This window comes from Flavobacterium sp. (assembly GCF_035292545.1).
Classification (GTDB): domain Bacteria; phylum Bacteroidota; class Bacteroidia; order Flavobacteriales; family Flavobacteriaceae; genus Flavobacterium.
This window is the reverse complement of record NZ_DATDPV010000004.1, coordinates 1-57,671: the sequence shown is the minus strand read 5'-3', so window position 1 is coordinate 57,671 and position 57,671 is coordinate 1. Positions and strand designations below refer to the sequence as shown.

General features: G+C 35.8%; 52 protein-coding genes (1 of these 52 running past the window's edge). 29 read left to right on the top strand and 23 right to left on the bottom strand.

The genetic code is table 11. The features are described from left to right. Positions 1-279, top strand: the final stretch of a protein-coding gene (gene pheS, locus VI621_RS00790) for a phenylalanine--tRNA ligase subunit alpha (protein WP_324216487.1). 741 nt of this gene lie to the left of the window's left edge; 279 of the gene's 1,020 nt are visible here — the last part of the coding sequence; the start codon falls outside the window, past its left edge; it ends in the stop codon at positions 277-279. 123 nt (positions 280-402) lie between these two features. After that, complete coding sequence (locus VI621_RS00785) at positions 403-810, top strand: hypothetical protein (protein WP_324216486.1); 408 nt, start codon at positions 403-405, stop codon at positions 808-810. 1 nt (position 811) lies between these two features. Here VI621_RS00785 and VI621_RS00780 read toward each other — a convergent pair whose 3' ends face one another. The 4 genes from VI621_RS00780 to VI621_RS00765 all read right to left on the bottom strand — a co-directional run bounded on the left by VI621_RS00780 (position 812) and on the right by VI621_RS00765 (position 4,590). Beyond that, positions 812-1,030 (bottom strand): hypothetical protein, encoded by a 219-nt coding sequence (locus tag VI621_RS00780; protein ID WP_324216485.1) that lies wholly within the window; start codon positions 1,028-1,030, stop codon positions 812-814. A 23-nt stretch (positions 1,031-1,053) separates the two neighbouring features. Further along, positions 1,054-2,049: an NAD(P)H-dependent glycerol-3-phosphate dehydrogenase gene (locus VI621_RS00775; RefSeq protein WP_324216484.1), complete on the bottom strand. Its 996-nt coding sequence runs from the start codon at positions 2,047-2,049 to the stop codon at positions 1,054-1,056. A 599-nt stretch (positions 2,050-2,648) separates the two neighbouring features. Next, entirely contained in the window at positions 2,649-3,812 is a 1,164-nt protein-coding gene (locus VI621_RS00770) for an iron-containing alcohol dehydrogenase (protein WP_324216483.1), read from the bottom strand. A 4-nt stretch (positions 3,813-3,816) separates the two neighbouring features. Next, the gene (locus tag VI621_RS00765; RefSeq protein ID WP_324216482.1) at positions 3,817-4,590 is read right to left on the bottom strand and encodes a type 1 glutamine amidotransferase domain-containing protein; all 774 of its coding nucleotides are present in this window, start codon (positions 4,588-4,590) and stop codon (positions 3,817-3,819) included. An 86-nt stretch (positions 4,591-4,676) separates the two neighbouring features. Here VI621_RS00765 and VI621_RS00760 point away from each other — a divergent pair, with 86 nt between their 5' ends. Beyond that, positions 4,677-5,573, top strand: a complete 897-nt coding sequence (locus VI621_RS00760; RefSeq protein WP_324216481.1) for a LysR family transcriptional regulator — start codon at positions 4,677-4,679, stop codon at positions 5,571-5,573. On the opposite strand, the gene nadD is transcribed toward VI621_RS00760, so the two are convergent. From nadD to VI621_RS00735, 5 genes are all read right to left on the bottom strand, one after another. Further along, positions 5,574-6,155 (bottom strand): nicotinate (nicotinamide) nucleotide adenylyltransferase, encoded by a 582-nt coding sequence (nadD, locus tag VI621_RS00755; RefSeq protein ID WP_324216480.1) that lies wholly within the window; start codon positions 6,153-6,155, stop codon positions 5,574-5,576. A gap of 3 nt (positions 6,156-6,158) precedes the next feature. After that, positions 6,159-6,734, bottom strand: a complete 576-nt coding sequence (gene gmk / locus VI621_RS00750; protein ID WP_324216479.1) for a guanylate kinase — start codon at positions 6,732-6,734, stop codon at positions 6,159-6,161. A gap of 20 nt (positions 6,735-6,754) precedes the next feature. Then, on the bottom strand, positions 6,755-7,615 hold the full coding sequence (locus VI621_RS00745) for a YicC/YloC family endoribonuclease (RefSeq protein WP_324216478.1): 861 nt from the start codon (positions 7,613-7,615) through the stop codon (positions 6,755-6,757). Positions 7,616-7,697: 82 nt separating this feature from the next. Then, positions 7,698-8,585, bottom strand: coding sequence for a DMT family transporter (locus VI621_RS00740; RefSeq protein WP_324216477.1), 888 nt, complete (start codon positions 8,583-8,585; stop codon positions 7,698-7,700). After that, entirely contained in the window at positions 8,578-8,934 is a 357-nt protein-coding gene (locus VI621_RS00735) for an arsenate reductase family protein (protein ID WP_324216476.1), read from the bottom strand. Before VI621_RS00735 ends, VI621_RS00740 begins: the two co-directional genes overlap by 8 nt. An 82-nt stretch (positions 8,935-9,016) precedes the next feature. Here VI621_RS00735 and VI621_RS00730 point away from each other — a divergent pair, with 82 nt between their 5' ends. Next, positions 9,017-9,472: a DinB family protein gene (locus VI621_RS00730; protein WP_324216475.1), complete on the top strand. Its 456-nt coding sequence runs from the start codon at positions 9,017-9,019 to the stop codon at positions 9,470-9,472. Here the strand turns inward: VI621_RS00730 and VI621_RS00725 are convergent. After that, complete coding sequence (locus VI621_RS00725; RefSeq protein WP_324216474.1) at positions 9,465-10,211, bottom strand: DUF3298 and DUF4163 domain-containing protein; 747 nt, start codon at positions 10,209-10,211, stop codon at positions 9,465-9,467. The genes VI621_RS00730 and VI621_RS00725 overlap by 8 nt on opposite strands. Before the next feature lie 104 nt (positions 10,212-10,315). Between VI621_RS00725 and VI621_RS00720 the strand changes: the two genes are divergently transcribed. After that, complete coding sequence (locus tag VI621_RS00720; protein WP_324216473.1) at positions 10,316-11,458, top strand: cystathionine gamma-synthase; 1,143 nt, start codon at positions 10,316-10,318, stop codon at positions 11,456-11,458. Between the two features lie 73 nt (positions 11,459-11,531). On the opposite strand, the gene VI621_RS00715 is transcribed toward VI621_RS00720, so the two are convergent. Beyond that, positions 11,532-12,314: a THC0290_0291 family protein gene (locus VI621_RS00715; RefSeq protein ID WP_324216472.1), complete on the bottom strand. Its 783-nt coding sequence runs from the start codon at positions 12,312-12,314 to the stop codon at positions 11,532-11,534. Positions 12,315-12,576: 262 nt separating this feature from the next. Between VI621_RS00715 and gdhA the strand changes: the two genes are divergently transcribed. The 5 genes from gdhA to VI621_RS00690 all read left to right on the top strand — a co-directional run bounded on the left by gdhA (position 12,577) and on the right by VI621_RS00690 (position 21,087). Beyond that, a complete protein-coding gene (gene gdhA, locus VI621_RS00710; RefSeq protein ID WP_324216471.1) occupies positions 12,577-13,920 on the top strand; it encodes an NADP-specific glutamate dehydrogenase in 1,344 nt (447 codons plus the stop codon). Between the two features lie 128 nt (positions 13,921-14,048). Continuing rightward, positions 14,049-16,334, top strand: coding sequence for a T9SS type A sorting domain-containing protein (locus VI621_RS00705; RefSeq protein ID WP_324216470.1), 2,286 nt, complete (start codon positions 14,049-14,051; stop codon positions 16,332-16,334). A 12-nt stretch (positions 16,335-16,346) separates the two neighbouring features. After that, positions 16,347-17,060, top strand: coding sequence for a DNA repair protein RecO (gene recO, locus VI621_RS00700; RefSeq protein ID WP_324216469.1), 714 nt, complete (start codon positions 16,347-16,349; stop codon positions 17,058-17,060). A 181-nt stretch (positions 17,061-17,241) separates the two neighbouring features. Next, complete coding sequence (gene ileS, locus VI621_RS00695; RefSeq protein ID WP_324216468.1) at positions 17,242-20,700, top strand: isoleucine--tRNA ligase; 3,459 nt, start codon at positions 17,242-17,244, stop codon at positions 20,698-20,700. A gap of 6 nt (positions 20,701-20,706) precedes the next feature. Continuing rightward, positions 20,707-21,087, top strand: a complete 381-nt coding sequence (locus tag VI621_RS00690; RefSeq protein ID WP_324216467.1) for a TraR/DksA family transcriptional regulator — start codon at positions 20,707-20,709, stop codon at positions 21,085-21,087. 73 nt (positions 21,088-21,160) lie between these two features. Here the strand turns inward: VI621_RS00690 and VI621_RS00685 are convergent, their stop codons facing one another. Continuing rightward, entirely contained in the window at positions 21,161-22,408 is a 1,248-nt protein-coding gene (locus VI621_RS00685) for a hypothetical protein (RefSeq protein WP_324216466.1), read from the bottom strand. Positions 22,409-22,555: 147 nt separating this feature from the next. On the opposite strand from VI621_RS00685, the gene VI621_RS00680 reads away from it, so the two are divergent. Further along, a complete protein-coding gene (locus tag VI621_RS00680) occupies positions 22,556-23,152 on the top strand; it encodes a lipoprotein signal peptidase (RefSeq protein WP_324216465.1) in 597 nt (198 codons plus the stop codon). A gap of 61 nt (positions 23,153-23,213) precedes the next feature. Here the strand turns inward: VI621_RS00680 and VI621_RS00675 are convergent, their stop codons facing one another. From VI621_RS00675 to VI621_RS00660, 4 genes are all read right to left on the bottom strand, one after another. Then, positions 23,214-23,414, bottom strand: a complete 201-nt coding sequence (locus VI621_RS00675; RefSeq protein WP_324216464.1) for a hypothetical protein — start codon at positions 23,412-23,414, stop codon at positions 23,214-23,216. A 36-nt stretch (positions 23,415-23,450) separates the two neighbouring features. After that, positions 23,451-24,020 (bottom strand): 5-formyltetrahydrofolate cyclo-ligase, encoded by a 570-nt coding sequence (locus VI621_RS00670; protein ID WP_324216463.1) that lies wholly within the window; start codon positions 24,018-24,020, stop codon positions 23,451-23,453. Beyond that, positions 23,977-25,251 carry a pyridoxal phosphate-dependent decarboxylase family protein gene (locus VI621_RS00665; protein WP_324216462.1) on the bottom strand — a complete coding sequence of 425 codons (1,275 nt, stop codon included), beginning with the start codon at positions 25,249-25,251 and terminating at the stop codon, positions 23,977-23,979. The genes VI621_RS00670 and VI621_RS00665 overlap by 44 nt, the downstream gene beginning before the upstream one ends. 63 nt (positions 25,252-25,314) lie before the next feature. Continuing rightward, the gene (locus VI621_RS00660; protein ID WP_324216461.1) at positions 25,315-26,289 is read right to left on the bottom strand and encodes a succinylglutamate desuccinylase/aspartoacylase family protein; all 975 of its coding nucleotides are present in this window, start codon (positions 26,287-26,289) and stop codon (positions 25,315-25,317) included. Positions 26,290-26,438: 149 nt separating this feature from the next. Here VI621_RS00660 and uvrC point away from each other — a divergent pair, with 149 nt between their 5' ends. The 12 genes from uvrC (at position 26,439) to VI621_RS00600 (ending at position 43,677) form a co-directional block, all read left to right on the top strand. Next, entirely contained in the window at positions 26,439-28,232 is a 1,794-nt protein-coding gene (uvrC, locus tag VI621_RS00655) for an excinuclease ABC subunit UvrC (RefSeq protein WP_324216460.1), read from the top strand. An 8-nt stretch (positions 28,233-28,240) separates the two neighbouring features. After that, positions 28,241-30,451 carry a patatin-like phospholipase family protein gene (locus VI621_RS00650; RefSeq protein ID WP_324216459.1) on the top strand — a complete coding sequence of 737 codons (2,211 nt, stop codon included), beginning with the start codon at positions 28,241-28,243 and terminating at the stop codon, positions 30,449-30,451. Between the two features lie 88 nt (positions 30,452-30,539). Then, positions 30,540-32,015, top strand: a complete 1,476-nt coding sequence (locus VI621_RS00645) for an amino acid permease (protein WP_324216458.1) — start codon at positions 30,540-30,542, stop codon at positions 32,013-32,015. Between the two features lie 240 nt (positions 32,016-32,255). Next, positions 32,256-33,413: a homogentisate 1,2-dioxygenase gene (locus tag VI621_RS00640; protein WP_324216457.1), complete on the top strand. Its 1,158-nt coding sequence runs from the start codon at positions 32,256-32,258 to the stop codon at positions 33,411-33,413. A 173-nt stretch (positions 33,414-33,586) separates the two neighbouring features. Then, the gene (hppD, locus tag VI621_RS00635) at positions 33,587-34,747 is read left to right on the top strand and encodes a 4-hydroxyphenylpyruvate dioxygenase (RefSeq protein WP_324216456.1); all 1,161 of its coding nucleotides are present in this window, start codon (positions 33,587-33,589) and stop codon (positions 34,745-34,747) included. Positions 34,748-35,038: 291 nt separating this feature from the next. Continuing rightward, positions 35,039-35,809 (top strand): DUF3108 domain-containing protein, encoded by a 771-nt coding sequence (locus tag VI621_RS00630; protein ID WP_324216455.1) that lies wholly within the window; start codon positions 35,039-35,041, stop codon positions 35,807-35,809. Positions 35,810-35,815: 6 nt separating this feature from the next. Further along, a complete protein-coding gene (locus VI621_RS00625; RefSeq protein ID WP_324216454.1) occupies positions 35,816-36,748 on the top strand; it encodes a tryptophan 2,3-dioxygenase family protein in 933 nt (310 codons plus the stop codon). A 23-nt stretch (positions 36,749-36,771) separates the two neighbouring features. Further along, positions 36,772-38,007, top strand: a complete 1,236-nt coding sequence (locus tag VI621_RS00620; RefSeq protein ID WP_324216453.1) for a peptidoglycan DD-metalloendopeptidase family protein — start codon at positions 36,772-36,774, stop codon at positions 38,005-38,007. Next, a complete protein-coding gene (pgi, locus tag VI621_RS00615) occupies positions 38,007-39,650 on the top strand; it encodes a glucose-6-phosphate isomerase (RefSeq protein ID WP_324216452.1) in 1,644 nt (547 codons plus the stop codon). Before VI621_RS00620 ends, pgi begins: the two co-directional genes overlap by 1 nt. A gap of 199 nt (positions 39,651-39,849) precedes the next feature. Beyond that, entirely contained in the window at positions 39,850-42,585 is a 2,736-nt protein-coding gene (locus VI621_RS00610) for a TonB-dependent receptor (RefSeq protein ID WP_324216451.1), read from the top strand. 91 nt (positions 42,586-42,676) lie between these two features. Then, on the top strand, positions 42,677-43,111 hold the full coding sequence (locus tag VI621_RS00605) for a hypothetical protein (RefSeq protein WP_324216450.1): 435 nt from the start codon (positions 42,677-42,679) through the stop codon (positions 43,109-43,111). Between the two features lie 86 nt (positions 43,112-43,197). Further along, a complete protein-coding gene (locus VI621_RS00600; RefSeq protein WP_324216449.1) occupies positions 43,198-43,677 on the top strand; it encodes a septal ring lytic transglycosylase RlpA family protein in 480 nt (159 codons plus the stop codon). A 9-nt stretch (positions 43,678-43,686) separates the two neighbouring features. Here the strand turns inward: VI621_RS00600 and VI621_RS00595 are convergent, their stop codons facing one another. Then, the gene (locus tag VI621_RS00595) at positions 43,687-44,160 is read right to left on the bottom strand and encodes a CYTH domain-containing protein (protein WP_324216448.1); all 474 of its coding nucleotides are present in this window, start codon (positions 44,158-44,160) and stop codon (positions 43,687-43,689) included. Between the two features lie 80 nt (positions 44,161-44,240). Between VI621_RS00595 and VI621_RS00590 the strand changes: the two genes are divergently transcribed. Continuing rightward, positions 44,241-46,328: a recombinase gene (locus VI621_RS00590; protein WP_324216447.1), complete on the top strand. Its 2,088-nt coding sequence runs from the start codon at positions 44,241-44,243 to the stop codon at positions 46,326-46,328. Between the two features lie 18 nt (positions 46,329-46,346). Next, positions 46,347-47,429, top strand: a complete 1,083-nt coding sequence (gene dinB, locus VI621_RS00585) for a DNA polymerase IV (RefSeq protein ID WP_324216446.1) — start codon at positions 46,347-46,349, stop codon at positions 47,427-47,429. Positions 47,430-47,482: 53 nt separating this feature from the next. Here the strand turns inward: dinB and pyk are convergent, their stop codons facing one another. The 5 genes from pyk to VI621_RS00560 form a co-directional block, all read right to left on the bottom strand. Next, positions 47,483-48,913, bottom strand: coding sequence for a pyruvate kinase (pyk, locus tag VI621_RS00580; protein WP_324216445.1), 1,431 nt, complete (start codon positions 48,911-48,913; stop codon positions 47,483-47,485). Between the two features lie 5 nt (positions 48,914-48,918). Next, the gene (locus VI621_RS00575) at positions 48,919-49,401 is read right to left on the bottom strand and encodes an IPExxxVDY family protein (RefSeq protein ID WP_324216444.1); all 483 of its coding nucleotides are present in this window, start codon (positions 49,399-49,401) and stop codon (positions 48,919-48,921) included. Between the two features lie 112 nt (positions 49,402-49,513). Then, complete coding sequence (gene rnc / locus VI621_RS00570; RefSeq protein ID WP_324216443.1) at positions 49,514-50,254, bottom strand: ribonuclease III; 741 nt, start codon at positions 50,252-50,254, stop codon at positions 49,514-49,516. A gap of 9 nt (positions 50,255-50,263) precedes the next feature. Further along, positions 50,264-51,517 carry a beta-ketoacyl-ACP synthase II gene (gene fabF / locus VI621_RS00565; RefSeq protein WP_324216442.1) on the bottom strand — a complete coding sequence of 418 codons (1,254 nt, stop codon included), beginning with the start codon at positions 51,515-51,517 and terminating at the stop codon, positions 50,264-50,266. A 183-nt stretch (positions 51,518-51,700) separates the two neighbouring features. Then, complete coding sequence (locus tag VI621_RS00560; protein ID WP_007137004.1) at positions 51,701-51,937, bottom strand: acyl carrier protein; 237 nt, start codon at positions 51,935-51,937, stop codon at positions 51,701-51,703. A gap of 174 nt (positions 51,938-52,111) precedes the next feature. Here VI621_RS00560 and purN point away from each other — a divergent pair, with 174 nt between their 5' ends. The 4 genes from purN (at position 52,112) to VI621_RS00540 (ending at position 56,219) form a co-directional block, all read left to right on the top strand. Then, positions 52,112-52,681 carry a phosphoribosylglycinamide formyltransferase gene (purN, locus tag VI621_RS00555; protein ID WP_324216441.1) on the top strand — a complete coding sequence of 190 codons (570 nt, stop codon included), beginning with the start codon at positions 52,112-52,114 and terminating at the stop codon, positions 52,679-52,681. Positions 52,682-52,683: 2 nt separating this feature from the next. Next, positions 52,684-53,166, top strand: coding sequence for a ribonuclease HI (gene rnhA / locus VI621_RS00550; RefSeq protein WP_324216440.1), 483 nt, complete (start codon positions 52,684-52,686; stop codon positions 53,164-53,166). A 105-nt stretch (positions 53,167-53,271) separates the two neighbouring features. Continuing rightward, positions 53,272-54,195: a PfkB family carbohydrate kinase gene (locus tag VI621_RS00545; protein WP_324216439.1), complete on the top strand. Its 924-nt coding sequence runs from the start codon at positions 53,272-53,274 to the stop codon at positions 54,193-54,195. A gap of 125 nt (positions 54,196-54,320) precedes the next feature. Beyond that, entirely contained in the window at positions 54,321-56,219 is a 1,899-nt protein-coding gene (locus VI621_RS00540; RefSeq protein ID WP_324216438.1) for an amidophosphoribosyltransferase, read from the top strand. Between the two features lie 454 nt (positions 56,220-56,673). Here the strand turns inward: VI621_RS00540 and VI621_RS00535 are convergent, their stop codons facing one another. Further along, the gene (locus VI621_RS00535) at positions 56,674-57,282 is read right to left on the bottom strand and encodes a superoxide dismutase (RefSeq protein WP_324216437.1); all 609 of its coding nucleotides are present in this window, start codon (positions 57,280-57,282) and stop codon (positions 56,674-56,676) included. Positions 57,283-57,671 lie beyond the last annotated feature (389 nt).

The window sequence follows — 57,671 nt, the reverse complement described above, 5'->3', positions numbered from 1 at the left end:
TTTACAGAGCCAAGCGCCGAGATTGATATTTACTGGGGACTAAAAACAGAAACCGATTATCGCATCACCAAAGGAACTGGCTGGTTAGAAATTGGAGGCTGTGGAATGGTCGATCCCAATGTATTGAAAAACTGCGGCATCAACCCTGACGAATTCAATGGTTTTGCTTTCGGAATGGGAGTAGAGCGCATCGCCATGCTATTGTATCAAATCGGAGACATCCGAATGTTCTACGAAAACGACGTTCGTTTCTTGGAACAATTCAAGTCTATTATATAAATTTTAAGGAGCTGTTTCCTGCTGTACGCTTGTATCTTTTCTTTTTTAAAGAAAAAAAGAAAAGGATACCGCTTCCATCAGGGCTAGGGCAATTCGTTATAATCCAACAATCGAATCATCAAAATGAAAAAAGACATCACCATACCCGAAGTAGAAAATGTTTTCCTTGCCGCTGTCCCGGAATGGAGCGACGATTTCATGGAAAAGGTTTGGTATGTGTATTTGGTAAATGACAGCGACTTCTTATTAGACGGCGTAATGGTCGTTTCCAAAGCTTTTGGAACTATCGATGGCGAGATGAAAAAAACATCGCTCTTACGTCATGCCTTTGTTGAAGTTCCGGCCGTCTCAGTAGTAAAAATTGAAATGGTAGAAAAAAGTGTTTTGGCGCTGAACAATGAGTTTATGGTCACTTTTTTCATTGGGAACACACTTTACGATAAAAAAATAATTTTCAAAGCCAATTCCATCAACGAAGATGCAATGGAAGAAGTGCCAATTTTATTTGTAGATGGCGTGATGGTGAAGTAACCTATTGCTTATTTTCATTTTTTACTTTCGCTCTCCAATTGATATATCCCAAAACAAATATGCCAAGAACTAAATAACCGGCAGCACGAATATAAAAATTAGGAGTTGAAATCTGTTCCGTAAAAGACATTTCTTTTAAACCAAATATAGTAGTGAAGGCAATCATGAAAACGCCCCAAAAACCACCGCTTTTAATTTGATATTTCCATCTTTCGCTCATACTATTTTTTCTACAAAGGGTTCTTAATCTAACTTATCCGTTAATTTTTTAAACACTTTTTTAGCATCTTTTCCTTCGTATAGAATTTCATAGACGGCATCTATTATTGGTGTTTTTGCTTTGTATTTTTGGTTAAGCATATGGGTGCTTTTTGCTGCATAATAACCTTCGGCAACCATACTCATTTCTAACATTGCATATTGTACCGTATACCCTTTTCCAATCATATTTCCGAACATTCTGTTTCTTGAAAATACCGAATAACCGGTAACCAACAAATCGCCCAGATAAGCGGAATCATTGATATTGCGTTTCATCTTATGTACTTTCTTAATGAATTTTTTCATCTCACGAATGCCGTTACTCATCAAAACTGCCTGGAAATTATCTCCGTAACCTAAACCATGTGCCATTCCTGCAGCAATCGCATAAATGTTTTTTAGCATCGCAGCATATTCTGTACCGATGATGTCATCGGTAATTTTTGTTTTGATATAGTTCCCGGATAAATGTTTGGCCACCACTTTTGCTTTATTAGCATCGCCACAGGCAATTGTCAAGTACGATAATCGTTCTAAGGCAACTTCTTCGGCGTGGCATGGGCCAGTGATTACCCCAATATTTTCGAGCGGAATATTATAAGTTACATTAAAATGCTCTCCAACAATCAAATTGGTTTCGGGAACAATTCCTTTTATGGCAGAAAAAATCACTTTGTCTTGTAGGCTCTCCGTTAATTTTTCTAACTCAGAACTTAAAAAAGCTGATGGAATTGCAAAAATAATGTAATCGGCATAAGCCACCGCTTCATTGATGTCGCTGGTTAATTTTAGCTTGTCGGTATTAAATTCAACAGAACTCAAATAATTTGGATTGTGATGAAAGTTTTTTATATGTTGAATGGCATCCGTATTCCGCATGTACCAAGAAATTTCCGGTAGGTTAACACATAACATTTTTGCAATTGCTGTAGCCCAGCTTCCACCGCCGATTACGGCAAATTTTGGATATTCTGTCATTTTTTTATTTTTTAGCCTCGAATGTTTTATTACGCTCTTATTTTCAGAGGAGTTCACTACCATATTATGTCTGATAAGAACAAACCCTTATGATGTTTAACTTCAATAGAAAAGAGTGCAATGCAATTCGAGAAATAGCTTCTAAAATTTAGAGTTTTCAAAAGTACTTAAAGATGGACGAAGTACAAAGAATTGAGATAGAAGATTTTCCTTTTTGAGCCTAAATTCTAGGATCAGTATAAATTTTATAACTTTTTGTTAAAAATATTTTTTTCTGGATAGATAAATCAATTACTTATGGTTTAAAGCAGCTTTTTTTAAAAGAGGTTAGATTTAGCTTCTGATAAAATTTTAACATAAAATTATGAATTTCCACACAATGCAACGAATAATATGCCGTTATTAATCATAACGAAATCAAATTGTTACATTCGGCTTTAGTAACAGCATAGAAATATGATGCGAAGAACAGAGCTTCGATGTTAATTTGAAGAGTTAGTTAATTTTGTTTTGGTCTTATAAGAAAGGCGTTCTTGAATTATATTCAGGAACGCCTTTTGATTTTATGCTGATGAAGTACAGCATTTATATTTATGGAATTAATAACTCATTTCCACAATTGATTTTACTTTCTCTAAAGTAATATTTTGTTTTTCGCCTAAACCTTTCCAGCCTCTTTCATCAAAACGATTGACAATAAAATCAGCGGTTTTACTGAAGTCTTTGGTGTAATCGGATAGTTTGGTTTCCATTCCCATCGTGTGAAAGAATTCCACTGTTTTGTTAATGGCTTCTTTTGCGATTTCATCGTCATTTCCGGTTAAATTGAAAACACGTTTTCCATATTGGGCCAATTTCCCTTTTTTGGTTTCAAACATGACTTTATATAAACTTGGAGCAATTACCGCCAAAGTTCTGGCATGATCAATTCCGTATAAAGCAGTCAGTTCATGCCCAATCATGTGTGTTGCCCAATCCGTTGGAACTCCTTTTTGGATTAAACCATTCAAAGCCATGGTGCAACTCCACATAAAGTTCGATGCTAAGGCATAATCAGTTGGATTCTCAACCACTTTTGGACCAATTTCCAATAAGGTTTGCAATATGCTCTCGGCAAGCCGGTCTTGTAAATAACCTTCGTGCGGATAGGTTAAATATTGTTCCATTACGTGCGTGAAGGCATCCACAACTCCGTTTTGCAATTGTCTTTTTGGTAAAGAAGCAATAACAGTCGGATCGCAAATCGAGAATTTGGGAAACAAGGCAGAACCGCCAAAAGCCAGTTTTTCGTGAGTAGCTTCAATAGTGACAACCGCTCCGGAATTCATTTCGCTACCGGTTGCAGGCAAAGTCAATACGGTTCCAAAAGGAATGACTTTAGATAAATCAGTAATCAGAATACGTTTTTGAAGAATTTCCATCGGATTTCCTTCATAATGTACTGCAGCCGAAATAAATTTCACGCCATCAATTACAGAGCCACCACCAACAGCAAGGATAAAATCGATTTTTTGTTCTTTGATAATCTCCACGGCTTTCATCAGCGTTTCGAAATGCGGGTTGGGCTCAATGCCTCCAAATTCAACGATTTCAAAACCTTTTAAAGCAGTTTTTACCTGATCGTAAATCCCGTTTTTAAAGATACTTCCGCCGCCATAAGCAAGCAGGATTTTTGCGTCTTTTGGGACAAGCGTTTGAAGTTTTTCTATTTGCCCTTTTCCGAAAACTAAATTCGTGGGATTGTATAATTCGAAGTTTAACATGTTCTTATTTTTTTGAATTCAATTGGTGTAATATTTTTTCAGCCACTAATTTTGAAGAAGCAGGATTTTGACCTGTTATTAGCAATCCGTCTTCAACTGCATGGGGCTGCCATTTGTCAGCTTTGGTATAAATGCCTCCGTTTTTTTGCAAAACATCTTCTAATAAAAAAGGAACAATTTTGGTTAAACCTGCAGCATCTTCTTCATCATTTGTAAATCCGGTTACGTTTTTTCCTTTTACTAAAAAATCACCATTTTTTGCTTTTACATTTTTAAGTACGCCGGGCGCATGACAAACAAAAGCGATTGGTTTATTGTTATTGTAAAAGGATTCAATCAAAGCAATGGAGTTTTTATCTTCGGCTAAATCCCAAAGTGGTCCGTGACCCCCAGGATAGAAAACGGCATCATAATCGGCTTGATTCACCTCGCTTAATTTCAGCGTATTTTTGAGTTTTTCCTGAAGCGCAGTATCTTTATCAAATCTTTTTGTGTCTTCTGTTGCTGATGATGGATCTGCACTTTTTGGATCAGTAGGAGGCTGTCCGCCAAGAGGCGAAGCTATATCAATTTCAACGCCCTGATCTGCTAAAACATAATATGGTGCGGCAAATTCTTCTGTCCAAAATCCTGTTTTTCTTCCTGTGTCGCCCAGTTTATCGTGACTGGTAACAACAAATAATACTTTTTTCATAGTCCTGACTTTTTCTTTATCGACGTTTGTGTTTTTACAACTCACGGTTAATGCAATAATGGCAAATAATGCGATTTTCTTCATAACGAATTTTGTTTATACAAATTTAGGGCAAATATGATATTAGTAAAAATAATTTAAATTATGTTTGTGATAAATATATTTATAACATGGTTAATCTGGAATGGTACAGAACGTTTAAATCGGTTTATAAAAACGGCAATTTTTCTTTGGCTGCAAAAGAATTATTTATCAGTCAACCGGCTGTGAGTCAGCAAATTTCAATGTTGGAAGCACATGTGGGCTATAAATTATTCAATAGAAAATCCAAAGGAGTGGAACCAACGGAATACGCTAAGTTACTGAATAATTTAATTATTGAAGCTCTTGACCGACTTGAAAATGTTGAAAATGGTTTTCGCACCAAAGCATTTAATGCCAACAGATTGATAACGATTGGAATTTCTAAACATTTGATGAATAGTTTGGGAAGTGCTTTGATTTCAAAATTTGATTTTATAGATTTTAGTTTTCATGAAAATGAAATGCTTTTTGAATTGGTGAATGCCAAAAAACTCGATTTTGCCATTGTCACCAAAAAATATGACACTTTTGATACCATTCAGAAAAAGATTGGCGAAATCAAACAAATCATAGTTGGCTCGGCCAATATTGATGCTTCCGGATTAAAATCAAGTATTAAAGCAAAAGATTTTAACGCCATCGAGCTTTGGCTAAATGAACAAAAATGGTTTAGTTTTGATGCCGGGATTCCACATATTAAATTATTTTGGCTGCATGTTTTTAATAAAAAAAGACCTTCGATGGTGCCCAATTATATTATCCCGTCAGAATATGAAATGCTGGAAATACTTTCAAAAAACACGGGAGTTGCAATAGTCTGGGATATTAATGCAAAACATTTTATTCAGGAAGAAAAAATACAATTGTTATGGAATAGCAAGCAAATGCCTGATACGGAAGTGTTTTTATTGTCCGGTAAAAAGGAAGAATTGAGTTCTTTTTTTGAAGATATCGAACAGCAGTTAAAAAAAGTATTGCAATAATTATTTTCTGTAAAAATTATTATGATCAATGTATTCCCAAACTTTTGACGGAAGTAGCGGTTTTACATTCTTGTTGTTTTTAATGCTTTCGCGAATAAAAGTCGACGAAATCTCTACAATCGGAGCCTCAATAAAATGAACTTTCGGATGATTTCTTAATTCAAGATTTTCTACATCCTTTGAAATTCGCGGATAAACATAAATACCATGGTTTTGTAGAATCACTTCGTAGTTTTTCCATTTGTGAAAAGACTTTAAATTGTCTTCGCCCATGATTAACGAGAATTCGTTTTTCGGAAATTTTTCCTGTAAATGTGCCAGCGTATTTACCGTATAATTCGGTTGTGATAACTTGAATTCAATATCCGATGGTTTTATTTTTGGAAAATCTTCGGTAGCCAAATGAACCATTTGCAATCGGTGGTAATCATCGAGCAACGTATCTTTCTTTTTAAACGGATTGTGCGGTGTCACGACCATCCAGATTTGATCCAAATCAGCATGTTCCGCAATATGATTAGCGATAATCAAATGCCCGATATGGATGGGGTTAAACGTTCCGAAATAAAGACCGATTTTCATAGTTTACGAGTTCACAAAATTCTTAACCAACTGATACGCTTCTTCTTTGGCCGTATCCAAATCGTAGTTTTTGATAATCACATCAAACTGAGGCGCGGTGGCCAATTCTACAGAAGCTTTGGCAATGCGCATGTTGATTTTATCATCGCTTTCGGTAGAACGTTTTTTCAAACGGATTTTCAACTCATCAATGCTTGGTGGTTTTACAAAAACGGCCAGTGTTTCCTTTGGGAATTTTGATTTGATACGCAATCCGCCGGCCACATCAATATCGAAAATCACATTTTTGCCTTTTGCCCAAATTCGTTCTACTTCGGATTTTAGTGTTCCGTAAAAATTATCGCGATACACTTCTTCCCATTCCAGGAAATCTTCGGCTTTGATGTGTTTTTTGAACTCTTCTGTCGATATAAAATAATAATCCGTTCCGTTGATTTCTTCACCTCGTGGCTCGCGCGAAGCTGCCGAAATGGAAAATTCCAAATTCAGATCTTCTTTTCCTAATAAATGTCTAACTATGGTAGTTTTTCCTGAACCTGACGGTGCAGAGAATACGATTAATTTGCCTCCTTTATTCATTGTTGTATATCCTTTTAGGATTAAAGAACATTCAAAACCTGTTCTTTTATTTTTTCCAATTCATCTTTCATCATCACGACCAATTTTTGCATTTGTGCATGATTGGATTTTGAACCCATTGTATTGATTTCACGACCCATTTCCTGAGTAATGAAACCTAATTTTCTACCATTGGCTTCTGTTCCGTCAATCGTTTCCAGGAAATAATCCAAATGATTGGTCAAACGTACTTTTTCTTCGGTAATGTCTAATTTCTCTAAATAATAAATCAGTTCCTGCTCGAAACGATTTTCATCCACATTCACTTTTAATTCAGAAATAGCGGTTTGCAAACGGTCTTTTATCGCCTGCACACGTTCCGGGTCTAAAGCCAAAGCATCATTCATGTGTTGACGAATATTGGCAATTCGTAATCGGAACTCTTTCTCCAAAGAAGCGCCTTCGTCTTTTCTGAAATTCAGAATATTCGCTAATCCTTCCTGAATAACAGTTTGAATTTGAGTCCAGTCGTTTTCGTCGATTTCGTCGCGTTCTGTTTTTAAAGCATCGGGCATACGCACCGCCATTTTCATCAATTCAGTTTCATCGGCATTAGCATACACTTCTCTCAACTGGTTGATATAGGCTTTTATGATAGGCACATTTACTTTCGTAGAAGTTTGTTCCGCCGTACTTTCGATGAAAATCGAGAAATCAATTTTACCGCGTTCCAGAGCCAAAGCAATCTGATTGCGCAAGCCCAGTTCCATTTCTCTATAAATGGAAGGCATTCTCACGTTTAAATCTAAACCTTTACTGTTTAAAGATTTTACTTCTATCGTTATTTTTTTGGTTGGAAGCTGCAAAGTTGCTTTTCCGAAACCGGTCATGGATTGTATCATAGGTATATTCTAAAAGACTTCAAAGATAATGAAAAGTGAAAGTGGAAACAGAATTTATGGGTATTTAATAAATGAATCAAAATTAGGATGCTTCTTTTTTCTGTGTAACCAAATAAACGCCGGAGAAAACCAAGACTGCCGCGCCAATTTTAACCCAACTCAATTCGTCTTTTCCTAAACTAATGGCAAATATGGTTGCGAATAACGGTTGTAAATAAATAAATACCGCAACGGTTGTGGGTTTTAATTCTTTCATCGAAAGTAAATTCAATAGATAAGTAAAAAATGTAGAAAAAACCACGACAAAACCTATTTTCCAGCCAATCGCCGTTGGAACAACCGACCAGTCGACTGCTTCAAATTGGCTCCAGCCAAAGGGCAGCACCATTAAAAATCCAAACAGATAAATCCATTTTACAAACGTAAAGGCATTGTATTTATCCATCAATTTTTTGACAATAATCAGATAAAGACCATAAGAAACAGCATTTACAAATACTAGAAAATTACCCAAATTGGCGTTCGTGGCACTTCCGACAGATTTTCCGTAAAGGATTAAAAAAGCGGTGCCTACGAGTCCGAGAACAATTCCAAAAACACTTCGTTTTCGCATGCGTTCTTTCATGATTATAGCCGAAAGCACGAGTACAATTATCGGTGTAGTAACCATAATTACTGAAGCAGAAATAGGCGAAGTCAAACTCAAACCTTTAAAAAAGGTCAGCATATTCAAGGCTACGCCAAACAAGGCTGCGGCTATAATTCGGGGAAAATCATTCAACGCAATTTTTTCCTTTGGCATAAAAAGCCAAACCAGCCAAAACAACAAAACAGAGCCGCCAACTCGCAAAAGAATAAAACCATACGCATCGATATATTGCGGCATGACATCTTTGGCAATCGTAAAAGTGACTCCATAAATCAGAGAAACCAGCGTTGCACCAATAAGGGCGAGCGTTCTTTTAGACATTAGCGAAAACCTTCATCACCTGAAGCATATTTTGCTGCGTATTGCCAATATAAATCTTACCGTCAATAATAAAAACGGGACGACTTAAAAAGGTATAATGTTCTAAAATGTATTTTTTATAATCATCTTCGGTCAGCGACTGATTTTTTAAACCCATCGATTTATAAAGTTGTGCTTTTTTGCTGAAAAGTGCTTCGTAGCTCCCGGAAAGTTCCCGCATAGCTTCTAATTCTTCTATGGTAATCGGGTTTTCTCTGATATCCCGGAAAACCAGTTTGTTGTCCTTCGGCAAAGATTTTATGATTTTTCTACACGTATCGCAGGAAGCGAGATAATATATTGTATCCATTAGGGGAAATTAATTTTGAAAATTCGTTGTGCAAAGAAAATTCATTTGAAACGAAATTTACTATTTTTATAAAAAAATTAAAATGCATCAGACATTCGATATTACCAAAACGAGCAGAAAAGTATTGTCACAAATTTTGGAAAATCATACTTTGGAACAACTCAACAAAATTCCGGAAGGTTTCAAAAACAACCTGATTTGGAATATAGGCCACATTATCGTGGTGCAGCAAATGTTGGTTTATAAATTATCGGGTTTGCCGATGATGATTTCGGACGAAATGGTCGAAAAATATAAAAAAGGCACCAAACCAGAACACATTGTCACACAAGAGGAAGTGGATGAAATGAAATATTTGCTTATCGAAACCATCAATCAGACCGAAGTGGATTTCAATAATAACATCTTCAAAAACTATCAGGAATTCACTACAATGTTAGGTTTTACCTTAAAGAATGCTGAGGATGCTTTGTCTTTCAACTATTATCATGAAGCCGTTCACACCGGAATCATGTTGGGAATTAGAAAATTTATTTAAGCTTCAGCAAATTTTCTATTTCTGCATAAGGGAATAAAAGTTCAATTGGACCTTCGGCGTAAGAAGCAATCTCGTATTGGTTGTAATATAAAAGCAGTCCTTTTTCAGTATAAAAAATGTTGTTTGGCAAGTGAAATTTTTCGTTTTCAAACATCATTCCAGTTGAGTTGATCGGGTCTTTTGTCGGTATTTTAAATTGGTTTCTGAATTTTTGTTCTGCCAGTTTTTCAAAAGTTTTTACATCATGAAACAAAGCGACATTGGCAATGGATTTTCCGGTATTTGGATCAATCAAAATGGAACGTAAACCGCCATAACCGTGTGCGCCGCCAGTAAAGGAATAATGCTTGATTTCGATATTGAGGATTTCGTCTGTTTGATGAATTACTTTTCCATCAATAGAGGCTTCCCAAGGAATATTGTAATCTGGAAATTCTTTGAATAATTGCTCGTACGAACCAATGAAAGACGATAATAATTCATCATAATCCTTAGAAGTATATGGTTTTTCGCCAAAATAGATGATTTCTTTCGCCACCGAAAAAACCGTGTTATTGATGCTGTCGGCAATCGTTTCCATGTTACCAGCAATGGGAACTGTTACTTTTACCGATGTGGAATTTCCTTTACCTGCCAAAGTTGATTTTTTCACAAAAGTCCGATCCGTAAAAATTAATTCTTCCGCAGCACAACTCACAAGTAAAAGTGCAAAAATAAAATAGGGTGCAAGCTTTTTCATTTCAAAAAATGTTAATTAATTACAAAGGAATTTCCCTGAAACTTGGTTAGAAAGAATTAAACGGTAAATTTGTTTAATTATTGAGAATTTTAAAAAATAAAGATATGAAATTTAATACAAAAACCATACACGGAGGTCAACACCATGACCCAAGTACCGGAGCGGTCATGCCGCCGGTGTATCAAACATCAACCTTTGTGCAAACAAGTCCTGGAAAACCATTAAGCGAATACGAATACAGCAGAGCGGCAAATCCAACGCGTTCCGCATTGGAAAATGCGTTGGCCAGTATCGAAAACGGAACCCGCGGATTGGCTTTCTCATCCGGTTTGGCAGCTACTGATTGTGTTTTGCGTTCTTTCAAAGCAGGAGATGAAATCATTGCCATGGATGATTTGTATGGCGGAACGTATAGAATGTTTACCCGCATATATAAAGACTCCGGAATAAAGTTCCATTTTGTGGATATGAATGACATCGAGAAATTCAAGTCATTAATCAACGAAAACACCAAATTGGTTTGGGTGGAAACGCCAACCAATCCGTTGATGAAATTGGCTGATATTCAGGAAATTGCTAAAGTGACGAAAGAAAAGAAAATTCTTTTTGCAGTAGATAATACTTTTGCAACACCATATCTTCAAAAACCGTTGGATTTAGGAGCTGATATTGTAATGCATTCGGCTACCAAATATTTAGGAGGACATTCCGATGTTATTGCAGGGGCTTTAATTGTAAAAGACGAAGCTCTAGGAGAGCAATTGCATTTTCAGCAATTCGCTACCGGGGCCACACTTGGACCGATGGATAGTTTTTTGGTTTTAAGAGGAATTAAAACCTTGCACCTAAGAATGCAAAGACACTGTGAAAACGGGGAAAAAGTCGCGGCATTTTTGAACAACCATCCAAAAGTAAAAACCGTTTATTATCCGGGATTGCCATCGCATCCGTTTCATGAGATTGCTAAAAAGCAAATGAGTGGTTTTGGTGGAATGGTTTCTTTTACGTTTGTTACCGGTAAAAAAGAAGATTCTATTTTATTCTTGGAGAAACTGGAAGTGTTTACTTTGGCAGAATCATTAGGCGGAGTTGAGTCATTGGCGAATCATCCGGCATTAATGACCCATGCGTCGATTCCGGAAGACAAAAGAAAAGAAATCGGAATTACCGATGATTTGGTTCGACTAAGTGTCGGAGTGGAAGATATCGAAGATTTACTTAAGGACTTAGAACAAGCATTTCTATAATTGCTATAGTAGTTTAATAAAAAATGCCCGATGTGAATCGGGCATTTTTTATTATGTTTTATATAAGTCTCATCTATTGTAAATAGTAAATGTATCCAACATTTAACCAAACATTCCAGTCGTTAGCTCTATTTTCTTCATAAACAGCTGGATCAGGATTTAAACCATCAACCCAGTTAGAAAAGTAGTATTGAAGACGCATATCTATCATTAAATCAGATAAAGGAGCTAGTTTGTAACGGGTTCCTACACTTGAAACAACAGACCAAACCGTTCCACCTGCATTGGTAGTTGCACCATAATATTTAATTGGTGTTGTAAGAGGAGTGTCTAAAGGACCTAAAGTAGAATAAGCTTCAGGGTCATAAAAACTGAATTGCCCACCTAAACTTATAAACGGACCCAAACTACCCACTCTTGCGGTAAAATCTCTAATACTCCAAGGGAAAAATTCTAATTGCATTCCAATATTGCTAACAGCAGTACTTCCTCTCATTCCTCTTAGCTGCTGGGCAGTTAAAGAAGTTTTACCGGGAGCAACCCATCTTCCAAAATGTTGTAATTCTGTTTTATTATAAGACAACTCACTTCTCAGTTTAAAGTGGTCGTTAAAATAAGTTTCAGGGGTATAACAGTTACATTCCGCTTTATAGGAAAAGTTTAAATAGTGAATGATACCGACCCCATAGCCAGTATTTCCAGAATTTGTAGAAAAATCATATCTTTCTCCATAATCGGATTGAAAAGCAACTGGGCCTGCAATTGCGCCAATTTCATGAGAAAACCCAAATTGCGCAAAAGCACCACTGGAGTAGCCAAACAGAAACAAACAGAGCGTGATAATGTACTTGTACATTGTTTATAAAGTATTTACAATTCAGGACAAATATATAAAAACATCATTCACTTATAAAATAAAATCACAAAATACTTGATAAAGAAGAAAAAAATCATAAAAACTTTAAAACGTCGGCATAAAAGTCACAGTTAGATAAAAATTCTTAATAAAAAGATAAAACCACTGAGAATACAAAAAAAAGCACGTCATTATTTTTATAAAATGTATATTTGCCGGAACAAACAAAAACGTAATTTAAACGTTAATAATTTTAATTATTATGTCAAAAAGTATTCAATCTTTTGTTGAAGCAGTTGCTAAAAGAAACCCAAATGAGCCTGAATTCATGCAGGCTGTACACGAAGTTGCTGAAACAGTAATTCCGTTTATTGAAGAAAATAAAAAATACCAAAACAAAATGCTTTTGGAAAGAATGGTAGAATCGGAGCGTATTATCATGTTCAGAGTAGTCTGGATTGATGATAAAGGGGAAACTCAAGTGAACAGAGGGTACCGTATCCAAATGAATTCTGCTATCGGACCATACAAAGGTGGAATTCGTTTTCATCCATCTGTAAATCTAAGTATTTTGAAATTCTTAGCTTTCGAACAAACATTCAAAAATAGCTTAACAACATTACCAATGGGTGGTGGAAAAGGTGGAGCTGATTTTGATCCAAAAGGAAAATCAGATAATGAGGTGATGCGTTTTTGTCAAGCGTTTATGACAGAATTGTCTAAACACATTGGTGGAAATACAGACGTTCCTGCCGGAGATATCGGTGTTGGAGGAAGAGAAGTTGGTTACATGTTCGGTCAATATAAAAGACTTAGAAACGAATTTACAGGAGTTTTAACTGGAAAAGGAATTTCTTTCGGAGGTTCATTAATCCGTCCGGAAGCTACAGGATATGGTGATGTGTATTTTGCACAAAGTATGTTGAAAACCAAAGGAGACAGTTTTACCGGAAAAACGATAGTAGTTTCTGGTTCAGGAAACGTGGCGCAATATGCAGCTGAAAAAGCAACTCAATTAGGAGGTAAAGTAGTTACTATGTCTGATTCATCAGGATATATCTACGATGCTGACGGAATTGATGCTGAAAAGTTAGCGCACGTAATGGAAATCAAAAACGAACTAAGAGGTAGAATTGGAGATTATTTAAAAAAATATCCAAAAGCAAAATTCGTAGCAGGAAAACGTCCTTGGGAAGTGAAATGTGATGTGGCTTTACCATGTGCTACCCAAAACGAATTAAACGAAGAAGAAGCAAAAGCTTTAGTAGCTAACGGATGTATCTGTGTGGCTGAAGGAGCAAATATGCCTTCTACACCGGAAGCAGTTATCGTTTTCCAAAAAGCAAAAATCTTATTTGCACCAGGAAAAGCATCAAATGCAGGTGGAGTGGCTACTTCAGGTCTGGAAATGTCTCAAAACTCTTTGAGATTAAGCTGGGCTTCTGAAGAAGTAGACGAAAGATTAAAAACGATTATGTTAGATATTCATGCTTCATGTGTGAAATATGGCTCAGACGCAACAGGTTATGTTGACTACGTAAAAGGAGCTAACATTGCCGGATTTGTAAAAGTGGCTGACGCTATGCTTGCACAAGGTGTTGTGTAATTTACAAACACAATATATAAATATGAAAATGCCTTCCTTTTATGGGAGGCATTTTTTTTACTTCCTATATGAAAATTCAAATATTTCCGTTTTGTATTATATTTGTCTTTCAATCTGATTAAATTATAATGAAAAAATATTTTATTACTTTCCTTTTCCTCCTCACAATGCAAATGGGTTATGCCCAAAACAATCAATTATGGAAAGGGTATTTTTCATATAATGAAATAAAAGATATTTCTCAGTCGCCAACAGTTTTCTTTGCGGGTTCAGAGAATGCTTTATTTTCTAAAAATTTAAGCACAGAGACATTAAAAACAACCAATACAATCGACGGGCTTTCGGGACAAACCATAACTTCAATTTACCATAGTCCGACCTTTAATAAAACTCTGATTGGTTATCAAAACGGATTGATGATTGTTATCAATGAAGCCGACGGCAGCATGCTGAATGTAGTTGATATAATCACGAATGGGGTAGCCCAAAATTTAAAAAAAATCAATCACTTCATGGAGCATGACGGAATTGTATATGTTTCCTGCGATTTTGGAATTGTACAATACAATCTGGCTACTTCAGGATTCGGAGATACCTATCGGATTGGAGATTCAGGTGCGGAAATCAGCGTAACGCAAACCGCTATTTCCAATGGCTATATTTATGCTTCAACTTCCAGCGGTATCCGAAGGGCATCAATTACAAATCCAAATCTAAATGATTACAATCAGTGGGCTCTGCTTGCCGGAAATAGTTGGTCAAGTATTGAAACTTTTGGTAGTGAGCTTATGACTATCGCAAATTGGGGCGAAATATTTAAGATTAACGGAACTTCACTTGTTTCCTTTTTTCAACTTCCAATGCCTGCTGCTGATATGAGAGCAAGCGGCGACTATTTGATTGTCACTACCCAAAATACAGTTTATGTTTACAATCAAAGTCTGAGTTTAATAGCCCAAGTAAACAGCAATCAAATTCCAGATATGACTGCCAAATTTACTTGTGCAACAATTATCAATGGTGTTATTTTTATAGGAACATTAGAGAATGGGGTGATAACAACAGCAATTAATGATCTTTCAGCATTTGAATTTATAAACCCTGACGGTCCTTTAAGAAACAATATTTTTGCCATAAACACCGCAACAAACAATCTCTGGGCAGTTTATGGGGATTATAATATCTCTTACAATCCGGATCCCTTGGATTATTATGGGATTAGTAAGTTTACATCAACCGGGTGGCAAAACACGCCTTATAATGATATTCAGCAATCTGTTGGTCAAGATGTCGCCTCAATGGTCAGAATCGCGGTTAATCCCAACAACGAAAATGAGGTTTATGTAAGTTCTTTTCATTCAGGATTGCTTAAAATAGAAAATGATATTCCGAGTGTGCTTTACAATCAAAACAATAGCGGTCTTGAGTCATTTGTTGGAGCAAATACACTCAGAATTAACGGGACGGCATTTGATAAATCCGGAAATTTATGGGTTACAAACAGCATGGTAAAAAACGGATTGAAAGTTTTAAAAACAGACGGACAATGGCAATCCTATAGTATGGAAAACTACTATCAGGAAGTTGGAAAATTCAATATGGGAAGGTTGTCCATTGATAAAAACGGGACTAAATGGATGGTTACACGAGACGATGGAGTTATAGCCTTCAATGAAAATGGGAATGTTTACCAAAAAATAAAAATGGGTTCAGAAGATGGCAACCTTCCCATAAACGACGTAAGAGTTGCTACGGTTGACAATAGAAACCAACTGTGGATTGGAACCAGAAAAGGATTACGGGTACTTTCGAGCGTAGATCGTTTTTTGAGTGAAGAGCAATTGACAACCAACGCCATAATAATTTTAGAGGACGACCTTGCCCAGGAATTATTATTCGAACAGTTTATAACCGATATTGTAGTTGATGGCGCCAATAATAAATGGATAGGAACCGCCGATTCGGGAATTTTCATGGTTTCGCCAAACGGTCAGGAAACGATTTATCATTTCACTATAAACAATTCTCCATTGCCAAGCAATACCATCAATGATATCGATATAAACGGAACAACAGGAGAAGTTTTCATCGCAACAGACAAAGGATTGATTTCTTTCAAAGGAACCTCGACAAAACCAAGCGAAGATTTGAGTAATGTAATAGTCTATCCAAATCCGGTGCGACCAGAATTTGAAGGAACCGTAAAAATCAGCGGATTGTTGAATAAATGCAATGTAAAGATCACCGATATCGAAGGAAATCTCGTTCATGAAGCCATCGCCGAAGGCGGAACCATCGAATGGGATACCAAAGTTTTCGGAAAAAACAAAGTAACTTCAGGTGTATACATGATATTTATTTCGGCCCAAGACGGCATTGAAACCAAAGTCAAAAAAGTAATGATAATCAGATAATTTCCAAAAACCATGTTGGTTAAAACAAAAGCCATTGTAATCAGTTCCCTCAAATACCAAGAGAAAAGCCTGATTGTAAAATGCTTCACCCAATCCGATGGCTTAAAATCCTACTTTGTCCGCGATGCCTTTTCATCCAGAAAAAGCAATCAGAAAATAGCGTATTTTCAACCGTTGACCATTCTCGAAATCGAAGCCGTTCACAAAAATAAAGGCACTTTAGAAAATTTCAAAGAATTAAAATTAGCGAACACTTTTCAAACTATTCATAACGATGTGGTCAAAAGTACGATTGTTATGTTCCTGTCCGAAATGCTGCACCACAGCATCCATGAGGAAGAAAAAAATGAGGCGTTATTCGTGTTTTTAGAAACTGCTTTAATGTGGCTCGATACTCATGATGAAACTGCCAATTTTCATCTGATTTTACTGTTGGAAATCACCAAATATTTAGGATTCTATCCCGATATTTCCGATATGGATATGCCTTTTTTTGAAATGACCGAAGGAATTTTCACGCCATTTCACGGTATAAATTCCTTGTCTGAACACGAAACCAATCTCTTCAAAAAACTCATCGATTTAAAATTCGATTATGACATGAAAACATTCCACGTCATCGAAAGACAATTGCTGTTAAAAATTGTAATCGATTACTACAGTTTTCATCTGCAAGGATTTAAAAAACCAAAATCTCTCGACGTTTTAAAAGAGGTTTTCTCCTAACTGATTTGGGCGTGACCCGCAAGAAAAATGCGGGTCGGGCTGTCCGTTTCAATCTTTTCCTTTTTAAAGAAAAAAAGGAAAAGGATTTTCACTACTATCCCTCACGCAAAAACTCCCCACTCATAACTCATAACTCATAACTATTTATTACTTTCGCAAATCGATTAAAGAAAACGACAAAATGAGCACAAAATTCACTGAATACAAAGGACTTGACTTGCCAACGGTAGCGTCAGAAGTTCTTGATTTCTGGAAAAAAGAAAACATCTTCGAAAAAAGCGTTACCACACGTGAAGGAAACCCACCATTCGTATTTTTTGAAGGTCCGCCTTCAGCAAACGGATTGCCTGGTATTCACCACGTTATGGCCCGTGCGATCAAAGATATTTTCTGTCGTTATAAAACTCAAAAAGGGTTCCAGGTAAAGCGAAAAGCCGGATGGGATACGCATGGTTTACCCGTAGAATTGGGAACCGAAAAAGAATTAGGAATTACCAAAGAAGATATCGGAAAAACCATTTCCATCGAAGAATACAACGAAGCGTGTAAAAATACCGTAATGCGTTATACCGACGTGTGGAATGACCTGACCGAAAAAATGGGATATTGGGTAGATATGGAAGATCCGTATGTGACCTACAAACCCAAGTATATGGAAACCGTTTGGTGGATTTTGAAACAAATCTATAACAAAGAGTTGATGTACAAAGGCTACACCATCCAGCCGTATTCACCAAAGGCAGGAACCGGATTGAGTTCTCATGAAGTCAACCAGCCGGGAAGTTACCGTGATGTTACCGATACAACGGTTGTGGCTCAGTTCAAAGTTATTGAAGAACACAAAGAACTTTTGTTCTCTAAGTTTTACGATTACATCACTTCGAAAAACTTGCAGGATTACAAATTAGAATTCTTAGATTTAGATGAAATCCATTTCTTAGCCTGGACCACAACTCCATGGACTTTACCGAGTAATACGGCTTTGACGGTTGGACCAAGAATCGAGTATGTATTGGTAAAAACGTTCAACCAATATACCTTCCGACCAATTTCAGTGGTTTTGGCTAAAAACTTAGTCGGAAAACAATTTGGGAAAGGGTTTTTCGAAAGCAATGAAATAACCGATTTTGAAAATTTCAAAGAAGGAGATAAAAATATTCCTTACCAAATCCTTGCCGAATGCAAAGGTTCCGATTTAGTTGGAATCCGTTACGAACAATTATTGCCTTTCGCTTTACCTTATCAAAATCCGGAAAATGCGTTCAGAGTAATTTCAGGAGATTTTGTAACGACAGAAGACGGAACCGGAATTGTACATACAGCCCCGACTTTTGGTGCGGATGATGCTAAAGTAGCCAAAGAAGCTACACCGGAAGTGCCACCATTATTGGTTTTGGACGAAAACGGAAACCTAGTGCCATTGGTAGATTTACAAGGAAAATTCACTTCGCACATGGGTGAATATGGAGGGAAATACGTTAAAAACGAATATTACAACGATGGCGAAGCCCCGGAACGTTCCGTAGATGTGGAACTTGCCATTCGTTTGAAAGAAGAAAATAAAGCATTTAAAGTAGAAAAATACGTGCACAGTTATCCGCATTGCTGGAGAACCGACAAGCCTATTTTATATTACCCTTTAGATTCCTGGTTTATAAAAATTTCGGAAGTTAAAGACAGAATGTTCGACTTAAACGAGACCATTAACTGGAAGCCAAAAGCAACAGGGGAAGGCCGTTTTGGGAATTGGTTGAAAAATGCCAATGACTGGAATTTATCACGTTCAAGATTCTGGGGAATTCCATTGCCAATATGGAGAACCGAGGAAGGAACAGAAGAAATTCTAATAGGTTCGGTAGAAGAATTATACAACGAAATAGAAAAATCAATACAAGCAGGTTTTCAAAAAGAAAATCCTTTTAAAGGATTCGAAATTGGAAATATGGATGAATCCAATTATGATTTAATTGATTTGCATAAAAATGTAGTCGATGAAATCACCTTGGTTTCTGCTTCGGGAAAACCGATGAAACGGGAAGCTGATTTGATTGACGTTTGGTTTGATTCCGGGTCAATGCCTTATGCACAATGGCATTATCCTTTTGAAAATAAAGATAAAATTGATCAAAATAAAGATTTTCCAGCGGATTTCATTGCCGAAGGAGTGGACCAAACGCGTGGTTGGTTCTATACATTACACGCTATCGCAACATTGGTTTTTGATAAAGTAGCTTACAAAAATGTTGTTTCTAATGGATTAGTTTTAGACAAAAATGGACAAAAAATGTCCAAACGTTTAGGGAATGCTGCCGATCCTTTTGAAACATTAAGAGAATATGGTCCTGATGCCACCCGTTGGTATATGATCTCTAACGCGAATCCTTGGGACAACCTAAAATTTGACTTAGAAGGAATCGCTGAGGTACGTCGTAAATTCTTCGGAACCTTATACAATACCTATTCATTCTTTAGTTTATATGCTAATATTGATGGATTTAAATACGAAGAAGCTGAAATTCCATTAAAAGAAAGACCGGAAATTGACCAATGGATTATTTCCGAATTGAACACTTTAATTGCAGATGTAGACGGTTTTTATGCGGATTACGAACCAACCAAAGCCGCTCGTGCAATTTCGGAATTTGTTCAGGAAAATTTGAGTAACTGGTATGTTCGTTTGTGCAGAAGACGTTTCTGGAAAGGCGAATATGCGCAGGATAAAATTGCGGCTTATCAAACATTATATACCTGTTTGCTAACCATAAGTAAGTTGGGCGCTCCAATTGCTCCGTTTTTTATGGATAAACTTTACAGAGATCTAACACAAAGAACACAATCAGAAAAATTTGATAGTGTACATTTGGCGGAGTTTCCAAAAAGCGTTGAAAACTTTGTTGATAAATCATTAGAGAGCAAAATGCAGAAAGCACAGACCATTTCCTCGCTTGTATTATCACTGAGAAAAAAGGAAATGATTAAAGTGCGTCAACCATTACGAAAGGTAATGATTCCGGTGCTTGACAATGCCTATCGTTTGGAGATTGAAGCTATTTCCGACCTGATAAAAGCGGAAGTTAACGTGAAAGAAATTGAACTTCTGGATGATGCTTCAGGAATATTGGTAAAACAAATTAAGCCTAATTTTAAAACATTAGGACCGCGTTTCGGAAAAGATATGGGGTTGATTTCCAAAGAAATACAAGGTTTCTCTCAAGAACAAATCAGTCAATTGGAAAGAGATAGTGAAATTAGTGTTATTATTGCAGGAAAAAGCATAACTTTAACATTAGAAGATGTAGAAATAGCATCACAGGATATTGAGGGTTGGCTGGTTGCAAATTCTGGAAATATTACAGTAGCTTTGGATATAACGATTACCGAAGACTTAAGAAAAGAAGGAATTGCGAGAGAGTTGGTCAACAGGATTCAGAATTTAAGAAAGGATTCCGGTTTTGAAGTGACGGATAAAATCAAAGTGTATGTGCAAAAAGATGGCGCTATTGAAGAAGCCATAAAGTCTAACGAGCAATACATAAAAGACGAAACGTTAACCGAAGAAATAGTAATTCAGGATAAAATAGAAAACGGTACAGAAATTGTATTCGACGAAGTAAAAACAATGTTATTAATTTCAAAGTAAGGGATTATGGTAGATCAAACCACTAGATACTCAGATGCTGATTTAGCAGAGTTCAAGGAAATTATTTTAAATAAAATAGAAAAAGCGCAGGCCGATTTAGATTTAATCAAAAGCGCCTATATGAACGATTTGAATAATGGAACAGACGATACGTCGCCAACATTCAAAGCATTCGAAGAAGGAAGTGAAACTATGTCAAAAGAAGCCAACTCGCAATTAGCTATCCGTCAGGAAAAGTTTATTCGTGATTTGAAAAATGCACTTTTCCGTGTTGAAAGCAAAACCTATGGGGTTTGTAAAGTAACCGGAAAACTAATCAACAAAGAAAGATTGAAAATAGTTCCTCATGCCACCATGAGTATCGAAGCAAAAAACTTGCAACGATAATAATTCCTTCTGATTACAATAAAAAAACGCTCCAATTCAATTAGAGCGTTTTTTATTTATGCTATGTTTTGATTTAAAAATTCACGACACTTAACTGTTGCAATGAAAAATTAGTACCATAACTATATTGGATGATTGTATTTGCTCCAACGGCAATTAAATGGCTTTCCAATGGAATTACATCAGTCACATTGTCGGCATAAGAATTTTGTAAGGTAAGACCGGAAGAATTTGATGCATCAAAGACTTTTAAACCCTCAGAACCACAGCATACATAAAGAATATTGTTGTTAATTCCCAATCCATAAGGCTGGTTTAATAAATAGGTCGAAATCAGGGTTGGATTTGAAATGTCTGTAATATCAATCACATTTACCTGGTCTGCAATGGCTCCACAGGTTGATCCGCCCCTAACAGTTATATAAGCAGTATTTCCAAAAACCACTACGGGATCGCAAGCTGTGGCGTGAGAGAAACCTGAAACAAAATAAGGATTAAATTCGTCAAATGCATTCACAATTTGCATCCCGTTTGTAGAACCCACAAACAGATATTCTTTTTGCTGGAACAAAGTCTCAAATTGCCCTCCGCCAAACCAATCGGTCATATATACTGCTTTGTCAAAAAAGGTATTCGCTGGAGTACTAATATTAAATACATTCAGCTGAAAACTATCTATCGCATACAAAGCGTTATTGTTAATCTGAAAACGAGCATAAGAACCGCCTGTTCCTACAGTATTTCCATTCGAACTTTCAAGACCTCCCATGGCATCACCCGCCAAAATCAAATCTTGTCCGTAAGGACGGTTTCTGGTTTCTAATTGATATCCAACAACAATTTCATTTGAATTTGGCGTTATGGTATAATCATAAAATTCCGCAGTATCAGGGAACAATGCATAAAAAGACAAAGTATTCTGAACAGTTTGTACCAAAGTAATGTTTTGGATATTGGAAATATCAAAAACCAATAAGTCCACAAAATTATCGGCATAAAGGTAATTGCCTTTAACGGCAATATCATGAACACCCTCAAGGTTGATAAAAGCTATGTTTTGTGGTGATGCGGGATTTTGATTGTCAAAAATGTGAACCCCTTCTTCTTTTGCTATGTAAAATAAGTAGTCTTCGGTAACATATATTTTACCATCAGAATTGGTTTGTCTGGCAGCAGAAACAGTAACACTGTTCCTAATGGCGGTTAAAGATTTTACAACAGGAATAGCAAAGACCGCTTTTTCATTAGAAGTATCATCAGAATTGCAAGAAGCAAAACAGATAAGCAAGCAACTGATTAATGTGAATTTTAATGATTTCATAATAATATGCTTTAAAGTTAAACAAATGTAAATAAAAGCGTAACATAAATCATTATAATTGAAACTATTAAATCTTTCAAAACATTTGAATCATTATCATTTTTTGTTTGATAATATTACTATTTTTGCACCACAAAAAATCATAAAATGTCTTTAAAGAAAGCCTATTTAATTATTTTCATACTATTGCTGGTTGATCAGATTTCTAAAATTTACATCAAAACTAATTTTGTTTTAGGAGAAGAAGTTGAAGTGTTTAGCTGGTTTAAAATCCTTTTCATAGAAAATGAAGGAATGGCTTGGGGAACTGAAATACCTGGGGCTTATGGTAAAATAATTTTAACTTTATTCAGATTAGTTGCCGTAACAGGAATTGGATATTGGTTATGGGATTCAGTAAAAAAAGAAAGTTCGAATTATTTGATTGTGGCTATCGCATTAATCCTTGCCGGCGCTTTCGGAAATATTATTGATTCTGTTTTTTACGGTGTGATTTTCGATGACAGTTATAATAATGTCGCCACTTTGTTTTCTGACCAACCCTATGGAACCTATTTTCACGGAAAAGTCGTGGATATGTTTTATTTTCCATTTTGGAGTGGAAATTTGCCTTCTTGGTTGCCTATTTGGGGAGGGAAAAACTTCACTTTCTTCAATGCCATTTTCAATATTGCTGACATGGCCATCTCAACAGGAGTAGGGGTTTTAATTGTATTCAATAAAAAAGCGTTTCATAAGGACTAAATTTAACACTTTTGTAAAATAAAAAAGACCTATTCATAATTGAGTAGGTCTTTTTCTTTTATTATTTGTTATGTCCGGGAGCAAATCGTTTAGCGCTTTTTTGCCCATGGATTTTCTTAGCATGTCCTGGCGGAAGCGATTTGGCTTTATAGGAGGTTCTACTGCTTCTGGTGCTAGTGTGAACACTACAGTTTGATAATGAAATTGCAAATACAGCAACCAAAAGGGTTAGTGCAAATCTTGAATATTGAAATGTTCTCATAGCTTTAAATGGTTTTATCCGCTGCGAAAGTACGAATTAAAAATTAAAAGAATGAATGGCATCCGGGGTCACACAAAAATTCATTTGAACATCACTTTCAAACACATCAGTAATGATTTCTTCAGATTCAAAGAATGACAATCCAATTTTGATTACATCAGGCTTGCATTCGGACAATAGTATGTCATAAAAACCTTTGCCATAACCTACGCGATGTCCTTTTTTGTCAAATGCCAAAAGCGGTACAAAAACGACATCAATTTTGTTGGATGGGACTTCAATGCCATCAACGGGTTCAGGAATATTGTATGCGTTTTTCCTGATTTTGGTATTATCGGTTAATAGAAAATGAATCATCTTTCGGGTTTCAAAATCACTTTTCGAAACGATAATTTCTTTGTCTTTCCCTGATAAAAGATGCAGGATAAACTCGGTATTCACTTCTTTTTTTTCTGTAATAGGCAGGAAAATATGGAAATACGTTTTATCCCAAATTGGAAGTTTCAATAGTTCATTGGCTATAGCCAAACTTTTAACTTCAATTTCTTCTTCGGAAAGTTGGTTACGTAATGTCAAGTATTTCGCTCGTAATTCCTTTTTTAGCATGGACTGTGGCTTTTAAATCGGTTATAAAAGTACTCAAATGATCTATTTCCACGTGATCCATGATTACAATTTTATACCATAAATTACCTTTGCCATGTTTTTGAGGAACCAAATCGTATTTTTCTTCCAATTCTTTTGTGATATATTGAGCCTGAATAGTTACAATATTCATAAAAGGTTCTCTAAAATATTTCACCCCCAAAGCATCTAATTGTTCGCACAACCATTCGGTTCTCATTTGTAAAACCCGTATTTTTTCACACCATCCAAAAGGACCATACGTAAATAAAATCATCCAGACTGCGATGGCATTTGAACCCGAGCGGCTTCCGCAAAGCGTCAAATCCATGCCTTCGACATATTCGGCTTCTTTGGTCAGTACGTTTTCAATCAATCCTTTTCTGCAGATGAATACGCCGGTTCCATAAGGTGCCTGAAGCATTTTGTGAGCGTCGATAGTAATGGAGCTTATCTTTGGATTTTCAAAATTAATGTCACAATTTTTATTGCTGAACGGATATACAAATCCGCCATAAGCACCATCAATATGCAATTTATAAGTCAATTTATACTTTTCCAGCATTTGAATATAGTCATCCGGATTATCCACAGCGCCAAACATGGTGGTTCCCATATTTGAAACTACAATGAAATATTTTTTGCCTTGTGCTTTCGCTTTTATGATAATGGTTTCGAGAGCAAAAACATCAATTACGCGGGTATAAGTTTCAACTGGGATTTTCAGCCAGTCGAGCATCAATAAATTGGCTGCTTTCGGAATAGAATAATGGGTGTCTTCCGAAGCAATAATGGCAATTTCTGTTGGTTTTGCATTCAATTCATACATGAAATAATTACGGTACATCCAAATCGCCTGGATGTTTGCTTCGGTTCCGCCAGGAGCAATATAGCCATCGAAAGAATTGGGTTCTGCTTTGAAAATATCTACGGCAAGAACGTTTAAAACTTCACGTTCTATTTCCTGGGTGCCTTTAAATGCTTTTTCGGAAGTGCCAAAAGTATGACAGCCGATATGATTGGGGTTTGCAACATAAGTTTGTAAAATGGGTGCGTCCTTTAAGAATGAGGCCTCACTATTAAATACTTTTCCGTCTAACTTGGATGCGGGATAACCTAAAGAGGTGTCATGTGTAAAATTTACATTTTCTTCTAACGCTTTTTGAATGCGTTCTTGTTTCTCTTTTTGAGATAGTTTTTTCCAGTATAACATGTACAGTAATTTTCACCAAAATTAGCACTACAAAATGATTAAAAATATGATAATTGTTAGGTTTTAGTTTTTCAATTTTTTTGATATATGATAAATGGCATCACCCTGATACACAATGGGTGCGTCGTTTACATTGAAAATATAACCCGAATCTGTTGCTTTTACTTTGTGCTCAACTTTCCCGTAAGGATCAGAAATGGTGGCTAACAGCTGCCCTTTTTCAACATAACTTCCAATTTTGGTATAACCATGAAACATTCCTGAATATTTAGCCCGAATCCAAGTTGATTTTTCTATGTAGATGGTCTTGTTTTTGGGGATTGAAATTTTCTTTGTCGAATTTAACATTCCGAGATAATCCAAGACCCGTTTAGACCCTTCAAAACCTTCCCGCGTGATTTCGTCATTGATGTCGATGGATTTACCGCCTTCAAACAACAACATTTTTACACCCAATTTGTCGCAGGAATTTCTAAAAGTGCCTGATATGTTTTTTGAATAGTATGAAAACGGAGCATGAAAAACATCGGCTAAAGCTTTCAATTCAGGATTATCAGGAACAACGCGAATTTGTGGTGCGTTGAAACGACTTGCTCCGCCCGAATGAAAATCAATCACATAATCTACATGCGGAATAATTTCTTTCAGTAAATTATAGGCAAATCTGCTTGCCAAGGAACCCGTTTTGGTGCCCGGAAACCCGCGATTCAAGTCACGGCCATCGGGAAATTCACGCTTTTGATTCAGAAATCCAAAAACATTAATCACCGGAATACAGATGATGGTTCCGATTTTAGGCTTGTTGATTTTTTGAGTTATAATTTGACGAACAATCTCAATCCCGTTAATTTCATCGCCATGCAAACCAGCTGTAAACAAAATTGTCGGGCCATGAAATTTGGAACGTTCGACAATTATTGGAATTTTCAGTTTGGTCATAGTATGGAGTTTCGCAATTTCCATGTTAATGGTTTTGCTTTCTCCAGGCAAAATAGTTTCCTTTAAAATCGTGATATTTTTAAGTTCGTGGTGATTCATAGCAGGTTAAAAAGATAAAAATATACAATTATGAGTTATGAATTATAAGTTATGGACTGTTTTTCGTATTTAACAGTTCTAATTTGTAATTTTGAGGAATGAACTTAATCAATCCCGATAGCTTTCGGGTTATTAACCGGTAGTAATAAATGATAATTCCTTCTTTAGAACTTCAAATACTAACCTTGCCTGATAGTGCGGGGGTGTATCAGTATTATGATAAAGAAGATAAAATCCTTTATGTCGGGAAAGCCAAAAACCTAAAAAAACGGGTGGCTTCCTATTTTAATAAAATCCACGATACGGCAAAAACCAATGTGCTCGTAAAGAAAATCGTTACCATAAAACACATTGTCGTTCCTACCGAAACCGATGCGTTACTGCTGGAAAACAATCTGATAAAAACCTTGCAGCCCAGATACAATGTGTTGTTACGAGATGACAAAACCTATCCTTGGATTTGCATAAAAAAGGAACCTTTCCCGAGAATATTTTCTACCAGAAGAATGGTCAAAGACGGTTCGGAATATTTTGGTCCTTATACCAGTTTCAAGACCGTTCATACCATATTGGATTTAATCAAAGAATTGTATCCGCTCCGAACTTGTAATTATGATTTGAATAAATCGAATATCGATAACGGAAAATTCAAAGTATGTTTGGAATATCATATTGGCAATTGCAAAGGACCATGTGAAGGACATCAATCCTTAGAAGATTATCAGAAACAAGTGGATGCCATCCGAGAAATTCTGAAAGGAAATTTCAAGGAAAGCATGAAAGATTTTAAGAAGCTGATGACCGATTTGGCGTCCGAAATGAAATTTGAAGAAGCGCAGAAAATAAAAGAAAAAATAGAAACCCTTGAAAACTACCAATCGCGTTCTACGATTATCAATCCAAAAATCACGAATATCGATGTGTTTTCGATTGTTTCCGATGAAAGTGCCGCTTTTGTGAATTTCCTGCAAATTTCTCATGGATCCATCATTCGTTCACACACGATGGAAATTAAAAAGAAACTAGACGAAACCGACAAAGAATTATTAGAATTGGCGATTGTCGAATTACGGGAACGTTTTCATTTATTATCAAAAGAAATTATCGTTCCGTTTGATGTAGAAGTGGGCGAAAATATAAAAGTTACGGTTCCGCAATTGGGAGATAAAAAGCAAATTCTGGATTTATCCATTCGCAATGCAAAATTCTACCGAATTGAACAATTGAAACAACTGCAAATTGTAGATCCTGAACGTCATACAAACCGGATTATGGCGCAAATGCAAAAAGATTTGCGACTTTCGGTCGAACCACGCCATATTGAATGTTTTGACAATTCGAATATTCAGGGAACCAATCCAGTTGCGGCCTGTGTTGTTTTTAAAGATGGAAAACCCAGTAAGAAAGATTACAGGCATTTCAATATCAAAACCGTCGATGGACCCAATGATTTCGCGTCAATGGAAGAGGTGGTTTACAGAAGATACAAAAGATTATTGGAGGAAAACGAACCTTTGCCGCAGCTCATCATCATTGATGGCGGAAAAGGGCAATTATCATCGGCATTGAAAAGCTTGGATGAATTAGGATTGCGAGGAAAAATTGCCATTATCGGCATAGCAAAACGTTTGGAAGAATTGTTTTATCCGGGCGATTCCGTTCCGTTATATTTAGATAAAAGGTCAGAAACGCTTAAGATTATTCAGCAATTGCGAAATGAAGCACATCGTTTTGGAATCACTTTTCACAGAGACAAACGAAGCAAAGCAGCAATTCAAACCTCGATTGAAACCATTCCCGGAATAGGCGAAAAAACGATGCTCACGTTAATAAAACATTTCAAATCCGTTAAAAGATTAAAATTAGCTACCGAAAAAGAAATTTCTGATATCGTTGGGCTTTCAAAAGCAAAAAAAATTACCGACTTTTACAAAACCAATTAGCTAATTAAATGAAAAGATTTGCATTATTAATTCTTTTATTTCTCGCTTCCCTAACCTCTTTTTCACAAGAAACAGAAAAAAAGCCTTTAAAAGTCGGGCTTGTTCTTAGTGGTGGCGGAGCAAAAGGATTTGCGCATATTGGTGTTTTGAAAGTATTGGAAGAAGCAGGTGTCAAAATAAGTTACATTGGCGGAACCAGCATGGGCGCCGTTGTCGGCGGACTATATGCTTCTGGATATAATGCAAATCAGATTGATTCTATTTTCAAAACCACTGATTTTGATAAGTTACTTAAGGATTTTATTCCAAGATCTTCCAAGAATTTTTATGAGAAAAGAAACGACGAATTGTATGCGTTTACTTTGCCTTTTCATAGATTTAAAGTAGGAATCCCTACCGCTTTGTCCAAAGGAATGTTCAATTATAATTTATTGACCCGGCTCACGCATAATGTCAGACACGTTAGAGATTTCAATAAATTGCCAATTCCATTTTTATGCATGGCAACGAATATCGAAACCGGCGAGGAAGTCTTGTTGGATAAAGGATATTTGCCACAGGCTATGTTGGCGAGTTCGGCATTTCCATCATTATTTTCTCCAGTAGAAATCGATGGAAAATTATTAGTAGATGGAGGGGTTACAAACAATTATCCGATTGAGGAAGTAAAAAAACTTGGAGCAGATTTCATCATTGGAGTTGATGTTCAGGACGATTTAAATGACAGAACACAGTTAAAAGACGCTACAAAAATATTGGTTCAGATTTCCATTCTTCAATCGATGGAGAAGATGAAACAAAAAATAGCAAAAACGGATATTTACATAAAACCAGACATTACCGGTTTCGGAGTGATCTCATTTAGTGACGGTCAGGAAATCATTGAAAAAGGAGAAGAAGCGGCATTTGCTGTCTATGAGAAAATAAAAGCAATAGCGGATCAATCTAACGGTTTTGTAAAAAACAACAATCGTATTTTGAGCGACAGCATACCGCTTAAAAATATCCGTATTAATGAATTAGAGAACTATACAGACTCTTATGTGCTTGGAAAATTAGGATTTAAATCAGGGAAAAACATAAGTTACAACGATTTCAAAATAGGAATAGATAATTTGACCGCGACGCAAAACTTTAGCGCCATTAGCTATTCATTAGACCCCAATAATTCCCGGGATGATTTGAATATTTATCTGACAGAAAATCCGGTTAAAACCTTTTTGAAATTTGGATTGCATTATGATGGATTATATAAAAGCGGCATTTTGCTTAATTTAACCCAGAAAAAAACATTTTTTAAAAATGATATCGCCTCTTTTGATATAGTACTTGGGGATAATTTTCGATATAATTTTGATTATTATTTAGATAATGGTTTTCACTGGAGTTTTGGTTTTAAATCCAGACTCAATAGATTTAATAAAAACGTGGCAACCGATTTTAGTGATGGTCAGTTATTGGCTCAGCTGGGAATAAACAGCATTAATATTGATTTTTCGGACTTTTCAAATCAAGCGTATCTCCAGACTGTTTTTATTCAAAAATTTCTGATCGGCGCAGGATTGGAGTACAAACATTTAAGGATCAAATCGAAAACATTAGAAAACTCAACGCCAACTCTTGAAAAAAGCGATTATTTAAGTGCTTTCGGTTATTTGAAATATGATTCTTTTGATAATAAATATTTTCCAAAAAGCGGATGGTATTTTTCTGGAGATTTCCAGTCGTATTTGTTCTCCTCTGATTATACAAATCAATTCAACAGGTTTTCAATTGCAAAAGGCGATATAGGAATAGCAAAAACTTTTTTTAAAAAGGTAACGCTGAAACTTCAAACCGAAGCTGGTTTTGCGATGGGTAAGAATAGTGTTCCTTTTTTCAATTTTGTGCTTGGAGGCTACGGCTATAGTCCGGTTAACAATTTCAAACATTTCTACGGCTATGACTTTTTAAGTATAAATGCCAATAGTTATATTAAATCAGCTTTTACTTTAGATTATGAAATTTTCAAAAAAAACCATTTGAATTTCTCTGCAAATTATGCCAATCTTGGGGACAATCTTTTTAAAAATACAGATTGGATTTCAACACCTAAATATAATGGATATGCAATTGGATACGGTATGGAAACTATTATTGGTCCAATAGAAATTAAACATTCATGGTCGCCAGAGTTAAGCAAAGGGTTTACTTGGTTTACTGTTGGTTTTTGGTTTTAATAAAAAAATGGGGTTAGGTTCATTTTATTGTTTGAAATTATAGAAAAAGCAATATATTTGGATTCTAAAAAAAATTAAAACTGTAGATATGTCTATTTGGAAAAGAAAACCCTTAGCACAACTATTAAATGAAGCCTCAGAATCTGAGAAAGGATTAAAAAGAACACTAACCGCCTGGTCTCTTATCGCGTTAGGAATTGGAGCAATTATTGGAGCAGGATTGTTTGTAAGAACGGCAACAGCTGCCGCTCAAAATGCGGGACCATCAGTAACCATAGGATTTATTGTTGCCGCTATAGGTTGTGCATTAGCAGGATTATGTTACGCGGAACTTTCTTCCTCTATTCCAATCGCCGGAAGTGCTTATACTTATACTTATGCCACCATGGGCGAGCTGCTTGCCTGGATTATTGGTTGGGATTTAATTCTGGAATATGCTGTTGGTGCTGCCACAGTAGGAATCGCCTGGAGTGAATATCTCAATAATTTACTGGTCAATGTGCTCCATACGAGCCCCATTCCGTATTCCCTTTCGCATTCCCCTTTCCAAGTTTCAGATTTAGGAGAACAAGGAATCATTAATTTACCAGCACTTTTTATTGTTGCTGCAATTAGTTTACTTTTAATAAGAGGAACACAAGAATCGGCTTTTGTAAATGGAATAATCGTAGTGGTTAAAGTTGCTATTGTAATTTTAATTATTGTTTTAGGCTGGAGTTTTATAAATCCGGTAAATCATACACCTTATATCCCGGAAGCATCTATTTTCACAGATGAACACGGTATTGGTCACAGTTATGGAGGAATTATGGGGATTCTTGGCGCTGCCGGAACGGTATTCTTTGCCTTTATTGGTTTTGATGCAGTAAGTACAGCAGCACAGGAAACTAAAAATCCTAAAAGAGACATGCCAATTGGTATTTTAGGCTCACTGGCAATTTGTACTGTTTTGTATATTCTTTTTGCTCACGTTTTAACGGGAATGGCAACAGTGGAAGATTTTAGAACTGGCGGAAAAGAAGCTTCAGTCGCTTTTGCAATCAGTAAATACATGATTGGATATGAATGGTTGGCCCAGTTTGTAACGGTTGCTATTCTTGCTGGATTCTCTTCTGTGATTTTAGTAATGTTGTTAGGACAATCCAGAGTATTTTATGCGATGGGTAAAGATGGCTTGTTACCAAAAGCATTCGGTGATTTGCACCCAAAATACAAAACGCCATACAAAGCAAATCTTGCTATTTTAGTAATTGTTGGATTATTTGCAGCATTTATTCCAGGAGATATTGTTGGAGACATGACCAGTATTGGAACTTTATTTGCCTTTATCTTAGTTTGTATTTCGGTTATTGTTTTAAGAAAAACGGAGCCAAATATGAAAAGAGAATTCAAAACGCCTTTCGTGCCTTTCGTACCAATTCTAGGTGTTATCGTATGTCTTGCCATGATATATGGTTTAGGATGGACAAACTGGTTGAGATTAGCGGCATGGTTAGCACTAGGACTTGTGATTTATTTTGTTTACGGAAAGAAAAACAGCAGATTGAATAATCCAGATAAATAATCCAGATTTATAAATTATAAAAAGGCATTAAAAAATTGATTCGTCAATTCTTTAATGCCTTTTGGTTTTATAAATATTTCACAAGAAACAAGGTCAAAATTTAAATTTTTACGATATTTGTTACCATGAAAACAACTTGGGTCGGGTTATTAGGTTATCTGAAATTCCTTATTAAGAGAAATCCGGAATGAGTTGGGTTTTTTTCAGCTTTATAATTTAAACTTAAATCAAAAAAAAACCATGCCAATATATCATAAATTGGGAAATTTCCCCCAAAAACGACATACACAATTCGAGAAGCCAGACGGCGGTTTGTATTACGAACAGCTTTTTGGAACCGAAGGCTTTCACGGACATTCTTCGTTGTTATATCATGTTCACAGACCAACGCAAGTCAAAGAAATTCTAAAATCCTATTCGGTTGAACCCAAAATTGCCATAGGAAAGAACATAAAATCTTTACTTTTAAAAGGATTCGAATTGAAACCCGAAGACGATTTCCTGGACAGTAGAAAACCCATGTTAGTCAATAAAGACTGTACTATCGGATTAGCAGCACCAAGAAAATCGTTAAGAGATTATTTCTATAAAAATGCCGATGCTGACGAAATGATTTTCATCCACAAGGGGAAGGGAAAATTACGGACCATGGTTGGAAATATTCCTTTTGAATACGGCGATTATCTCATAATTCCACGCGGAATGATTTACCAGATTGATTTCGAAACTACAGAAAACCGATTGCTTTACGTTGAATCTTTCGCCCCTTTTTATACGCCAAAACGTTACAAAAACGAATCCGGACAACATTTAGAGCATTCCCCATTTTGTGAACGCGATTTTATCTTGCCAACCGAATTGGAAACACACGATGAAAAAGGGGATTTCCTAATCAAAATCAAAAAAGAAGGCATGATGCATGAATTTGTTTATGCGACACATCCCTTTGATGTTGTGGGTTGGGACGGATATAATTTTCCGTACGGATTCAGCATTCACAATTTCGAACCTATAACCGGTCGTGTGCATTTGCCACCACCCATTCACCAAACTTTCGAAACGTCGACTTTTGTAATCTGTTCCTTCGTTCCAAGATTGTACGATTACCATCCAAAAGCCATTCCCGCGCCTTATAATCACAGCAATATCGATAGCGATGAGGTATTGTATTATGTAGATGGCGATTTCATGAGCCGAAACAATATAGAGCAGGGACACATTACGTTGCACCCAAAAGGAATTCCTCACGGACCCGCGCCAGGAGCAATGGAAAGAAGTATCGGTCATAAAGAAACCCAAGAACTCGCAGTAATGGTAGACACTTTCCGCCCGTTAATGGTGACAGAGGAAGCCATGGGATTAGACGATGGGCAATATTATAAATCTTGGGTAGAATAAAGTCATCCTGAGCGTAGTCGCAGGGAGGAGCTGTTTCCTGCTGTACACTATATCTTTTTCTTTTTGGCAGCAAAAAAAAGGATGCCGTTTCCATCAGGGCTAGGAATTTTGAATCAATATCAACAATTTCGGTAATCAAATACAAGATTATCCGAACAAAAAAAATAAATACAATGTCAAAAGAAGTAAAATCAGTAGAATACGGACTAGAAAAAATATTTGAAGGAGCACAAGATTTTCTTCCATTATTAGGAACCGATTATGTAGAATTCTACGTAGGAAATGCAAAACAAGCCGCACATTATTACAAAACCGCTTTCGGATACCAATCATTAGCTTATGCAGGATTGGAAACCGGCGTAAAAGACAGAGCTTCGTATGTGTTGAAACAAGATAAAATCCGTTTGGTATTAACTACGCCATTAAATGCGGATTCTCCAATCAACGAACATTTAAGAAAACACGGAGATGGAGTAAAAGTGGTAGCTCTTTGGGTAGAAGATGCAACCAGTGCATATGAGGAAACGATGAAACGTGGCGCCCGTTCCTTCATGGAACCAACTGTTGAAAAAGATGAGTTTGGTGAAGTAGTGCGTTCCGGAATTTACACTTACGGAGAAACGGTTCATGTTTTCGTGGAACGTAAAAATTATACTGGAATTTTCTTGCCAGGTTATAAAGAGTGGAAATCAGAATATAATCCGGAATCAGTAGGATTAAAATATATCGATCACATGGTTGGAAATGTGGGATGGAATGAAATGAATACTTGGGTTAAGTTCTATGAAGACGTTATGGGCTTCGTGAACTTCCTTTCGTTCGATGACAAACAAATCAATACCGAGTATTCAGCCTTGATGAGTAAAGTAATGTCAAACGGAAACGGACGCATCAAATTCCCAATCAACGAACCTGCTGAAGGAAAGAAAAGATCTCAAATCGAAGAATACCTTGATTTTTATGGAGGTCCCGGAGTACAGCACATTGCCATTGCAACGGATGATATCATCAAAACGGTTTCGGAATTAAAAGCTCGTGGTGTCGAATTCTTATCTGCGCCGCCTCATGCTTATTACGAAGCAATTCCGGAAAGATTAGGCGTTCATATGGATATGATGAAAGAAGATTTAAACACCATCGAAAAATTAGCCATCATGGTTGATGCCGATGAAGATGGTTATTTATTGCAGATTTTTACCAAGCCAGTGGAAGACAGACCAACACTTTTCTTTGAAATTATCCAAAGAATGGGCGCTAAAGGTTTTGGAGCAGGTAATTTTAAAGCCCTTTTTGAATCAATAGAAAGAGAACAACAATTAAGAGGAACATTGTAAAAAAACTAAAAATCTTAATTATATCATAATTTCAACCGCCGAAAAGACTTAATTTTTGCAAAATATATGTTAAAGTTGGTTTTTTACTAAACATAAGTCAATTCTTTGAATATCTTTGCACTCACAAAAATGAAGGAGTGGTTTCCTGATTTTTTATATAAGTTTTCATAATTTATAGTTTTTTGGTTGGTTAATAGCATAAAAACTCAGTCATTATTTGACTGGGTTTTTTTGTTTTAATACATTTGGAACGGAAATTGCATTTATGCTTATAAATCAAACCATTTAATTATGAAAAAAGTAATCGTTTTCTTGTTGTTTATCGTGACCGTAGGTTTTGGAACCCAGAAAGAAGACGCCTATGATACTGGGGAATGGTTTAAATTCCGAATCCATTATGGTGTTGTAAATGCAGGATACGCTACTATGGAAGTCCGAGATGCAGTAAAAAACAATAAAAAAGTTTATCATGTTATTGGTAAAGGTTACACTACAGGAATGTCGAGATTTTTCTTTAAAGTGGAAGATGTGTATGAAAGTTACATTGACAAGGTTACAGGTAATCCATACCAATTTGTCAGAAAAATAGACGAAGGAGGATATAAAAAGAATCAGGAAGGCTTTTTTAATCAGTCTTCAAATAAAGTTGTGGTAAAAGACTACAAGAAAAAAACAGAAAAAAACTTTTCCATTCCAGAGAATACACAAGACATATTGTCTGCGTTCTACTACTTAAGAAATCATCCCAATATTGATAAATTGAAAGTAGGAGAATCTATAGCTATCGATATGTTTTTTGATGAAGAAACCACAAAATTTAAGTTAAAATTCGTGGGACGAGAAGATATAAACACTAAATTTGGAACGATATCGACTATGGTTTTTAGGCCATTAGTAAAGTCGGGTCGTGTCTTTAAAGAAGAAGAAAGTCTTACAGTCTGGATTTCAGATGATAATAATAAACTGCCAGTCAGAATAAAAGCCAGTCTTGCTGTTGGGTCTATAAAAGCAGATATAGATGCTTACAAAGGATTAAAACATTCCTTTAAAATAAAAAGCTAAACCATAATGAACAACATAAATATTTCCGAAGGAATACTCGAAAAATTAGAACAAAAGTTCCAGGCAATTGATCAAAAAACCGAAACACATCTTGAAGGGTTGCTTTGGTCCAAACCAATGACATATTGGGATTATATCCAGACAGATGCACTTTTAAATCTTCAGATCCAAAGAACAGTATTGCCCGATGAAATGGTTTTCATCATGTACCATCAGGTCAATGAATTGCTTTTCAAAATGATATTATGGGAAATGAAGCAAATTTCTTATACTGAAAAACTGGAAACAGTGTTTTTTACCGAACGATTAATGCGAATTAGTCGTTATTTCGATATGCTTACTACTTCGTTCGACATTATGGGCGAAGGAATGGATGTGGAGCAATACATGAAATTCCGAAATACTTTAACGCCTGCCAGTGGTTTTCAAAGTGCGCAATACCGATTGATAGAATTTTCTTCTACCAATTTAATCAATTTAATCGATCACCGTTTTAGAGCAACTATTGACAGAAACACATCATACGAACATGCCTTCGAACATTTGTACTGGCAAGCCGCCGGAAAAGATTATAAAACAGGTAAAAAATCATTCTTAATTGAAGAATTTGAAAGAAAATACAAAACGACTTTCTTATCTTATATGGAAGAATACAATACCATTAATATTTGGCAAAAATTCAGTCAATTGCCAGAAGAAGATCAGAAAAACCCTGATTTAGTAAAAGCCATGCGTCATTATGACTATACTGTAAATATTACTTGGGTTATGGGCCATCTGAATGCCGCCAAAAAATATATCGATAGTGGTAAAGGTACCGGAGAAGCAACCGGAGGCAGCGATTGGAAAAAATACATGCATCCAAAATACCAAAAAAGAATTTTTTTCCCGGAGTTGTGGAGTGAAGAGGAATTGAAAAATTGGGGGGAAGAATTATAGTTTAATAGCATAAAATAAAAAGTTTGAAAAAAGTAACACTAATCATATTACTACTTCTTTCACTAGTATCTTGTAACAAATCCGAAAAAGACAAAGTTGTTAAGGTTGAAAAATCAATTCCAATTCCAGTTGTTGTGGAATTTGGATTTAAACTCAATGATTTCGATGTAATAAACGATACCATCGTCGCCGGAGATACTTTTGGAACCATTATCCAAAAACAAAATCTGGGGGACAAATGGGTTCATGAAATTGTTAAAAAAGTTAAAGATACTTTTGATGTCAGAATCATAAGAAAAGGAAAACCCTACACCATGCTTCGCTCTAAGGACAAAGCAAAAAAACTTCAGGTGTTTGTCTATCAACCCGATCGATTAAGCTATTATGTTATTGATTTGAGGGATTCCATAGTGGTTTATAAAACCACAAAACCAGTTACCATCAAACGACGAACTATTGCAGGAAAATTAGATGGATCTTTGTCCGAAACACTCGAAAAAGAAAAAGTCGAAGGTGCATTAGCCAGCAAAATTTCTAAAGTCTATGCATGGTCAATTGATTTTTTTAAATTAAAAAAGGGCGATAAATTTGCCATCACTTTTACAGAAAGATTTATTAATGACAGTATTTATGACGGAGTTGAAAATCTGGAATCTGCTTTTTTCGAATATAAAGGAAAAATAATCTATGCTTTTCCCTTTGCTCAAAATGAAAAATCAGGAAAATTGGATTATTATGATGAAGAAGGAAAAGCGCTCAAGAATTTTTTCTTAAAAGCACCTTTAAAATTTGCCCATATCACTTCAAGATATGCAAAAAATCGATTTCATCCCGTACAACGAATCTGGAAAGCACATAAAGGCACCGATTATGCTGCGCCAAAAGGAGCGCCAATTATGACAACCGCTTCCGGAGTCGTAGAACAGACCGGTTTTACCGCCGGAAATGGAAATTTTGTCAAAGTAAAACACAGCCGAACCTATTCAACTCAATATTTACACATGTCAAAAATTTTGGTTCGAAGAGGACAACGGGTCAATCAGGGGGATGTTATTGGGAAAGTAGGTAGCACAGGACTTGCCACGGGACCACACGTATGTTATCGTTTTTGGAAAAATGGCGTTCAAGTGGATGCTTTAAGACTAAAATTACCGAATTCAGAACCTATGGATAATAGAAATTTACCAAGATTTATGGCTCAAATGAGTCCGCTTAAAAGAGAATTGGATAGTGTAGCAAAGTTAAAATTCACAAAATAATGGCTTTAGAAAAAATAAATCCTTCCGAAACACAAGTTTGGAAAAATCTTCAGAAACATTTTGCAGCAATGAAAGATGTTTCCATGAGTGAAATGTTTACAAATGACGGTTCCAGAGCCGAAAAATTTCGTTTGCAGTGGAATGACTTTCTGGTTGATTATTCTAAAAACAGAATAACTCAGGAAACAATGGATTTATTATTGTCTTTGGCTAATGAAGCACAATTAAAAACCGCAATATCCAGCTATTTCGAAGGCGATATCATCAATGAAACCGAAAACAGAGCGGTACTTCATACTGCTTTACGTGCGCCCCAAAACACTATTGTAAAGGTTGATGGACAAAATATTATTCCGGAAATTTTTGAAGTAAAAGGTAAAATGAAAACCTTTACTGACGAAATCCTAAATGGTGGCAGAAAAGGATTTACAGGAAAAACCTTTACCGATGTTGTCAACATTGGAATTGGCGGTTCTGATTTGGGTCCGGCAATGGTTGTAGAAGCATTACAGTTTTATAAAAACCATCTGAACCTTCATTTTGTATCCAATATTGACGGAGATCATGTAAATGAACTGCTTAAAAAAATCAATCCGGAAACCACACTTTTTGTTATTGTTTCCAAAACATTTACGACACAAGAAACACTGACCAATTCAGAGACTATCAGAAATTGGTTTTTGCAATCGGCTTCACAAAACGATGTAGCCAGACATTTTGTTGCGGTTTCTACCAATGTCGAAAAAGTTAAAGGTTTCGGTATTGACGAAAATAATATTTTCCCTATGTGGGACTGGGTTGGCGGCCGTTTTTCTCTTTGGAGCGCGGTTGGATTATCAATCAGTTTAGCCGTTGGGTATGACAATTTCAACAAATTATTAAAAGGCGCAAATGAAATGGATGAACATTTCAAAACTGCTGATTTTGATAAAAATATTCCAGTTGTTTTAGCATTGCTAAGCATTTGGTACAATAACTTTTTTGGATCGGAAAGCGAAGCATTGATTCCATACACACAATATTTACAGAAACTGGCGCCCTATCTTCAACAGGGTATTATGGAAAGCAACGGAAAAAGTGTCGGTCGTGACGGGAAGCCTGTGAATTACCAAACCGGAACTATTATTTGGGGAGAACCAGGAACCAATTCGCAACATGCTTTTTTTCAATTGATTCATCAGGGAACAAAGTTAATTCCGACAGATTTCATCGGATTTGTGCATTCACTTCATGGAAATGAAGATCATCATAATAAATTGATGTCGAATTTTTTCGCGCAAACGGAAGCATTATTAAACGGAAAATCGGAAAATCAAGTTAAAAAAGAGTTCCAGCAGCAGGGAATTTCTGCTGAAAAAGCGAACTTTCTTACTCCTTTTAAAGTGTTTGAAGGTAACAAGCCAACGAATACCATTTTAATTAAAAAATTAACCCCGGAAACATTAGGCTCTTTGGTCGCTTTGTATGAACATAAGATTTTTGTTCAAGGGATAATTTGGAATATTTTCAGTTATGACCAATGGGGAGTTGAATTGGGGAAACAATTAGCCAATTCCATTCTTGATGAAATTCAATCTGGTGCTGTAAAAAAACACGACAATTCTACAGAATTCTTGCTGAATTATTTTCTGAAAAGCAAATAATTCTAAGTAAGCAACCTCATTTTGAATAAGTTGGGTTTTTCGTAAAATTTTAAAAAACCAATTGATTCTTTAAAATTATTCAAAGCAAATGGTCTTAAACTGATTATTGTGCAATAAAAAATCTTTTCTTAACATTTGCTTAACATATTTTAGGCTTTTATTTTGGAGTTTTGCACAAAATTTTTAAACCAACAACAAAATGAAAAATTTCAAAAGCAATTTACTCTCAGGATTGTTTCTTTTGATGACAACAGTAATGTTTTCACAAGGAAAAATCAAAGGAACAGTTGTCGATAATGAGCTTAATGGTGCTATACCAGGTGTGAATGTTTTAATAAAAGGAACAACTACCGGTTCTTCTACAGATTTTGACGGAAAATTTACTTTGACTACAACCGCAACATCTGGTCAAATAGTAATTTCTTATATTGGTTATGCTTCAACAACAATCAGTTTTTCGGTTAAAAACGGGGAAACAGTGGATTTAGGAACAATAAAATTAATCGGAGACTCTAACGAATTAGAAGAAATTGTAGTTGTAGGAAGAGGAATTATTGATATGGCAAAGGATAGAAAAACGCCTATCGCTGTTTCAACTATAAAAGCAACGGATATTCAAGCTAAAATAGGAACAGCGGATATCACCCAAACACTTGTGAATACGCCTTCGGTATATGTTGCAGGACAAGCTGGTGGTTTTGGCGATTCTAGAATTAGCGTGAGAGGATTTCAACAGGATAACACCGCATTTTTACTTAATGGCCAGCCAATTAACGGAATGGAAGATGGTAAAATGTATTGGTCTAACTGGTCTGGGATGTCTGACATAGCCAATGTAATCCAAATTCAAAGAGGTTTAGGTTCTTCTAAATTAGCAATATCTTCTGTAGGAGGAACGGTTAACTTTATTACCAAAGCAACGGATAAAAAAGAAGGTGGTTTTACCTCTTTTGGTATTGCAAATGATGATTATTTCAAATCTACTGCAGCCTACAATACAGGAATGAGCAAAAGTGGCTGGGGAACTAGTGTGATGTTTACACACTGGCAAGGTGATGGTTACAATGAAGGTACAAAAGGAGAGGGACAAAATTATTTCATCTCATTTGGATACAAGCCAAACGAAAAACACAACTTCAATTTCTTGCTTACTGGTGCACCACAATCACATGACCAAAACTTTACCAAGCCATTGTCTGATTATTTAGCTTATGGAAGAAAATACAATAATAACTGGGGAACTTTAAATGGGAAATATTTGTCCGAGAGAACAAATTTTTATCACAAACCTGTAGCTAACCTTAACTGGGATTACAGTATAAATGATAAAACTGAATTATCGACGGTAGTCTATGCCTCTTGGGGTAGAGGTGGAGGAACCGGAAATTATGGATCAAAAAAATTCAATAAAACAGCCAACAACCCTATAACAGGTGAAGTAGCCGATAAAACATATATTGATTTTGATGCTATTTATGCGAACAATCAAAATGCAGTTAATGGTGATGGAACAAATGCCAATAACTATGTAATCAGATCATCAATGAATAACCATGAATGGTATGGATTGGTTTCAAACCTTAAAAATGAGTTAACCGAGAATCTAACCCTAAATGTTGGACTTGACTTAAGAACCTATAAAGGGACGCATTACCGACAAGTAGCTAATTTTCTTGGATTACAAAGCTGGACCGAAAGCAGAAAATTAAGAGACAACTCGCATTTGCCGGTTTCTGCCAATGTTTCTAATACGGTAACAGATCATCAAAACACGAATCCTTGGAATGCGATGTTTAATAGTGTTCCGGATAACCAAAAAATCGATTACGATTATAGCGAAACTATTTCTTACGGAGGTGTCTTTGGTCAATTAGAATATAGCAATAAAAATTTATCAGCTTTCTTCCAAGGGGCAGTTTCTAATCAGTCACACCAAAGATTTGATACCTATGATTATATGCCAGAATTTAAAGATTCTGAAAAAGTAAATAATATAGGATATAATGTGAAAGCCGGTGGTAGCTTAGCTATTAATGAAAACAACTCTTTTTATGTGAATTCAGGGTATTATTCCCGTCAGCCATACCATGATAATATTTATTTGAATTTTACCAATGCGGTTAATCCATTGACAAAAAATGAAAAAGTATTAGGATTAGAAGCAGGTTATACTTTCAAATCAAAATTTTTTACTACTAGTTTAAACGGTTACAGAACTTCTTGGAAAGACAGGGTAATTACAAGCAGTAGAGCAGTAACTTTGGCAGCCGGAGAAACGATTGGAACTACACTTCTTCCTGCAGGAAGTATTGTATACAAAACAAACCAAGGTGTAGAACAGGTTCATATGGGACTTGAGTTAGACTTTGTAGCTAAACCAACAAATAAATTAGATCTAAGAGGATTTGGTTCAATTGGTGATTGGCAATATAAAGGAAGTGTTGTAAATACTCAAAGAGATGAAGATTTAAATTTTTTACTTGAAACAAATGATGATGTTGATGGTGGTAAAGTAGGTGATGCAGCTCAAATAACTTATGGTTTAGGATTTAAATATGAAATATTCGAACGTTTTTCAATAGATGCTGACTGGAGAAATTATGACAAATTATATTCTAATGTAGGTGCGGTGAAAGAGAATTTAGAATTGCCATCTTATGATTTAACAGATGCAGGAATCTCTTATAAAATGTTAGTAGGGAAAAACAATATGAACTCTGTATTGTTCCGCATCAATGTAAATAATGTTTTTGACGAAGTATATTTGTCAGAACTTACAAGTACCGTAAAACCGACAGACAACATTAGTAGTTCTAATGCTGCTTTAGGAACTTATGAATCTAACGGAAGAGTTTATAAAGGAATTGCAGATGGTAACCAAGGTTACTTCGGTTTCGGCAGAACCTGGAATGTTTCATTACGATACAATTTCTAATTTGTAATTGTTAAAAATAGAAAACCTCGCAGGAATGCGAGGTTTTTTTTATGCTTTTTTTCTTATATTTGATTTTAATAAAACTTAAACTATGTACGAATTTATCCAAAAAGCGCACTCTGGCTTTGCTTACCTTGCTCTTTTATTACTTGTAGTTGCTGTTGTCAATTCAATCATGGGAATGTCTTCCAAAAAAGAATTTACCTTCAAAGATCGAAAAATTGCCCTATTTGGTTTAATAGGAACCCACACCCAATTATTGATTGGTCTGATTCTATATTTTGTTTCTCCGAACGGATTGAACATGATAAAATTATCCGGAATGGGCGGATTAACCACCGAAAGCAGGTTGTTGGCACTGGAGCATCCATTGGTTAATATTATTGCAATAGCATTAATAACAATAGGATGGGTAAAACATAAAAAATTAATCACAAGTGAATCAAAATTCAAAACATTTTCCATTTATTATGGTTTGGGATTGCTTCTGATTCTAAGTAGAATTCCATGGAAATTATGGTTCTAAAAATATAAAAAGTCCTGTTTTCAGGACTTTTTTTCATTTGGGTATGGTATTTGTAAAATGAATAATTCCGCAATAAAATATTTATTATGAAACATAAAACTACAAAGCTGTTATTGATAATAATTGCTGTAATTTTTTCGACAGGATTTTCTTTTAAAGCCAGACATTTTAACCAACTTCAACAAGGAAGAACGCCTCAGGATACTTTCAAAAACAAGATGGTCACCGTGGATAGTCTTGGGAATCTTAAAAATGTAAAGCTTTTAGTATATAGAAAGAAGGCGCATGCCTCTTATTATGCAGATAAATTTAACGGAAGAAGAACCTCCAGCGGAGAAAAGTTTGACAACAACAAATATACGGCTGCCCATAGAAAATTTCCTTTCGGAACAAAACTAAAAGTTACCAACGAAACAAACGGTAAATGGGTAATCGTAAAAGTTACCGACAGAGGGCCATTTATTAAAGGGAGAGAAATTGATTTGTCCAAACGAGCCTTCATGGACATTGCTTCACACAAGGGCAACGGAGCCGTGATTGTTACAATAGAATTGGTGGTGGATTAAGAAAAAGTTCTATTTTTTCCAATTTTTATAAGGATTCTGACTTAAATACGCATTATAATACCGTTCGTCATTTGTAACTTCCTGGCCCAACCAAAGCGGTTTTTCAAAACTTTCGGACTCAGAGCCAAGTTCTATTTCAGCAACAACCAAACCCAGGTTGTCACCATAAAATTCATCAACTTCAAAGGTGTGATTGCCTATTTTTATTTCAAAACGGGTTTTCTCAATGACACCATTTTCACATAAATGCAACAGTTGTCTCGCTTCGTCAACAGGGATTTCTTTTTCCCATTCAAATCTTGACATTCCCGATGCGTTTCCTTTTCCCTTTATGGTCAAAAAACCTTTTTCGCCCTTGATTCTTACACGAACTGTTCGCTCTGGATTTGAATTTAAATAGCCCTGAGCAATTTCATGACTGGTAAAGGCATCAGCTTTAAATTCTTCGGAGGTTACAAGAAATTTTCGTTCTATTTCTATCATTTTAAATTCAGTTATTTTGTGAGTAAGTTAATATAAATTGACGCACCAATTTGTATTTTTACAAAAATTGATATAAAAGAATGAAGTTATTTTCCAAATTGAAATCAAAATCAAAGCAAACACCAACCGAATTCATCGCCAATTATTGTGATGAAAAGCAGTCTTGGCGAAATAAGGAAGATGATTTAGAAGTATTAGTTAAATTTATACGATTGATTCGACCTTCGAAGCCAAAGAAAGTCGAGACAGTTGATTTACAGGAAATAATTTCATTTCTAAATGTGAATCATTCCTGCCGACACCAACTTTCTATTTATATCAAAGAAATCTTAAAAGATAAAAAATTCAATAAAATCCTTTCAGATGCCGCTATTTTACAAGATGTAGATTTTATTTTTGAAGTAAAAAAAAGGATTTCCGCTAAAATTTTGCCCTATCAGTCTCAAAAAGATACTTTAGAATATGTCCTGAATCAGGTATTTTATTTGGACAACGATATTGTTTGGATTAATAAAATCCCGTTGCGTCAACTGGAAGAGTTATATAACATTTTGAAGTTTAAATCGATATATGAAACCACGGAACCTTATTCCAGTTTGTCGGAATTATTGATTGCCATGTCGCTGATTACGCAAAGAATTAGTGGCCGTGCCATGGAAACTGACGTTATCAAAATGGTGCCTGAATTTGATGATTATGAAAGCCCATTTTCAGCTTTTGAGAAAGAACTATTCAGAATTCACGACAAAATCAGAAAATCAGAAAATCATTATATTTCTTCGGATGATTTATCGTACAGGCAAGTTTTGGTCTTGCACAAGCAATGTGAAGAGTATGTGGATAAAGCCTTTAGCAACAGCTCAAAATACGGGATTTCACTTCGAGTCAACCAGAATTTATTAAAAATAAGACAACAATTAGAACGATTGAAAGTTTTGATTCCGTTATTAGTAATTGAAAATACCAGCGATAAAAAAAGCAATGGAATTGAATTGGCTTTGAAATTAATCAAATACAACTGTTACAAAAACAATATTCGAAAATTCATAGCAGAAAGCACCCAGTTGATTTCCTATGAAATTACGCAACATACCGCAAAAACGGGAGAACATTACATTACAGAAAGTCGAAAAGAATATATTAAAATGTTTCGCACCGCACTCGGTGGAGGACTTGTGGTGGGAATCATGTGTATTATAAAAGTGCTGCTTTCGAAAGTAGAGGCGAGTTTTTTTGGACATGCTTTCTATTATAGTATGAATTATGCTTTTGGATTTATCGCTATTTATATTTTAGGGTTTACTTTGGCAACGAAACAACCGGCGATGACTGCTTCAGCATTGATTAAAGCTTTAGAGGAAGGAGCCCAAAAACAAGGAAAGGATTCGGAAAAATATGATGCTTTTGCTATTCTTTTTGCACGGGTTTTTCGTTCGCAATTCATTGCTTTTGTTGGCAATGTGATTATGGCTTTTCCTGTTTCATTATTAGGAATCTGGCTTATTGATTACGCTTTCGATTATAATATTGCCGCAGCCAAATGGAAAACGCTGCTGACCGATTTGAGTCCGATTCATTCGCTGGCTATATTTCATGCCGCTATTGCCGGAGTTTTTCTATTTTTATCCGGAATCATATCTGGAAGCGTTTCCAACAGAGACAAACACAATCAGGTGCATTTTAGGATTGCCGAACATCCTTTGTTGAAAAAGAGATTGGGAAAAGTCCGTACTTTGAAATTGGCAAATTTATATGAAAAAAGATGGGCCGGTATCATCTCTAATTTCTGGTTTGGTATTTTCATGGGAAGCACGGTTTCTATAGGTTTGTTTTTAGGATTGAATTTAGACATACGACACATTACTTTTGCCAGCGGAAACTTGGCTTTAGCTTTATACGGAGCAAATTACGAAGTTAGCAATACGATGTTGTATTGGGGAATTTTCGGAATCGGGATCATCGGGTTAGTCAATTTTATGGTAAGTTTTAGTTTATCATTGGGTTTGGCCTTTCGATCCCGGGCAACTTCGCTATATGAGTTGCGATTTGTTACGATTTCGATTTGGAATCATTTTAAATCAAGACCCATAAGTTTCTTTTTTCCAACAGAAAAGAAACAGAAATCAGCTGTGGTTGAAAATTATCTGAGTTCTGATACTGAAAAATAAAATTTTTTAGAATGTAAAATGCAGGAGCCACGTCCAAATAGAAAAATTATTCATGTTGATATGGATGCATTTTATGCCTCTGTAGAACAAATGGACAATCCTGCTTTGCGAGGAAAACCAGTTGCTGTAGGCGGAAACGAGATTAGAGGTGTCGTTGCAGCAGCCAGCTATGAAGCCAGAAAATTTGGGGTTCGAAGTGCCATAAGTGGTGTTTTGGCTAAGAAATATTGCCCGGAATTAATTTTTGTTAAACCAAGATTTGACCGGTATAAAGAAATATCAAACAAAATCCGGAAGATATTTAATGATTATACAGATTTGGTAGAACCGCTTTCATTAGATGAAGCTTATCTCGATGTCACTCAAAACAAAAAAGGAAATCCCAGCGCTTCACTAATTGCACAGGAAATCAGGCTTCGTATTCTAAATGAAGTTGGGTTAACGGCTTCTGCGGGTATTTCAGTCAATAAATTTATTGCCAAAGTAGCGAGCGATATCAATAAACCCAATGGTCAAAAAACGGTCAATCCTGATGAAGTTTTGACGTTTTTGGAAGAATTACCAATCAGAAAATTTTACGGGGTAGGGAAAGTTACCACCGAAAAAATGTACCAACTTGGCATTTTTACAGGAATGGATTTAAAAAGCAAATCACTGGAATTTTTAGAAAAACATTTTGGGAAGTCAGGGAACTTCTATTATCATGTGGTGCGTGGGATTCACAATAGTGAAGTAAAATCAAATAGAATTACAAAATCAGTTGCGGCAGAACACACTTTTGATGAAAATCTATCTTCTGAAATCTTTATGCTCGAAAGATTGGAAATAATTGCTATTCAACTGGAGCGAAGACTAAAAAAATACAATATAGCCGGAAAAACGGTTACTTTGAAAATCAAATACAGCGATTTTACACAACATACAAGAAGTAAAACACTGCCTTATTTTATTTCCGATAAAGCGTTATTGTTTGAAACTGTCAAAGAATTATTGTATCAGGAACGGATGAAAGACTCCGTCCGATTACTCGGTATTTCGTTGAGTAATTTAAATACAGAAATCAAAAAAACCATTGTGGTTCAGTTGAAATTTGATTTTTAGAAACAAAAAAATCCGACAATTGCTCATCGGATTTGTATAGAAAATTCAAAAAATCATTCTATTTCTGAAACTCTTAACGTGTTTACCATTCCTTTGTCAGAAATTGGCATAGCAGCAAGATTGATTAACATATCGCCTTTTATCACGCATCCTTTGTCCTTTGCAATTTGATTCACATCGGCAATCGTATCATCAGTGCTTTCGAATTTATCGTAATAGTACGATTTAACGCCCCAAAGCAAATTCAGTTGTGTCAATATCCTTTTGTTTGACGTGAACACTAAAATGTGCGCGTGAGGCCTCCAGGCCGAGATTTGAAAAGCAGTATAACCACTGTTTGTCAAAGTACAAATCGCTTTTGCTTTAATCACATTAGCCATTTGCGCGGCATGATGACAAATCGTTTTTGTTATGTATCGGTTTGTTTTAATCTGTGGCGTGTTTTGTGGTACCAGAATAAGCGGAGAATCTTCAACAGCTTCAATAATCTGGGTCATTTTTTCGATAACCTGAACGGGATAATTACCAACAGAAGTTTCTCCGGAAAGCATTACGGCATCAGCACCATCCATTACGGAGTTGGCCACGTCGTTTACTTCGGCACGGGTTGGCGTTAGGCTGGTAATCATCGTTTCCATCATCTGGGTGGCAATAATTACAGGAATACGAGCCGTTTTTGCTCGGTGAACCAGTTTTTTCTGGATTAATGGCACTTCATGCGCAGGGACTTCTACACCAAGATCGCCACGGGCAACCATCAGACCATCACAATGGGCAATGATTTTATCAATATTTTCAACCCCTTCAGGTTTTTCAATTTTGGCTATAATCGGAATTTTATGATCAGAATGTTCGGCAATCAATTCTTGTAATTCTATTAAATCTTCAGCCGTTCTCACGAAAGAAAGGGCTATCCAATCTACTTTTTGTTCAATAGCAAAAATCGCATCTTTTATGTCTTTTTCTGTCAAGGCAGGTAAAGAAACTTTAGTGTTCGGAAGATTGACTCCTTTTTTGGATTTCAACGGGCCACCTTGAATCACGACACAAACTACCTCTGAAGTTCTATTGGTTTCTAGGGCTTCAAACATTAATTTACCATCGTCAAGAAGAATTTTTTCACCAGGATTTACATCTCTTGGGAATTCTTTGTAATTCATATAAACCCGGTCTGCTGTTCCCGGAACGTCTTCTGAGGTTTGAAAAGTAATGATATCGCCAGGATTTACCACAACATCTTCTTTCATCACGCCTATACGAAGTTTTGGGCCCTGTAAGTCACCAAGAATGGCGGTGGTATATCCAAATTCATCGTTTAGACTTCGAATCAGGTCTATTTTTGATTTCACATCTTGATAATCTGCATGCGAAAAATTTACGCGGAAAACATTTACTCCGGCATCAATCATTTTTTTTAAGACTTCTCTTGTACTGCAAGCTGGTCCTAATGTGGCTACAATTTTAGTTTTTTTGTTTGTTAGCATTGGTATTAAAAAATTAAATTGTTTTTTGATTTTATTTGATGGCTATCAACGGCATAAACAGTCGATATTCGATCTATTGTATTTAAGTGACTTACTATTTCTTCCAGGGCTATTTCCGCATTTTCAATTTTCAGAAAATAATCTACTTTCTTCAATTCGGGCAAAAGATATACTTTGGTGGAAACTTCTAAACTCGTATTGGCAAAAAGATTTTGATTATTGTCTTTTTTATGAATGGTTACTTCGTTTTTGTTTTGGATCAAATTCCAATAGATGTCTTTTTCCGCATCTTCAAAAATATATCTCGAAAAATGGGTTTCTCCTTCTTTGATATTAATCTGAATTTCGTTTTCACTTTTGCTTAAAAGGATTGGCAATTTCTGATTTAAAAAATAAGCTAACCGATAATCTTCTAATGAGGTATGAATGGCAATGAGTTCATAATCAACCTCGTCAAATTCATCAAAATGCAACTTATGGATCGCCATTCCTGTTTAATTAAGTTGTAAATATACTGTTTCTAAGTAAGCAAAAATTCAGAAAACAAAGATGTTTATGTTAATTTAATAACGAAAACGATATAGTTTGAAAAAAAATAAGTTATTTTTTATCTATTTTTTCCTGAAAAGCAAAATAGGCTCTTTGAGAGGCTTTTTCTTCTGCTTTCTTTTTTGAAGTAGCTCTCGCTTTTGCAATCACTTTCCCATCAATACTCAGTTTTACGCCAAAGAGACGTTCGCCAGTAATTTCATTATCTTCATAAACGTCGTAATGAAACGTTTTTTTCTCTTTTTGACACCATTCAATCAATAAGCTTTTATAGCTAATGACTTTACCTTCCAATTTGGCAATATCAACATAAGGGATAATGACTCTTTTTTGGATGAATTTTTCGCAATATGGATAACCTCTGTCAAGAAATACAGCGCCGACTAAAGCTTCAAAAAGATTTCCGTGAATGTTTTCTCCAAAATGCTGAACAGGGACTTTGCTTTCGATAAATTTAATTAAATTTAAATCTCTTCCCAATTCATTTAAATGCTCTCGGCTAACAATTTTAGAACGCATTTTTGTTAAATAACCTTCGTCACCCGCGGGTGCTTTGTTGAAAAGATGTGCGGCGATTACAGAACTAACCATAGCATCGCCAAGAAATTCCAATCTTTCGTAGTTAACAGGATTTCCTTTAATGTCGATCTTGCTTAAGGAACGATGCGTAAATGCTTTTTTGTAATAACTAATGGTAATGGGTTTGAAACCAAGTATTTTTTGAATATCAGTAAAAAAAATCCCGTCTTCCTGAGAGCGGGATTTTTGAAATATTTTTCTGATTATACTCATAGAATAAAATTAAAGCTCTAATTTTTTAACCAATACACAAGCATTGTGTCCGCCAAAACCAAAGGTATTACTCATAACCACTTTCATGTCTCTTTTTTGAGCTTTGTTGAAAGTAAAATTCAATTTACTATCAATGCTTTCATCATTAGTAAAATGATTAATGGTTGGAGGAACAATTCCGTGTTTTAATGAAAGTATGGATGATATAGTTTCCACAGCTCCGGCAGCGCCTAATAAATGTCCTGTCATCGATTTAGTCGAATTCAAATTCATCGTATAAGCATGTTCTCCAAAAACATGAAGAATCGCTTTGCTTTCAGCCATATCGCCAAGTGGAGTTGAAGTTCCGTGCATATTCACACCGTCAACGTCCGTTGGTTTTAAACCTGCATCGCGCAAACAGTTAATCATTACATTTTTTGCGCCTAATCCTTCCGGATGTGGTGCGGTAATATGATGTGCATCGGCTGACATTCCGCCACCGCCAATTTCACAATAAATGGTAGCACCACGGGCAATGGCATGTTCATATTCTTCCAGAACTAAAGCTCCGGCACCTTCGCCTAAAACAAAACCGTCACGGTCTTTGTCCATTGGTCTTGAGGCTGTTTTTGGATCGTCATTTCTGGTGGATAAAGCGTGCATAGCATTAAATCCGCCCATTCCTGCAATAGTTACCGCTGCTTCAGAACCACCGGTTATCATGGCATCTGCATGACCCAATCGAATATAATTGAAAGCATCAATGATGGCATTTGTTGAGGATGCACAAGCAGAAACTGTTGCAAAGTTCGGTCCTCTGAAACCATATTTTATAGAAATATGCCCAGAAGCTATATCCGAAATCATTTTTGGAATAAAGAAAGGATTAAATCGAGGTGTTCCGTCGCCTTTGGCATATTCAAGCATTTCGATTTGGAAAGTTTCCAATCCGCCAATTCCTGAACCCCAAATCACACCGATTCTGTCTTTATCTAATTTTTCTAAATCGAAATTAGCATCACGAACCGCTTCGTCTGAGGAAACCATGGCATATTGTGCATAACGGTCCATTTTTCTGGCTTCTTTTCTGTCCATGAATTCTTCGACATTAAAACCTTTTAATTCGCAGGCAAATTGGGTTTTAAATTTTGAAGAGTCAAAATAGGTAATTGGAGCAGCGCCACTAACACCGTTAATTAGTCCGTCCCAAAAGTCCTGAATATTATTTCCAATAGGAGTAAGTGCACCTAAACCCGTTACTACAACTCGCCTTAATTCCATACGTATAATTTTATAGTTATGAATGTAAACAAATAATACCTATGCTTTCTTCTATGTATAAAATCATAAAAAGACATAGGTATTACAATAAAATATCTTAATGATTGATTGAACAATCGGGGATTTTAAATTTAATAAATTATAACACCCGTAGACATATTATGCCTACGGGTGCAAAATTTATTATTTTTTAGCTTCTTCTATGTAAGAAATCGCTTGACCTACAGTAGCAATGTTTTCAGCTTGGTCGTCTGGAATTTGGATATCAAATTCTTTTTCAAACTCCATTATAAGCTCAACAGTGTCTAATGAATCAGCTCCTAAATCATTCGTGAAGCTTGCTTCTGTAACAACTTCGTTTTCGTCAACGCCTAATTTGTCTACGATAATCGCTTTAACTCTTGATGCAATGTCTGACATAATCTTTAATTTTAAAATTTAATTGATGGCAAAAATAAAAAACTTTATTTTAAAACCACGCTTTAGTTAATAAATGTGACTACGAATTTAAAAAAATTATTTAATAAAGACTTCTTAAATCTATTTATTATCATTTATTATTCTTTTTTTTGTGTAATAAAAATCACAGGATAAATGAAAAAGATAGTATTGTTTGCTTCAGGGACGGGGACTAATGCCGAAAATATTATAGTACATTTCAATAAAAAAAATATTGGAACTGTAGCTGCGGTATTTTGTAACAATCCTAATGCTAAAGTATTAGACAAAGCTAAAAAATGGAATGTTCCAACAGTAGTTTTTTCAAAAGAGGAGTTTTCTACCGATAAAGTACTCCAAAAATTAAACTCTTTTCAACCCGATTTAATTGTTCTTGCCGGATTTTTATTAAAATTCCCCCAAAACATCATTCAGACTTATCCTAATAAAATAATAAACATACATCCCGCACTTTTGCCAAAATATGGAGGAAAAGGAATGTACGGAATGCATGTGCATCGCGCCATCATCGAAAATAAAGAAACAGAAACCGGAATTTCTATTCATTTTGTAAACGAACATTATGATGAAGGAAATGTTATTTTTCAAAAAACCGTAACTTTAGCCGGAAATGAAACACCCGAAGAAATAGCCGAAAAAGTACACCAACTGGAACACCAACACTTTCCGGAAGTTATTGAAAAACTCATAACTCATAACTCATAATTTTGAATTCTCACGACGTACATATTTATACCGATGGTGCTGCCAAAGGAAATCCAGGTCCCGGCGGCTACGGAGTGGTGATGGAATGGGTTGGAAAACCGTATCGAAAAGAATTCTACGAAGGGTTTCGCCATACAACCAACAACAGAATGGAATTATTGGCTGTAATCGTGGGACTCGAAAAATTAAAAGTTCCAAACACCAAAGTCCTTATTGTTTCCGATTCAAAATACGTTGTAGATTCAGTGCTTAAAGGCTGGGTTTTTGGCTGGGAGAAAAAAGGATTTGCCGGAAAAAAGAATCCCGACTTATGGGCAAAATTTCTGAAAGTATACCGAAAACATCAAGTTGATTTTAAATGGATAAAAGGACATAATAACCATCCGCAAAATGAAAGATGTGATGTGCTGGCCGTGATGGGTTCGCAAAGTCCACAACAGTCTATCGATGCTTTCTATGAAAAAGAGGAGCAAAAATTATTATAACACATTAGAATTCAAGGTGATAATTTGGCAAAACTTTACAATTAAGACCCTTTGCAACTTTCAAACTTATGAAGTATCTTTGCGCCTTAATTCGAAACTCAGAATATGAATAAATTATTGATTGTTGGAACCGTTGCTTTCGACGCTATTGAAACTCCTTTCGGGAAAACAGATAAAATTTTAGGTGGTGCAGCAACTTATATTGGTCTTTCTGCCTCGCATTTTAATTTAGAATCTGCTATTGTTTCTGTTGTTGGTGATGATTTTCCACAAGAATATTTAGATTTATTGACTACAAGAAATATTGATATAACAGGTCTTGAAGTGGTAAAAGGCGGGAAAACATTTTTCTGGAGCGGTCGTTACCATAACGATTTGAATTCCAGAGATACTTTGGATACCCAATTGAATGTATTGGCCGATTTTCAACCAAAAGTACCTCAAAATTTCAAAAATGCTGATGTAGTAATGTTAGGAAACTTACATCCAATGGTACAAAGCAGTGTTTTGGACCAAATGGAAACACAGCCTAAATTAGTGGTTTTGGATACGATGAATTTCTGGATGGACTGTGCTTTACCTGAATTATTGGCCGTAATCAAACGTATAGACGTAATTACCATTAACGACGAAGAAGCAAGACAACTTTCTGGCGAATATTCGTTAGTGAAAGCTGCCGCAAAAATCCATACCATGGGACCAAAATATGTGGTGATTAAAAAAGGAGAACACGGTGCCTTATTGTTCCATAACAAAGACGTTTTCTTTGCTCCGGCATTACCTTTGGAAGAAGTTTTTGACCCAACAGGAGCAGGAGACACTTTTGCAGGAGGATTTGCAGGATTTATTACGCAAAGCGAAAATATCTCTTTTGAAAACATGAAAAATGCGATTATTTACGGTTCAAATTTAGCTTCATTTTGTGTAGAAAAATTCGGGACTGAGAGAATGATTGACCTTGATAACGAAGAAGTTGTTGAAAGATTGAAACAATTCAAATCATTGACACAATTCGAAATTACATTATAATGCAATTTATTGCGAAGCCTCGGAAACGGGGCTTTTTCAATTAATAAAATCAGACACGAATTTCACGAATTTAATCAGTGGAATGATTGTTGAGAAATAATACAACAACTACAAACAACTACACAATGAGCGATGCAATAAAACACGAATGTGGAATAGCATATTTAAGACTACTAAAACCGCTTGAATTTTATAAAGAGAAATACGGTACCGCTTTCTACGGGATACAAAAAATGTATCTCCTTATGGAAAAGCAACACAACCGTGGGCAGGACGGAGCCGGTTTCGCCAGTATAAAACTCGATATGGAACCTGGTGAAAGATACATCAGCCGTGTGCGTTCAAATGATCCTCAGGCGATTCAGGATGTTTTTGCCCAAATCAACGAAAGAATCAACGAAGAAATGGCTTCACATCCGGAATATGCTGACAATGTGGCACTTCAAAAGAAAAACATTCCGTACATCGGAGAAGTTTTTTTAGGACACGTTCGTTACGGTACTTTTGGAAAAAATAGTATAGAAAGCGTTCACCCATTTTTACGTCAAAATAATTGGATGCACCGAAACTTAATTGTTGCCGGGAATTTCAATATGACCAATGTAAAAGAACTTTTCAACAGTCTGGTTGAACTCGGTCAGCATCCAAAAGAGTTGGCGGATACGGTCACCGTAATGGAAAAAATCGGGCATTTTCTTGATGACGAAGTGACGGATTTGTATCATGAATGCAAAATGAACGGCTTGTCAAAAAGAGAAGCTTCACCAGTAATCGCAGAAAAACTAGACATCGCAAAAATATTGCGTCGTGCTTCCAAGGAATGGGATGGCGGTTATGCCATGGCGGGACTTTTAGGACACGGAGATGCTTTTGTTTTTAGAGATCCGGCAGGAATTCGTCCAGCATATTTTTATCAGGATGATGAAATAGTGGTTGTGGCTTCGGAACGACCTGTGATACAAACGGTTTTCAACATCGATTTCGAAAAAGTACAGGAACTAAAACCCGGAAATGCTTTAATCATCAAGAAAAACGGAAAAGTTTCCGAAGAAGAAATCATCACGCCAACCGTAAAAAAAGCCTGTTCTTTCGAAAGGATTTATTTCTCCAGAGGAAGTGACGCAGAGATTTATCAAGAACGAAAAAATTTAGGCAAATTGATTTTACCAGCCGTTCTGGATGCTATTGATAATGATACAGATAATACGGTTTTCTCTTATATTCCAAATACCGCCGAAACTTCATTTTACGGAATTGTCGAAGCAGCGCAGGATTTTCTGAATCAAAGAAAAAACAATTACATTCTTGCAAATAAGGACACTTTAACTACAGAAACGTTACAGGAATTACTTTCTGTGAAAATCAGAACCGAAAAAGTGGCAATTAAAGATGCCAAACTGCGAACTTTTATTACCGAAGACAGCAGTCGTAATGATTTGGTTGCTCATATTTATGATGTGACTTACGGGGTGATAAAACCAACGGATAATTTAGTGATCATCGATGACAGTATCGTTCGAGGCACAACGCTAAAAATGAGCATCATCAAAATGATGGACCGTTTGAAACCTAAAAGCATTATTGTTGTTTCATCGGCACCACAAATTCGTTATCCGGATTGTTACGGAATCGATATGGCAAAATTAGAAGGACTGGTTGCTTTTCAAGCCGCATTAGAACTATTAAAAGAAAGAAATTTGTATCACATCGTTGACGAAGTTTATAAAAAATGTAAAGCTCAGGAAAATCTAAAGGATAGCGATGTCATTAATTATGTGACCGAAATTTACGCGCCATTCCAACCTCAAGAAATTTCAGACAAAATAGCGGTGATGCTTACGGATGTTTCTGTAAATGCTGAAGTGAAAATTATTTTTCAAACGGTTGAAAATCTGCACATTGCGTGCCCTAAAAATCTGGGGGACTGGTATTTTACAGGTGATTATCCAACGCCTGGAGGAAACCGTGTAGTGAATAGAGCATTCATGAATTTCTATGAAGGAAAAGACGCCAGAGCGTATTGAATCGTAACAAAAGTGTATTTTATCGGTTTTATCGAACAATTCATCTAATTTATTTTTTATAGCACTTCATTCAATATAGATTTGTTCCACCATAGCATTAGTAGGTTAAGTTTATGGTAGATTTGGGGCAAAAAGGGTGGAAGTAAAATTCCACCTTTTTTATTGGAATAAAGTCAAGAAAACAGTAAAAATTGTTGATTTTGAAACCTTCAACCACCGATTTTTAATTAATCGATTTTATTAAGCAATTCATCTAATATATTTTTTATACCAATTCATTCAGTATAAATTTGTTTCACCATAGCATTAGTAGGTTAAGTTTATGGTAGATTTGGGGCAAAAAAGGTGGAAGTAAATTCCACCTTTTTTATTGAAATAAAGTCAGAGAAAATAAAATATAAAAAAAGCGTCGAGATTTTATCCCGACGCTTTTTTGCTTTTAAAAAATAAAATTTTATTTCTCCAGAGCAAATCTTTTAGCCACTTCCGTCCAATTGATTACATTAAAGAAAGCTTCAACATAATCTGGTCTTCTGTTTTGATAATGCAAGTAATAAGCATGCTCCCAAACATCCATTCCTAAGATTGGCGTTCCGCCACAGCCTACTCCGGGCATCAATGGATTATCCTGATTCGGTGATCCGCAAACGTCTAGTTTTCCGCCTTTTTGTACACAAAGCCAAGCCCAACCTGAACCAAATTGCGTAATTCCTGCTTTGCTGAACTTAGCTTTAAACTCCTCAAAAGTTCCAAAATCTTTTTCGATAGCCTCCATCAAATCTCCAGTTGGAAGTCCGCCACCGTTTGGAGACATTACGGTCCAATACAAATTGTGGTTATAAAATCCACCGCCATTGTTACGAACAGCTGCGTTTTTCATATCAAGATTAATCAAAATATTCTCAATCGTCTTACCTTCCATATCTGTTCCTGCAATCGCAGCATTCAGGTTGGTCGTATAGGCATTATGATGCTTTGTGTGATGAATTTCCATCGTGCGCGCATCAATATGAGGTTCCAATGCGTCATGCGCATAAGGTAATTGTGGTAATTCGAAAGCCATAATATAGTTGTTTAATGATTAATAAATATAATATTCAAATTTAAACATTTAACTTTGGAATTGAAATAGTACCTTGTTATAATTTAATTAAATATGTGAATTATATAATTTTCAGGAGCTGTTTCCCGCTTTCCGTTACAATCTTTTCCTGGCTAAAGGAGCCAGAAAAAGGATTTTCACTTCAAACGAAGTTCACTGAACTCCAAATAAAATAAAAGTTAAGTGAAGTAATCGGGGCTAGGGCTTTTGTAATAAAATAAAATTCCTGTTTTCAAACTAACCCTTCCCGATTTTAAACGCTCAAAAGGTTGAATAAAATTTAAAAAATAAAAATGCAAAGACCATCTTTCTCTATATACGACGCATCGGCAGGTTCCGGAAAAACCTAC

Bases quoted from the DNA above. Each gene is read 5' to 3' on its own strand.
- VI621_RS00665 (WP_324216462.1), bottom strand. From the start codon at position 25,251: ATGTTATACTGGAAAAAACTATCTCAAAAAGAGAAACAAGAACGCATT.
- VI621_RS00605 (WP_324216450.1), top strand. From the start codon at position 42,677: ATGTACGAATTTATCCAAAAAGCGCACTCTGGCTTTGCTTACCTTGCT.
- VI621_RS00675 (WP_324216464.1), bottom strand. From the start codon at position 23,414: ATGAGAACATTTCAATATTCAAGATTTGCACTAACCCTTTTGGTTGCT.
- rnc (WP_324216443.1), bottom strand. From the start codon at position 50,254: ATGAGTATAATCAGAAAAATATTTCAAAAATCCCGCTCTCAGGAAGAC.
- purN (WP_324216441.1), top strand. From the start codon at position 52,112: ATGAAAAAGATAGTATTGTTTGCTTCAGGGACGGGGACTAATGCCGAA.
- VI621_RS00535 (WP_324216437.1), bottom strand. From the start codon at position 57,282: ATGGCTTTCGAATTACCACAATTACCTTATGCGCATGACGCATTGGAA.
- VI621_RS00630 (WP_324216455.1), top strand. From the start codon at position 35,039: ATGAAAAAAGTAATCGTTTTCTTGTTGTTTATCGTGACCGTAGGTTTT.
- uvrC (WP_324216460.1), top strand. From the start codon at position 26,439: ATGATAATTCCTTCTTTAGAACTTCAAATACTAACCTTGCCTGATAGT.
- VI621_RS00660 (WP_324216461.1), bottom strand. From the start codon at position 26,289: ATGAATCACCACGAACTTAAAAATATCACGATTTTAAAGGAAACTATT.
- VI621_RS00735 (WP_324216476.1), bottom strand. From the start codon at position 8,934: ATGGATACAATATATTATCTCGCTTCCTGCGATACGTGTAGAAAAATC.
- VI621_RS00560 (WP_007137004.1), bottom strand. From the start codon at position 51,937: ATGTCAGACATTGCATCAAGAGTTAAAGCGATTATCGTAGACAAATTA.
- VI621_RS00760 (WP_324216481.1), top strand. From the start codon at position 4,677: ATGGTTAATCTGGAATGGTACAGAACGTTTAAATCGGTTTATAAAAAC.
- VI621_RS00590 (WP_324216447.1), top strand. From the start codon at position 44,241: ATGAAGTTATTTTCCAAATTGAAATCAAAATCAAAGCAAACACCAACC.
- VI621_RS00765 (WP_324216482.1), bottom strand. From the start codon at position 4,590: ATGAAGAAAATCGCATTATTTGCCATTATTGCATTAACCGTGAGTTGT.
- recO (WP_324216469.1), top strand. From the start codon at position 16,347: ATGTTGGTTAAAACAAAAGCCATTGTAATCAGTTCCCTCAAATACCAA.
- VI621_RS00690 (WP_324216467.1), top strand. From the start codon at position 20,707: ATGGTAGATCAAACCACTAGATACTCAGATGCTGATTTAGCAGAGTTC.
- nadD (WP_324216480.1), bottom strand. From the start codon at position 6,155: ATGAAAATCGGTCTTTATTTCGGAACGTTTAACCCCATCCATATCGGG.
- VI621_RS00705 (WP_324216470.1), top strand. From the start codon at position 14,049: ATGAAAAAATATTTTATTACTTTCCTTTTCCTCCTCACAATGCAAATG.
- pyk (WP_324216445.1), bottom strand. From the start codon at position 48,913: ATGCTAACAAACAAAAAAACTAAAATTGTAGCCACATTAGGACCAGCT.
- dinB (WP_324216446.1), top strand. From the start codon at position 46,347: ATGCAGGAGCCACGTCCAAATAGAAAAATTATTCATGTTGATATGGAT.
- VI621_RS00775 (WP_324216484.1), bottom strand. From the start codon at position 2,049: ATGACAGAATATCCAAAATTTGCCGTAATCGGCGGTGGAAGCTGGGCT.
- VI621_RS00670 (WP_324216463.1), bottom strand. From the start codon at position 24,020: ATGCTAAAAAAGGAATTACGAGCGAAATACTTGACATTACGTAACCAA.
- VI621_RS00610 (WP_324216451.1), top strand. From the start codon at position 39,850: ATGAAAAATTTCAAAAGCAATTTACTCTCAGGATTGTTTCTTTTGATG.
- VI621_RS00650 (WP_324216459.1), top strand. From the start codon at position 28,241: ATGAAAAGATTTGCATTATTAATTCTTTTATTTCTCGCTTCCCTAACC.
- VI621_RS00720 (WP_324216473.1), top strand. From the start codon at position 10,316: ATGAAATTTAATACAAAAACCATACACGGAGGTCAACACCATGACCCA.
- pgi (WP_324216452.1), top strand. From the start codon at position 38,007: ATGGCTTTAGAAAAAATAAATCCTTCCGAAACACAAGTTTGGAAAAAT.
- VI621_RS00645 (WP_324216458.1), top strand. From the start codon at position 30,540: ATGTCTATTTGGAAAAGAAAACCCTTAGCACAACTATTAAATGAAGCC.
- VI621_RS00785 (WP_324216486.1), top strand. From the start codon at position 403: ATGAAAAAAGACATCACCATACCCGAAGTAGAAAATGTTTTCCTTGCC.
- VI621_RS00540 (WP_324216438.1), top strand. From the start codon at position 54,321: ATGAGCGATGCAATAAAACACGAATGTGGAATAGCATATTTAAGACTA.
- VI621_RS00680 (WP_324216465.1), top strand. From the start codon at position 22,556: ATGTCTTTAAAGAAAGCCTATTTAATTATTTTCATACTATTGCTGGTT.
- VI621_RS00780 (WP_324216485.1), bottom strand. From the start codon at position 1,030: ATGAGCGAAAGATGGAAATATCAAATTAAAAGCGGTGGTTTTTGGGGC.
- gmk (WP_324216479.1), bottom strand. From the start codon at position 6,734: ATGAATAAAGGAGGCAAATTAATCGTATTCTCTGCACCGTCAGGTTCA.
- VI621_RS00600 (WP_324216449.1), top strand. From the start codon at position 43,198: ATGAAACATAAAACTACAAAGCTGTTATTGATAATAATTGCTGTAATT.
- VI621_RS00595 (WP_324216448.1), bottom strand. From the start codon at position 44,160: ATGATAGAAATAGAACGAAAATTTCTTGTAACCTCCGAAGAATTTAAA.
- hppD (WP_324216456.1), top strand. From the start codon at position 33,587: ATGTCAAAAGAAGTAAAATCAGTAGAATACGGACTAGAAAAAATATTT.
- VI621_RS00740 (WP_324216477.1), bottom strand. From the start codon at position 8,585: ATGTCTAAAAGAACGCTCGCCCTTATTGGTGCAACGCTGGTTTCTCTG.
- VI621_RS00640 (WP_324216457.1), top strand. From the start codon at position 32,256: ATGCCAATATATCATAAATTGGGAAATTTCCCCCAAAAACGACATACA.
- fabF (WP_324216442.1), bottom strand. From the start codon at position 51,517: ATGGAATTAAGGCGAGTTGTAGTAACGGGTTTAGGTGCACTTACTCCT.
- VI621_RS00730 (WP_324216475.1), top strand. From the start codon at position 9,017: ATGCATCAGACATTCGATATTACCAAAACGAGCAGAAAAGTATTGTCA.
- VI621_RS00575 (WP_324216444.1), bottom strand. From the start codon at position 49,401: ATGGCGATCCATAAGTTGCATTTTGATGAATTTGACGAGGTTGATTAT.
- VI621_RS00770 (WP_324216483.1), bottom strand. From the start codon at position 3,812: ATGTTAAACTTCGAATTATACAATCCCACGAATTTAGTTTTCGGAAAA.
- ileS (WP_324216468.1), top strand. From the start codon at position 17,242: ATGAGCACAAAATTCACTGAATACAAAGGACTTGACTTGCCAACGGTA.
- VI621_RS00685 (WP_324216466.1), bottom strand. From the start codon at position 22,408: ATGAAATCATTAAAATTCACATTAATCAGTTGCTTGCTTATCTGTTTT.
- VI621_RS00625 (WP_324216454.1), top strand. From the start codon at position 35,816: ATGAACAACATAAATATTTCCGAAGGAATACTCGAAAAATTAGAACAA.
- VI621_RS00545 (WP_324216439.1), top strand. From the start codon at position 53,272: ATGAATAAATTATTGATTGTTGGAACCGTTGCTTTCGACGCTATTGAA.
- VI621_RS00745 (WP_324216478.1), bottom strand. From the start codon at position 7,615: ATGATACAATCCATGACCGGTTTCGGAAAAGCAACTTTGCAGCTTCCA.
- VI621_RS00715 (WP_324216472.1), bottom strand. From the start codon at position 12,314: ATGTACAAGTACATTATCACGCTCTGTTTGTTTCTGTTTGGCTACTCC.
- VI621_RS00725 (WP_324216474.1), bottom strand. From the start codon at position 10,211: ATGAAAAAGCTTGCACCCTATTTTATTTTTGCACTTTTACTTGTGAGT.
- gdhA (WP_324216471.1), top strand. From the start codon at position 12,577: ATGTCAAAAAGTATTCAATCTTTTGTTGAAGCAGTTGCTAAAAGAAAC.